This window comes from Burkholderia sp. WTPI3, from assembly GCF_021483755.1.
Lineage (GTDB): Bacteria > Pseudomonadota > Gammaproteobacteria > Burkholderiales > Burkholderiaceae > Burkholderia.
Genome location: NZ_JAGIXF010000038.1, coordinates 1 through 57671, shown reverse-complemented (window position 1 = coordinate 57671; position 57671 = coordinate 1). Strand labels below are relative to the sequence as shown.

Sequence of the window (57671 nt, the reverse complement as noted above, 5' to 3'; positions counted from 1 at the left end):
GACTGAGAAAAACGAAAAATACGACGAATAAAGTCAGGCCGCGAAGGCCGGCGCGTCAGGACGCGCGGCGATGGCGCGCCATCGTGACGGCCGTGTCGAGCGCGGCGACCATGCTGCCCGGATCCGCGCGGCCCGTGCCGGCCAGATCCAGCGCGGTGCCGTGATCGACCGACGTGCGGATGATCGGCAGCCCGAGCGTGACATTGATGCCCTCGCCGAACGTCGCGTACTTCAGCACGGGCAAGCCCTGATCGTGGAACATCGCGAGCACGCAATCGGCATCCGCGAGGTAGCGCGGCTGGAACAGCGTGTCGGCCGGATACGGGCCGCGCGCGTCGATGCCCTGCGCCTTCGCGCGCGCGAGCGCCGGCGAGATCACGTCGATCTCCTCGCGCCCGAGATAACCGTTCTCGCCCGCGTGCGGGTTCAGCCCCGTCACGAGGATGCGCGGCGCGGCGAGACCGAAGTCGCGCCGCAGATCGTGATCGATGATCGCGAGCGTCTCGACGAGACCGTCGATCGTCAGCGCGGCCGATACGTCCTTCAGCGGCAGGTGGGTCGTCGCGAGCGCGACGCGCAGCGGCCGCTCGCCGGTGCCCGCCAGCATCATCACGACGCGCGGCGTGTGCGTGCGCTCCGCAAGATATTCGGTGTGGCCGGTAAACGGCACGCCGGCATCGTTGATCGTGCTCTTCTGCAGCGGCGCGGTGACGATCGCGTCGTACCGCCCCGCCACCGCCCCGTCGATCGCCGCGTCGAGCAGCCCGAGCACGTAGCGGCCGTTGGCCGCGTCGAGCGTGCCCGCCTGCGCGGGCGCGGCGAGCGCGTGATGCGCGACCGACACCTGGCTGGCGCCGGCGAGCACCGCCCGGTCGGCGCCGACGGCCGCCGCGCGCGCATCGAGCAGCGCGGCGTCGCCGAGCACGGTGAAATGTGCATCCGGCCAGCGCCGCGCGGCGTCCTGCAATGCCTGCACGGTCAACTCCGGACCGACACCCGCGGGTTCACCGGTCGTGATCGCGATCTGCAGCGCGGGTGTCGTCATCTGGCGCCCGCTCAGTTCGCCTGGCCCATGCCGCTGATCTTGTACTGAACGTACGACGAGTCGCGCAGCTCGCGCAGCCAGTCGGCATACGCCTGCTCGGCCTTGCGCTGGCCGATGGCCTGGCGTGCGATATCCATCTGCTGCTGCACCGAGCCTTCCGCATCGCGGCGGCCGATCACCTGGATCAGGTGATAGCCGTACTCGGTACGCACCGGCTGGCTGATCTGGCCATCCTGCAGGTTGTTCATCGCACGCTCGAATTCAGGCACGGTCTCGCCCGGGCTGATCCAGCCCAGATCGCCGCCTTGCGACGCCGAACCGTCCTGCGAGTAGGTGCGCGCGAACTTCTCGAAATCGCCGCCGGCCTCGATCTGCTTGCGGATGTCGAGCAGTTGCTGGCGCGCCTGGCCTTCCGACTTGCCTTCACCCACGCGCAGCAGGATGTGGCGCACGTGCGTCTGCACGATCTTCGGTGCCGCGGCCGAGGTGCCCTGGCTCTCGCGGCGATCGACCAGACGCACGACCTCGAAGCCGTCCGGCACGCGGATCAGCGTCGGGTTGACCTGGCCCGGGCGCAGCTTCGATGCGGCTGCGACGACGTCCGGCGGCAGCGCGCCCGGCGCCTTGAAGCCAAGGTCGCCGCCCTTCTTCGCGTCGTCCGCTTCCGAGTTGTTCTTCGCGAGCTTCTCGAAATTGGCGCCCGACGTCGCCTGCTGCAGCAACGCCTCAGCCTTCTTCTGCGCGGCTTCGATCTCCGGCTGCGGTGCGTTGGTCGGCGCCTTGATGAAGATGTGCTCCAGGCGCAGGTCCTGCTGCTGCGATGCGCTCGGCCCGCGCTGGCTCGCGATGTAGTTCGCGACTTCGGCGTCCGACACGGTGATCTTGCCGTCGACTTCGCGCTCGCGCAGCTTCGACAGCATCAGTTCGGTACGGGCGTCGTTCGTGAAGATGCTCCAGGGCACGCCTTGCCCCTCGATGCGCGCACGATACTGGTCGAGCGTCATCCCGTTCGCCTGCGCGAGGCGCTGCAGCGTGGCCTGCACGGTGGCGTCGTCGACGCGAATCCCGTCGTCCTTCGCCTTCTGCACCTGGATGCGCTCGAGCACCATCTGGTTCAGCACCTGCGCGCGCAGCTGGTCGGCCGGCGGCACGGGCGCGTTCTGCTGTTGCAGCCGGCGCGAAATCAGGCCGACGCGCTGGTCGAGTTCGCGGCCCGTGATCACGTCGTTGTTGACGACCGCGACGACTTCGTCGGCGAGCTGCGCGCCTTGCGAACCGAGTGCCTGCGCCGCGGCCGGCGCAGCGGCGAGCAGCGCGGCGGACGCGGCGAGGCTGGACACGACTGCCGCGAAACGAAGGGTTTTCTTCATTGCCACTGATACTCCATTGAAATCGTGCTGACCGGTGCAGACAAGCCGGCGTTACTCGTAGTTGCTGAAGCGGGACATCGGCGGCGGTGCGGACGGCAGCGGCGTGTAGCCCGGCACCCCGGCGCGGAATGCCGAGACGAGGCCGTTGTCGACCGTCGACAGGCCCTTGAGCGTCAGCTGCATCATGAAACGCGTCGACGAGTTCTGCTGCCCCGACGTATTCACGCCGTTCGCGAACCGCTGGACCCCGACCCCGAGCGCCCAGCAATCCGCGTCGTATTGTAAGCCGAGCAGACCGTCGACCACGCGATCTCCGGCCAGGTCGTAGTTGAAACGGCCGATCGCGTACAGCCGGCGCGTAAGCGGCCACTGCGCCGACACCAGGAACTGGTTGATCGGCTGGCCGTCGAGCGTCGTGTTCGCGCGTGTGTAGCGATAGCCGACGTTGATCACGCGGCGCTCGCCCGGGCTGTAACCGAAACCGACGCTCGATTTCACGAGCTGGTTGTTGTTCTGGTTGTACTGGAACGCCGTCTCGGACATGAAGCCCGAGCCGAGCTTCAGCGCGGCGCCGACGATCAGGTCGGAGTGGCGCGCCTGCGCCGCGGTCTGGCCCGAGTTCAGCGTGACGCGCTGGTCGGCGAAGTAGTACTGCTGCGCGATCACGAAGCGCGCGCGTTCGTCGCCGGTGCGCGGATCGATGAAGCGCGACGTCAGGCCGGCCGTGATCCGGTTCGCGTCCGCGATCCGGTCGTTGCCGACGAACGTGTTCGGCTGGTAGATCTCCGCGAGCCCGAAGTCCGATTCCGCGGTGTCGAACAGCGGCGCGTTCGACTGGTCGCGATACGGCGTGTACACATAGTACAGGCGCGGCTCGAGGGTCTGGATGAAGTCCTGGCCGAACAGTCGCACCGAGCGGTCGAAGATCAGGCCCGAGTCGAAGCTCACGGTCGGGATCGACTCGGTGAAGCGCTTCGGGCTGTTCGGCGTGCCCGACGACAGGTAGTTCAGGTCGTACGACGCGAAGTGGTACTGGACCTTCGGCACGACGAAGTAGCCGGGGCCGTACACGCCGTACGCGAGGTACGGGTTGAAGACGACGCGGTCGCCTTCGGTCGAATCGGCGGTCGTGATGCGGAACCGCGAATAGTCGGCTTCCGCGCCGTAGTCGAAGCCGCCGACGTTGTACTTCGCGTACTTCACGTTCAGCTGCGGCTCGCGGCTGTACGGCGCGATCGACGGCGGCAGCGTCTGCCAGTGCTGGTAGCGCGCGAGCACCGACCACGGGCCCTTGTTGTACGTGAGGCCGGCTTCCTGCTGGTACAGCGTCTGCGTCCCGTTGATGAACTGGTTCATCGACCCAAGGTCTTCGGGATACGTGTTGTCCGAGACCTTGTTGAAATAGACGTAGCCGCCGAAACCGCCGCCGAAGTTCTGCTGGTGCTGCCAGTAGATCGCGTAGCGGTTGCGGTGCGCGAGCCGGTCGTCCGGCAGGTAATTCGCCGTAAACGTGCCGGAATAAGTCGGCGACAGATAACGGAACGTCGCCTCGGTCAGCACGCCGCGCCGCGAGATGATGCGCGGGGTGAGCGTCAGGTCGCGGTTCGGTGCGATGTTGAAGTAGTACGGCAGCGTCAGCTCGAACCCGTTGTTCGAGTTCATCGAGAACGTCGGCGGCAGCAGGCCGCTGCGCCGCTCGCCCGACAACGGGAACGTCATCCACGGGCTCGCGAAAATCGGCACGCCCTGGAAGAACAGCACGCTGTTGCGCACGGTGCCTTCGTCGGCGCCCGTATCGAAGTCGAAACGGCTGCCCTTGATGTACCACGCGGGGTTCGTCGAGCACTGGCACGCGGTGTAAGTGCCATTGACGAACACCGAGCGCTCGCTGTCGAGCAGGTCGACGCGCTCCGCGCTGCCCGATCCGCCCGTCATGTTGAAGTGGTACTTCGGCGCCGTCATGAAGCCCTGGTTCGCCTCGATCTTCAGATGCGCCTCGGGGCCCGCGAACGACGTGCCGTTGTTGATCACCCGGACCTGGCCGTACGCGTCGGCCATGTCGGTATCCTGATCGTAGTGGATCGCATCGGCCTTCACGACCGCATCGCCGCGGCGCAGCTCGGCCGAACCCTTCGCGGCCAGGTCCTGCTCGGCCGTACCGCTCGCATGGTCGGCGATCACGAAGGCGGCCGGCTTCGCGCCGTCCTTCAGCGGATGATCCTCGAGCTGGGGCGCGAGACGCAGATCCCACGGCGAATCGAGCGGCTGCGGCTGCGCGGCCGCGCCCGACAGCTGCGCGTACGACACGGCCGGCACGAGGCCTGGCACGGCCAGGAGCGCGAGCGCGAGCCGCCGTTTGCGCGGCGCCCCGTCACCGGGGAAGACATTCGGGAATAGCGGTTTGGGCGGCATCTATCGTTTGGCGAATCGCCCCTTGTCAACCGTACCTGCATAGCATGTTCGCGCACGGCGGGCCGCACCGTCGAACCGCGACTGCGGCGGAGCGCAAACGGGGAAGGCGATCGGGCAAGCGGCGCGACAGGCGGCGGGCCTGCACGGCGGAAGCTGACGCGGGGCGCGTCAAAAAAGTCGTGGGGTATTATATGGCAAGACGTTCCCCCCTCCGCCGAGTTTCATGACGCCCCCATCCGCCGCATCCCAGCCCGACGCCCGCCTCGAAGCGCTCATCGCGTGGCTGCACCCGCTCGCCGAGCGCTACGCCCTCGACCTGTCGACGCTCGCGCCCGCCTCGTCGGACGCCAGTTTCCGCCGCTATTTCCGTGTCGCGTCTGCCACGAGCCCTGGCGGTGCGCTGATCGCAGTCGACGCGCCGCCGCCCGAGAAGTGCCGCGAGTTCGTCCAGGTCGCACAGTTGCTGGCCGCGGCCGGCAACCACGTGCCGGACGTGCTGGCATACGATTTCGACGCTGGTTTCATGCTCGTGACCGATCTCGGCCGCACCTCGTACATCTCGGTGCTCGATCCGGCCGACCCGGTCGCCGCCCGCCCGCTGATGCGCGACGCGTTCGACGCGCTGATCCGCTTCCAGCTGAGCTCGAAGCCCGACGTGCTGCCGCCGTTCGACGAAGCGTTCCTGCGCCGCGAGATGGAGCTGCTGCCCGAGTGGTTCGTCGGCCGCCACCTCGGCAAGCCCGTGACCGACGTGATGCGCGACACGCTCGAGCGCACCTTCGCGCTGCTGGTCGCGAGCGCCCATGCGCAGCCGCAGGGCTTCATGCTGCGCGACTTCATGCCGCGCAACCTGATGGTCTGCGAGCCGAACCCGGGCGTGCTCGACTTCCAGGACGCCGTCTACGGGCCGCTGACGTACGACGTCGTGTCGCTGCTGCGCGACGCGTTCATCAGCTGGGACGAGGAGTTCGAGCTCGACTGCTTCGCGTACTACTGGGAGAAGGCGAAAAAGGCCGGCCTGCCGGTCGACCCGGATTTCGGCGAGTTCTACCGCCAGCTCGAATGGATGGGGCTGCAGCGCCACATCAAGATCCTCGGCCTGTTCGCGCGCATCAACTATCGCGACGGCAAGCCGCACTATCTGAACGACCTGCCGCGCTTTCTGACCTATGCGCGCAAGGTCGCGCTGCGCTACCGCCCGCTCGTGCCGTTCGCGAAGCTGCTCGACGCGCTCGAGGACAAGGCGGCGCCCGACGTCGGCTATACGTTCTGACCGCCATCTACCGCCCTGACACCCGGCCGAACATGAGCACTACCCTGACCACGGCGATGATCTTCGCCGCCGGGCGCGGCGAACGGATGCGCCCGCTCACCGACACCCGCCCGAAGCCGCTGCTCGAAGCGGGCGGCAAGCCGCTGATCGTCTGGCAGATCGAAGCGCTCGCACGCGCGGGCATCGAGACGATCGTGATCAACCACGCATGGCTCGGCGACCAGCTCGAGGCCACGCTCGGCGACGGTTCGCGCTGGGGCGTGCGGCTCGCGTATTCGGCCGAAGGCGACGCGCTGGAGACTGCCGGCGGCATCGCGCAGGCGCTGCCGCTGCTCGAACGCGACGGCCGGCCGACGGTATTCGCGGCGGTTGCCGGCGACGTGTACTGCACATTCGACTACCGGACGCTCGCCGCGCGCGCCGCGCAGATGGCCGCGCTCGACGCGCCCGCGATGCATCTCGTGATGGTGCCGAACCCGCCGTTCCATCCAGCCGGCGATTTCGTGCTCCGCGACGACGGCCGGCTGTCGCTCGCCGGCACGCCGCGCGTGACGTTCGGCAGCATCGGCGTGTACGACACGCGGATGTTCCGCGACATCGTGCCCGGCACGCACCGCGCGCTGTCGCCCTACTTCAAGGCGACGATCGAGGCCGGCCATGCGACCGGCGAATTGTATGAAGGTATCTGGGAGAACGTCGGTACGCCCGCGCAGCTCGGCGAGCTCGACGCGCGGCTGCGCGCCGCCGCGGGCTGATCGTTTCGTGGCCGAACGGCGGCCGCCGGTTCGCCGGTTCGCCGGTTCGCCGGCGCGGCGGCCGAGGGCCTGACAGGCCGCTGAAGCCCCCGCCGAGCCGGGTTCACACGCCGCGAACGCTCCGCCGGGCCGCCGGGCCGTGACGTCGTGACACCGCCCGCTACCGAACGGACGGACGGTCAACCACCCGCTCCCGCCACGCACCGCGTCGCGCGGCACCCACGCTCACGCGGCCTCGGCCGCCTCCCCGCCCGCCGCCGCGCGCTGCTGCTGCAGCGCCCACATCTGCGCGTACAGCCCGTCGGCGCGCACGAGTTCGTCGTGCGTGCCGCGCTCGACGATGCGTCCGTGGTCCATCACGAGAATCTGCTGCGCATGCACGACGGTCGACAGCCGGTGCGCGATCACGAGCGTCGTGCGATGCCGCGCGATCTGGTCGAGCTCGTGCTGGATCGCGCGCTCCGAGCGCGAATCGAGCGCCGACGTCGCCTCGTCGAACAGCAGCACGGGCGGATCCTTCAGCAGCGTGCGCGCGATCGCGACGCGCTGCTTCTCGCCGCCCGACAGCTTCAGTCCGCGCTCGCCGACCGGCGTGTCATAGCCCTTCGGCAAACTTTCGATGAAGTCGTGGATGTGCGCGGCGCGCGCGGCCGCGATCACTTCGTCGCGGCTCGCGGTCGGCCGGCCGTATGCGATGTTGTAGTAGATCGAGTCGTTGAACAGCACGGTGTCCTGCGGCACGATCCCGATCGACGCGCGCAGCGAGTCCTGCGTGACGTCGCGAATGTCCTGGCCGTCGATCCTGATCGCGCCGCCCGTCTGGCGGTCGAGATCGTAGAAGCGGAACAGCAGCCGCGACAGCGTCGACTTCCCCGAGCCGCTGTGGCCGACCACCGCGGTCGTCGTGCCCGCGTCGATCGTGAACGTCACGTCGTGCAGGATCGCGCGCGACGCTTCATACGAGAAGTTCACGTGCTCGAAGCGCACCTGCGCGCCGGCCACCGCGAGCGGCCGCGCGTCGGGAAGATCCGCGACCTCCTTCGCGGCCGACAGCAGCCCGAACATCCGGTCCATGTCGGTGAGGCTCTGCTTCAGTTCGCGATACACGACGCCGAGGAAATTCAGCGGAATGTACAGCTGCAGCATGAACGTGTTGATCAGCACGAGGTCGCCCAGCGTCAGCTTGCCCGCCAGCACGCCCTGCGTCGCACGCCACAGGATGAACACGAGCCCCGTGCCGATGATCGCCTGCTGGCCGAAGTTCAGCACCGACAGCGAGTTCTGCGAGCGGATCGCGGCCTTGCGGTAGCGCTTCAGGTTCTCGTCGTAGCGCTGCGCTTCCCACTCTTCGTTGCCGAAGTACTTTACCGTCTCGTAGTTGATCAGCGAATCGATCGCGCGCGAATTCGCACGCGAATCGAGCTCGTTCATCGTGCGGCGAAAGTGCGTGCGCCAGTTCGTGACCTTCACGGTGAACACGATGTACGTGACGAGCGCCGCGAGCGTCACGTACGCGTAGTACGCCTCGTACTTGACCACGAAGAAGCCGAGCACGAGCCCGACCTCGACGAGCGTCGGCAGGATGCTGTACAGCGAATAGGAAATCAGTTGCTGGATCCCGCGCGTGCCGCGCTCGATGTCGCGCGACATGCCGCCGGTCTGGCGCTCGAGGTGAAAGCGCAGCGACAACCCGTGCAGATGCCGGAACACCTGCAGCGCGAGCTGGCGCACCGCGCTCTCGGTGACCTTCGAGAACAGGATTTCGCGCAACTCGGTGAACAGCGACGTCGACAGCCGCACGAGCGCATATGCGACGACGAGCAGGCCCACGCCGCCCGCGAGCACGATGCCGGCCGAGTGTTCGGCGCGGCCGAGCGCGGTGAGCTGCTGCACGGCGGACAGATGATCGACGATGCGCTTCATCACGACGGGCACGCCGAGGTTCGCGACCTTCGCGCCGATCAGGCAGCTGAGCGCGAGCGCCACGCGCAGTTTGTAAGTGGCGAGATACGGCAGCAACGACCGGATGGTCTGCCAGTCGTTGCGAGGCCCGGTCGGAGCCGGCGCGGGCTCGCCGGAAGCAGGAAATCGGCGCATGGGGGAAGGATCGGCGATGGGTCGGGCGCGTGCGGCAACGGCCGACTGGCGCGCTTTCTCGTACAATTTGCGAACGTTGTATTGTCGCAGAAGCCGCTTCGCGCCGCTGCCGGCGGCCTCGCCGGCTGTCGTGCGCGCGGCGGCGCATTTATTACAGGATGAAAGCACCCGCCATGACCGATTCGACCCTCGAGCTCCCGCAAAAGCAGCCCGCGCTGCGCGTCGTCCCGCAACCGCACGACGCCAACGTCCACGGCGACGTGTTCGGCGGCTGGATCATGTCGCAGGTCGACATCGCCGGCTCGATCCCCGCGAGCCAGCGCGCGAACGGCCGCGTCGCGACGGTCGCGGTCAATTCGTTCGTCTTCAAGCAGCCAGTGTTCGTCGGCGACCTGCTGAGCTTCTACGCCACCATCACGCGCACCGGCAACACGTCGGTGACGGTCGACGTCGAGGTGTACGCGCAACGCATGCGCCTGATGGGCGAAATCGTGAAGGTCACCGAAGCGACGCTCACCTACGTCGCGACCGGCGCCGACCGCAAGCCGCGGTCGCTGCCGCCGCTGTAATGCGCGCGCCGCGCTGCAGCACCGCGGCCCGTCAGTGCGTGGCCGTCAGCCCGAACTCCCGCATTGCGGGCAGGAAGTCGTGATTGAGCTTCGGCTTGCGCGACAGCTTCATCAGCACGTAGCGCTGGAACGGCGCGAGCCGCTGCCACTGCGCAAGGGCAGGCGCCGGCAGCCCGGCCAGCGCGCTCTGCTGCACCAGCGCATCCGGCACCGTGTCGGTGCCGCGCCAGGCCGGCTGATCGTCCGGCTGGAACCACGACGGCTCGAGGTCGGCATGCGTGCGCAGCATCTCGAACAACGCGTGATCGAAGTTCGGCTCGATCGCGGTGTCGTCGTCGGCCGGAAAGCGCGCGAGCAGCTTGCGGTCCTCGAGCGGCAGCAGTTGCCACTGCTCCAGTGAAATCCGCAGACCGAAGCGGTCGAGATTGAAACGCACGATCATCGGAATGTACGTCAGGTTTTCCGACGAATCGTGTTCGAAGTTGAATAGCAGCGGAGCGTCGCTGAGTCCCATGGTCGTTACCTGAGTGGCGGATGCCGGCGTGGCCGGCCTGCCTGAGGTATTTTAGAACCTCTGCGCGCGAGCGGCGAATGCGATCGTCGCCGCACGTGCTTCGAACCAACGGGAGTGCTCGTGAATCCGACCCAATTCGACCCACTGCGCGCCCCACTGCGCGCCCCACTGCGCGACCAACCGCGAGATGCACCGCGAGACGAGCCGCGCGGCGCGATCGAGCTGTCCGTGCGCCGCACGCGCGGCGGCGCAGTCGAAACCGCGCACGACTATGTCGGCCAGGAATGGCCGGTCGCGCTCGTCTTCAACGGCATCTCGCATGCTGTGATGATGTGCACGCCGCTCGACCTCGAAGCATTCGCGGTTGGCTTCGCGATATCGGAAGGGATCGTCGCGCGTGGCAGCGACATCAAGGACATCGAGGTGATCCTGCACGCCGACGCGCCGCTGCCGCACGCGGAGGTGCATCTGGAGGTCGTCCAGCAGGCGTTCGCCGCGCTGAAGGACCGGCGTCGCGCGCTCGCGGGGCGCACCGGCTGTGGCGTGTGCGGCATCGAGAGCATCGATCTGCTCGACCTCGCGCCAGAACGCGTGCCCGACACCGGCTTTCTCGCCCGCCTCGCGCCCGACGCGCTCGCGTGCGCGGCCCGCGCGCTGCCCGCGCACCAGGCGCTCACGCGGCTCACCGGCGGCCTGCATGCGGCCGCGTGGTGCGACGCAACAGGCGCGATCCGGATGGCGTTCGAGGATGTCGGCCGCCACAACGCGCTGGACAAGCTGATCGGCTCGCTCGTGCTGTCGCGCGCCGACACGACCGACGGCTTCGTGTTCCTGTCGAGCCGCGCGAGCTACGAGCTCGTGCGCAAGTCGGCACGGGTCGGCATCCCGATGGTCGCGACGATCTCCGCGCCGTCGTCGCTCGCGATCGGCATTGCGAAGGCGGCGGGGTTGCGGCTGGTCAGCTTCTGCCGGGAAACCGGCCACGTCGATTACGGGACGGCCTGACCTCGGCCGTCCGGGCGCGCCGGCCACGCATCGCCGGCGCGGCCCGCCGTATCAGTCGAACTGACGGAAATCCGGCTTGCGCTTCTCGAAGAACGCCGTCATCGCCTCGCGCGCTTCCGGTGCACGGAGCATCGCGGCGAAGTGGCCGGCTTCCTCGGTCATCCGCGCGGCAACCGCCACGCCGCCCGTATCCTTCAGCAGCGCCTTCGTCACGCGCAGCGACGACGCCGGCAGCGCAGCGAGCTTCGCAGCCTGCTTCGCCGCGAATGCATCGAGTTCGGCCGCCGGCAGCACACGATTGACGATGCCGATCCGGTGCGCTTCCAGCGCATCGAACGCTTCGCCAAGCAGCAGCTTTTCAGCGGCGACCTGGTGGCCGGCCAGACGCGGCAGCAACACGCTCGACGCCGCTTCCGGGCATAGCCCGAGCTGCGCGAACGGCAGCGAGAACGTCGCGGTGTCGGCCGCGTAGACGAGGTCGCAGTGCAGCAGCATCGTCACGCCGACGCCGATCGCGATGCCCGGCACCGCGGCGACGACCGGCTTGCTGGCGCTGCTGATGCGCGCGAGAAACTGGAACACCGACGCGTTCTCGTCCTTCGGCGGCGTTTTCAGGAAATCCTCGAGATCGTTCCCCGCGCTGAAGTTGCCGTCGCTGCCGCGCAGCAGGATCGCGCGGATTGCCTTGTCTTCCTGCGCGTCGGCAAGCGCATCGGCCATCGTCTGATACATCGCCGCCGTCAGCGCGTTCTTCTTCGCCGCACGCGCGATCGTGATCGTCATCACGCCGTTGGCGCGTTCCACTTGAATTTCGGCCACAACCGTCTCCTTGGTCTGTCCTCTTCCGGAATGAAAAACGGTGCGCAAGCTCGTGGCTCGCGCACCGTGATCGCTACAGTCCCGCTCCGCTTACAGGCGTTCGATGATGCCCGCCGCACCCATGCCGGTGCCGACGCACATCGTGACCATCCCGTACTTCAGGTTGCGGCGACGCAGGCCGTGCACGACGGTCGCCGCGCGGATCGCGCCGGTCGCGCCGAGCGGGTGGCCGAGCGCGATCGCGCCGCCAACCGGGTTGACCTTCGACGGATCGAGGCCGAGATCGCGGATCACCGCCAGCGACTGCGCGGCAAATGCTTCGTTCAATTCGATCCAGTCGAGGTCGTCCTGCTTCAGGCCCGCGGCCTTCAGCGCGGCCGGAATCGCTTCCTTCGGACCGATGCCCATGATTTCCGGCGGCACGCCGCGCACCGCGAAGCTCACGAAGCGCGCGAGCGGCGTCAGGTTGAATTCCTTGAGCACCTTCTCCGACACGACGAGCAGCGCGCCCGCGCCGTCCGACGTCTGCGAGCTGTTGCCGGCCGTGACCGAGCCCTTGTTCGCGAACACCGTGCGCAGCTTCGCGAGGCCTTCGAGCGTCGTATCCGCACGCGGACCTTCGTCGAGCGCGATCTCGCGCGTCTTCACGTCGACTTCGCCAGTCGCGAGGTTCGGGAAACGCTCGGTGATCGTGTATGCCGCGATTTCGTCGCCGAACTCGCCGGCCTGCTGCGCGGCGAGCGCCTTGCGGTGCGATTCGACCGAGAACGCGTCCTGGTCTTCGCGGCTCACCTTCCACTGCTCCGCGACGCGCTCGGCGGTCAGGCCCATTCCGTACGCAATGCCGAAGTCTTCGCTGCGATCGAAGATGTGCGGCGACATCGACGGCTTGTTGCCCATCATCGGCACCATGCTCATCGATTCGCAGCCGCCCGCGAAGATCGCGTCTGATTCACCGACGCGGATGCGGTCGGCCGCCATCGCGAGCGCGGTGATGCCCGACGCGCAGAAACGGTTGACGGTCACGCCGCCGACCGTCTGTGGCAGGCCCGCAAGCAGCGCGCCCATGCGCGCGACGTTCAGGCCCTGCTCGGCTTCCGGAATCGCGCAGCCGATGATCGCGTCCTCGATCAGCTTCGTGTCGAAGCCCGGCACCTGCGCGACCGCCGACTTGATCGCGTGGACCAGCAGCTCGTCGGGGCGCGTGTTCTTGAAGACACCGCGCGGGGCCTTGCCGATCGGGGTACGGCTGGCGGCGACGATGTATGCATCTTGCAGTTGTTTGCTCATTTCAGACTCCTTGTCTGCTCGCTCAGTTACGCACCGGCTTGCCGGTCTGCAACATGCCCATGATCCGTTCCTGCGTCTTCTGCGTGCCGAGCAGCTCGACGAACGCGCGACGCTCGAGCGCAAGCAGCCATTGCTCGTCGACGAGGCTGCCGGCTTCGACATCGCCGCCGCACACGGCTTCCGCGATGCGGCTCGCGATCAGGTAGTCGTGGTCGCTGATGAAGCGGCCGTCACGCATGTTGACGAGCGATGCCTTGATCGTCGCGATCGCCGAACGGCCTGCCACCGGCACGTCCTTCGCACGCAGCGGCGCACGGTAGCCGACGGCGGCCAGCGCACGGGCTTCCTTCTTCGCGGTGTCGAGCAGTTCGAACACGTTGAAGACGATCGTGTCGGACGGCTTCAGGTAGCCCATCGCACGCGCATCGTGCGCCGACGACGACACCTTCGCCATTGCCGCATTCTCGAACGACTTCGTGACGAACTTCAGGATGTCGGTGGTCGCGTTCGCGGCCGTTGCGGCATCCGCCGCGCGCAGCGCCGCTTCCTTCAGGCCGCCGCCCGCCGGCACGAGGCCGACGCCCACTTCGACGAGACCGACGTAGCTCTCGACGTGCACGACGCGCTTCGCGCTGTGCAGCATCAGCTCGCACCCGCCGCCGAGCGCGATGCCCGACACGGCCGCGACGACCGGCACGTTCGCGTACTTCACGCGCAGCATGCCTTCCTGGAATTTCTTCACGAACGGCTCGATGCCCTTCGCGCCGCCCATCATGAACGCGGGCATCGCCTCTTCGAGGTTCGCGCCGGCCGAGAACGGGCCGCCCGGCGTGCCGAGCTTCAGCGACGTCGGCTGCCAGATCACGACGCCCTTATAGTCCTTCTCCGCGAGTTCGATCGCCTGCACGAGGCCGTCGATCACGCTCGGTCCGATCGTGTTCATCTTCGACTTGAACGACACGATCACGACGTCGTCCTCGCCGGCGCGATCGTCGACCCATGCACGCACCGCGTCGGTTTCGAACAGCGTCTTGCCGTACGACTTCGGATCGGCGCCCGCTTCGCCGATCAGCGGCGCGCGGAATACCTGCTTGTCGTAGACGGCCAGGTCGGAGCGCGGCACGAAGCGCTTCGATGCCGGCGCCCACGAGCCTTCGGCCGTATGCACGCCGCCCTTCTCGGCAACCGGGCCTTCGAGCACCCACGACGGCAGCGGCACGTTCGCGAGCGCCTTGCCGGCCGCGATGTCCTCCTGCACCCACTCGGCGACCTGCTTCCAGCCGGCAGCCTGCCAGCCTTCGAACGGGCCTTCGTTCCAGCCGAAGCCCCAGCGGATGGCGAGATCGACGTCGCGCGCGTTGTCGGCGATCGATTCGAGATGCACGCCGATGTAGTGGAACACGTCGCGGAAGATCGACCACAGGAACTGCGCGTGCGGATGGTCCGTCTCGCGCAGCAGCTTCAGGCGTTCCGCCGGCGGGCGCTTCAGGATGCGGCCGACGGTCTCGTCGGCCTTCGCGCCCGCGTCGACGTAGCTGCCCGTCTTCGCGTCGAGCACCTTGATCGCCTTGCCTTCCTTCTTGTAAAAACCGCCGCCCGTCTTCTGGCCGAGCGCGCCCTGCTTCACCAGCTCGGCGAGCACGGCAGGCGTCTGGTAGACCGGGAAGAACGGATCGTCGGCGAGGTTGTCCTGCATCGTCTTGATCACGTGCGCCATCGTGTCGAGACCGACCACGTCCGCGGTGCGAAACGTCGCCGACTTCGCGCGGCCGAGGCGGCTGCCCGTCAGGTCGTCGACTTCATCGAAGCGCAGGCCGAACTTCGCGGCCTCGGTGATCACCGCGAGGATCGAGAAGATGCCGACGCGGTTCGCGATGAAGTTCGGGGTGTCCTTCGCACGCACGACGCCCTTGCCGACGATGCTCGTCAGGAAGGTTTCGAGCTGGTCAAGAATCTCCGGGCGCGTATGCGCGGTCGGGATCAGCTCGACGAGGTGCATGTAGCGCGGCGGATTGAAGAAGTGCACGCCGCAGAAGCGCGACTTCAGCTCGTCCGAGAAACCTTCGGACAGCTTCGTGATCGACAGGCCCGACGTGTTGGTCGCGAAGATCGCGTTCGGCGCAATGTGCGGCGCGACCTTCTTGTACAGGTCGTGCTTCCAGTCCATCCGCTCGGCGATCGCTTCGATCACGACGTCGCACTCGGCGAGCTTGGCGATGTCGTCTTCGTAGTTCGCGGCTTCGAGGTATTTCGCGTCGTCCTTCACGCCGAACGGCGCGGGCGACAGCTTCTTCAGGTTCTCGATCGCCTTCAGCGCGATCGCGTTTTTCGGGCCTTCCTTGGCCGGCAGGTCGAACAGCAGCACCGGCACGCGCGCGTTGACGAGGTGCGCGGCGATCTGCGCGCCCATCACGCCAGCGCCCAGCACGGCGACCTTGCGAATCAGGAAATTGCTCACGGGATGTCTCCGGATAGTGTCGTGCAGCGCGGGTTGTAAGGGCTGCACGGCGAAGTGAGTACCAGGAACCGTTGCGTTCGGGCGGCGCACGGCGCACCGCCCGGACTCGCGTCAGAACAGCGATTCGTCGACTTCCATCAGCGTCTTCGAACCGGCGCGCGCGGCGCGGATCGTCGCGGCCGTCTCGGGCAAGAGGCGCGCGAAGTAGAAGCGGGCGGTGGCGAGCTTCGACTTGTAGAACGGGTCGCCCGACGCTTCGTTGTCGAGGGCGATACGCGCCATGCGTGCCCAGAAGTACGAGAACACCAGGTGGCCGACGGTGCGCAGGTACGGCACGGCGGCGGCGCCGACTTCGTCCGGGTTCTGCATCGCCTTCATGCCGATTTCCATCGTCAGCTTCTGCACCTTCTCGCCGATGTCGGCGAGCGGATTGATGAACTCGGCCATCTCCGGCTTCACGCCTTCGGCTTCCGCGAATTCGGTGACGAGCTTGCCGAACTTCTTCAGCTTCGCGCCCATGTCGCCGAGCACCTTGCGGCCCAGCAGGTCGAGCGACTGAATCGAGTTCGTGCCCTCGTAGATCATGTTGATCCGCGCGTCGCGCACGTATTGCTCCATGCCCCACTCGGAGATGAAGCCGTGGCCGCCGTAGATCTGCATCGCGTGGTTGGTCGACTCGAACGCGTTGTCGGTCAGGAACGCCTTGATGATCGGCGTGAGCAGCGCGACGAGGTCGGCCGCTTCCTTGCGCACCGCTTCGTCGCCGTGCGACAGCTCCTTGTCGATCTGCAGCGCGGACCAGTACGTGAACGCGCGCGCGCCTTCCGCGTAGGCCTTCTGCGTGAGCAGCATGCGACGCACGTCCGGGTGCACGATGATCGGATCGGCCGGCTTGTCCGGTGCCTTCGGGCCCGTCAGCGAGCGCATCTGCAGACGTTCCTTCGCATACGTCAGCGAGTTCTGGTAGGCGACTTCCGTGAGGCCCAGGCCCTGCATGCCGACGCCCAGGCGCGCGGCGTTCATCATCACGAACATCGCGTTCAAGCCCTTGTTCGGCTCGCCGACCATCCAGCCCTTCGCGCCGTCGAGGTTCATCACGCACGTCGAGTTGCCGTGGATGCCCATCTTGTGTTCGATCGAGCCGCACTTGATGCCGTTGCGCTCGCCCGGCTCGCCCGCGGCGTCCGGAATGAATTTCGGCACGATGAACAGCGAGATCCCCTTCGTGCCTTGCGGCGCGTCCGGCAGGCGCGCGAGCACGAGGTGGATGATGTTCTTCGACATGTCGTGCTCGCCGCTCGAAATGAAGATCTTCGTGCCGCTGATCGAGTACGAGCCGTCGCCGTTCGGTTCGGCCTTGGTGCGCAGGATGCCGAGGTCGGTGCCGCAGTGCGGCTCGGTCAGGCACATCGTGCCCGTCCATTCGCCCGACACGAGCTTCGGCAGGTATTGCTGCTGCAGTTCCGGCGCGCCGTGCGCGTGCAGGCATTCGTAGGCGCCGTGCGACAGGCCCGGGTACATCGTCCATGCCTGGTTCGCGGAGTTCAGCATTTCGTACAGCGCGTTGTTCACGAACGCGGGCAGGCCCTGGCCGCCGTAGTCCGGATCGCAGCCGAGCGCCGGCCAGCCGGCCTCGACGTACTGCCGATACGCTTCCTTGAAGCCGGTCGGAGTCTTCACGACGCCGTCGCCTTCATACGTACAGCCTTCGCGGTCGCCGACCTGGTTCAGCGGAAACAGCACCTCGGAGCAGAACTTGCCCGCTTCCTCCAGGACCTGGTTGATCGTGTCGGCGTCGAGGTCCGCATGCCGCGGCATTTGCTTGACCTCGGCTTCGACGTTCAGAAGCTCGTGCAACACGAATTGCATGTCGCGCAGCGGCGCGGCGTACTGTCCCATGACTCTCTCCAAAGGTGGGCAAACGGCTCGAGCTCCTGGCGGGCGGTTCCGCGCCGCTAACGGCTCTCGCTCTGATACGAAACGATCGTCTTTTCCAGCGCGGCCCACGTGAGGCGCACGGCATCCGGCGAATGCAGGAATCGTGCGTCGTGATGCAGGCCGAGCGTGAAGCTGTACAACTCGAAGAGCATCAGGTCCGGATCGGAATCCGCACGCAGATGGCCTTCTTCCTTCGCCTGCGAAATGGCGCGCAGCAACGCGGCACGCCAGGCGGTCACGCTCGCGATCAACTGCTCGCGTACGGGGCTGTCAGGCCGGTCGTCGTACTCGACGGCGCCGCTGATGTAGATGCAGCCAGTCGTCACCTCCTGGATGCGCTTCTCGATCCATCGCGCCAGCATCGCCCGCAGACGAGGCAGACCGCGCGGCTCGCGCAGGCTCGGAAAGAACACCTCGTTTTCGAAACGATGGTGATACTCGCGGACAACCTCGACCTGCAGGTCTTCGCGCGATCCGAAGTGCGCGAACACGCCGCTCTTGCTCATCTGCATGCGCTCGGCCAGCAGGCCGATCGTCAGCCCCTCCAGCCCGTCACGGCTGGCGAGGTCCAAAGCAGCTTCGAGTATCGCGGCACGCGTCTGTTCGCCTTTTCGCATAGCTATTTCTGTAACCGTTCGGGGGTTCAAATAAAATCGAACGGCCGTACTATTATTGAGTGCGACCGCTCGCGAAACAAGGAAATTATTAGAAACCGGTGTCTAACCGAGCCGCTATTTTGCGCGATTCCGGCGGGACCGGAGCGGCTTTTCCGCACGAACGTGCGGACAGATATTTTGAAGCGAGTGCTGAGTCGGCTTCAGTCGTAACCGCCGACGGTCAGCGCCTTCATCACGATGCGGTACGTGTTGTACGCAAGCCAGTTCAGGATACGCTCGATACGCGGCCGTGCGGCATACCGCGCGGCGTCGATTTCGCGGCCTTCGGAGAAGGCGGCCGCGATCGCGTCGCGCAGTTCGTTCGTGACCCTGTCGTAGCGCACCAGCACGACATTGGCCTCATTGTTCAGCATCAGGCTCAGCGCGTCCAGATTCGACGAGCCGACCGTCGCCCAATTGTCGTCGATCACGGCCACCTTGCCGTGCAGGATCGTCTTGTCATATTCCGCCACGCGCACGCCGGCGCGCAACAGCGAGTGATACAGGAACGGCACGGCCGTATCGAGCGCCGTGAATTCCTTGCGTCCGATCAGGATGCGCACGTCGACGCCGCGGCGTGCCGCGCCCGTCAGCGCACGGCGCAGCTTGCGGCCCGGCATGAAGTACGGGTTCGCGAGCAGGATCCGTTGGCGCGCCTGGCCGATCGCCGCGAGATAGGCCTTCTCGATCGCGCGGCGGTTCACGACGTTGTCGCGCGCGACGAACGCGACGCTCGGCTCCGTCACGATCCGCAGCGCGCCGGCCTTGACCCACCGATGGCTGCGCATCCAGCGCCGAAACATGTCGGGAAACGCTTCGCCGCCGTGCAGCCCCGCCGCGTACTGCGCATACGGCTTGTGGCCGAACTGGATCCGATGCCACTGCAGTTCGAACGCGGCGCTCACATCCGCCACCGCCGGCCCCGCCATCTCGACCGCGAAATCCCAGCGCGGGAACGGCAACGTCGCGCTGCCCTGCGTGAAGTCGTCGACGATGTTGATGCCGCCGCAGAACGCGGCCGTCCGGTCGATCACCGCGAGCTTGCGGTGCGTGCGCGAGAAGCCGAAGCGGCCGAACAGGTAACGGTTGTAGATGCAGTGCTCGACTCCGGCCGCAGCCCACGTGTCGAACAGCGGCTGGCGCGCGGTGCCGACGCCGTCGGTGATCACGCGCACGCGCACGCCGCGCTGCACCGCGCGGATCAACGCGTCCGACACCGGTCGGCCGGCCGCATCGTCGCAGAAGATGTAGGTTTCGAGCATCACCTGCTCGCTCGCCGCATCGATCCGCTCGATCAGCGCGCTGAAGAATTCGCTGCCGGTCTCGCACAGCCGCACCGTGTTGCCGGCCGTGAATGCGAGCCGCGACGCGGAGCCGCGCTCCTGCAGGAACATCTGCCGCAATTGCGCGAAGCGCTTGCGGGTTTCCGCATTCATGCCGACGAGCCGTGCGGCGCGTGGGCGAGCGCCACGCGCACGGGCAATTGCAGGATCGCTTCGGCGTTCGATGGCGAGAAGCAGCGCGCGGCCGCCTCGCGGAACGGCAGCCACGCATGGTCGACGTGCTCGCGCGGCGACAGCGTCACGTCGACGCGGCCCGGCACGCACAGGCCGAACCAGTGCTCGACGTTGCGCGTGACGCCTGGCGCGTAGCGATGCAGGTATTGCGGGTAGATGGCGTATTCGATCCGGTGGTGCCAGTCGACCAGCGCGGTGGCCGGCACGTCGTGCGTGCCGACCGAGATGCCGGTTTCCTCTGCCACTTCGCGTGCGGCGGTAAGCGCGAGCGGCTCGTCAAGCGCGTCCTTCGATCCGGTCACCGATTGCCAGAAATCGGGCTGGTCGGCACGCTTGATCACCAGCACGTCGAGTTCGGGCGTGTAGATCACGACGAGAACGGATTCGGGGATTTTCGGCGGCTTCGTCATCTTGGTTTCATGCGGCACCGGGCCGTGCGGCGGGCCCGTGCCCGAACGTGCGGCAAGTGCTGCGACTGTACCGCAAAAAACGAAAAAGGCGCACCACGGCGCCTTTTTCGTTGGGTGTCGTGCGCGCGTCGCCGCGCGCACGCGTTGCGACAAGCGTTACGCCTTCGGCTGTTCCGGCTGACGCAGACGGATGTGCAGTTCGCGCAGCTGACGCTCGTCCACCGGGCTCGGCGCCTGCGTGAGCAGATCCTGCGCACGCTGCGTCTTCGGGAACGCGATCACGTCGCGGATCGAATCGGCGCCGGCCATCATCGTGACGATGCGGTCGAGACCGAATGCGATACCGCCGTGCGGCGGCGCGCCGTACTGCAATGCGTCCAGCAGGAAGCCGAACTTCAGTTGCGCCTCTTCCGCACCGATCTTCAGCGCGCGGAACACCTTGCTCTGCACTTCCTCGCGGTGGATACGGACCGAGCCGCCGCCGATTTCCCAGCCGTTCAGCACCATGTCGTAGGCCTTCGCGAGGCAACGGCCCGGATCGGTCTCGAGGTATTCGAGGTGCTCGTCCTTCGGGCTCGTGAACGGGTGGTGTGCCGCGACGTAGCGCGCATCTTCGTCGTCGTATTCGAACATCGGGAAGTCGACGACCCACAGCGGCTTCCAGCCGGCCTGGACGAGGCCGTTCGCCTTACCGAATTCCGAATGGCCGATCTTCAGGCGCAGTGCGCCGAGGCTGTCGTTGACGACCTTCGCGCGGTCGGCCGCGAAGAAGATGATGTCGCCGTCTTCAGCGCCGGTGCGCTCGAGGATCGCCGCGATCGATGCGTCGTGCAGGTTCTTGACGATCGGGCTTTGCAGGCCGTCGCGGCCCTTCGCCTTCTCGTTGACCTTGATCCATGCGAGGCCCTTCGCGCCGTAGATGCGCACGAATTCCGTGTAGCCGTCGATGTCGCCACGCGACAGCTCGCTGCCCTTCGGCACGCGCAGCGCCGCGACACGGCCGTCCTTCGCGTTGGCCGGCGTGCTGAACACCTTGAAGTCGACGTCCTTCATCGCGTCGGTCAGCTCGGTGAATTCGAGCTGCACGCGCAGATCCGGCTTGTCCGAACCGAAACGCGCCATCGCTTCCGAGTACGGCATCACCGGGAATGTCGCGTCGAGCTCGACGTCGATCGTCGTCTTGAAGATGTGACGGATCATGTCTTCGAACAGGTCACGGATTTCCTGCTCGCCGAGGAACGACGTTTCGCAGTCGATCTGCGTGAATTCCGGCTGACGGTCGGCGCGCAGGTCTTCGTCGCGGAAGCACTTGGTGATCTGGTAGTAACGGTCGAAGTTCGCGACCATCAGCAACTGCTTGAACAGCTGCGGCGACTGCGGCAGCGCGAAGAACTGACCCGCGTTCACGCGCGACGGCACGAGGTAGTCGCGCGCGCCCTCCGGCGTGCTCTTCGTCAGCATCGGCGTTTCGATGTCGATGAAGCCCTGCTCGTCGAGGTACTTGCGCGCTTCGATCGCGACACGGTAGCGCAGGCGCAGGTTGTGCTGCATCTGCGGACGGCGCAGGTCGAGCACGCGGTGCGTGAGGCGCGTCGTTTCCGACAGGTTGTCGTCGTCGAGCTGGAACGGCGGCGTGACCGACGCGTTCAGCACGTTCAGTTCGTGGCACAGCACTTCGATCTTGCCGCTCTTCAGGCCGGCGTTGACCGTGCCTTCCGGACGGTTGCGCACGAGGCCCTTGATCTGCACGCAGAACTCGTTGCGCACGCCTTCGGCGGTCGCGAACATTTCCGCGCGATCCGGGTCGCACACCACCTGCACGAGGCCTTCACGATCGCGCAGGTCGATGAAGATCACACCGCCGTGATCGCGGCGGCGCTGCACCCAGCCGCACAGCGACACGGTTTGGCCCAGCAGGTGTTCGGTCACGAGACCGCAGTATTCAGTACGCATCGACATGATGTTTGCTTTCGTTCGGTTTGATCAACGGGCGCCGCAACGCGCGGCCCGGGCGATGATTCTTTACTTACAGCGGCGGCTCGACGGGACGGCGGGCGGGCGCCGGAGTCGGCGCCGGAGGCGCCACGACGCCCATCGAGACGATGTACTTGAGCGCGGCATCGACCGACATGTCGAGTTCGATGACTTCGCTCTTGGGCAACATCAGGAAGAAGCCCGACGTCGGGTTCGGCGTCGTGGGCACGTACACGCTCACGTACTCTTCCGTCAGATGGTTGACCACGTCGCCGCCGGGCGCGCCGGTCAGAAACGCGATCGTATACGAGCCGCGACGCGGGTATTCGATCAGCAGCGCCTTGCGGAACGCGTTGCCGCTGCTCGACAGCAGCGTGTCCGACACCTGCTTGACGCTCGTGTAGATCGGCCCGACGACCGGGATGTGACGCACGACCGCGTTCCACCACGTGACGAGCTTCTGGCCGATGAAGTTCTGCGTGGCCAGCCCGACCACGAAGATGAACGCGAGCGTCAGCACCGCGCCGATCCCCGGCAGGTGGAACCCGAGCACGCGCTCGGGCTGCCACGATTCGGGCAACAGGAGCAGCGTCTGGTCCATCGTGCCGATGATGAGGCCGAGCACCCACAGCGTGATCGCGAGCGGGACGAGAACCAGCAGGCCGGTCAGAAACACCGATTTCAGGGTCGTCTTTTTCATCATCTGCCGTCAATGAACCGCGCCGGCGGCGCGGTGTGGGCGCGGCCCGACCGGGCCGCGACTGTCAACTGCCGGCGGCGGGCGCCACGGCCGGGGCCGGCGCAGCGCTCGTCGTCGTACTTTCGGAACTCGCGGCGGCCGGCGCGGCGGCCGCGGGCGCTGCGTCGGCCGGCGCTGCAGCACCGTCGCTCGACGCCGTGGCCGGCGCGCTGGTGCCGCCCGAGCCGCCGCGGAAATCGGTGACATACCAGCCGGAACCCTTCAGCTGGAAGCCGGCGGCGGTGACCTGCTTGCGAAAAGCATCCTTCCCGCATTCCGGGCACTGCGACAGCGGCGCGTCGCTCATCTTCTGGAGTACATCCTTCGCGAAACCGCACGCTTCGCATCGATAGGCGTAGATCGGCATGATATTTTTCCCGCAGAAACTGGAAACGGCTTGCAAAACCTTGAATTATAGCCGAAACCCCGGCGCGCTCCGGCAACGGGCGCGACGCACGGGGATCAGCGACGGCGCCACGTGAGCCAGCGCTCGTGCCCTTCGAACACGGCCAGCGAATCGGTCACGGGCAGATCCTCGATCTGTTCGAAGTGCGGCGCGAGCAACGCATCGAGTTCGGCACGCTCGATTCCGAACGGCGGCCCCTTTGGTTTCGCCATCACGAAGAAATAGCCGGCCAGCAATCCGCCGGCGGGCAAGAGTTCGGCCATCCGCGCCGCATAGTCCGCGCGCAGGCTCGGCGGCAGCGCGCACAGGAACGCGCGCTCGTACACCCACTGCACGCCGAACGGCGGCCGGTATGCGAAGAAATCGGCCTGCTCGACGACGTCCGCATGCGCGCCGAGTTGCGCCTTCGCGGCCGCCACCGCCTGCGCGGCGAAATCGATCGCGCGCACGGGCCAGCCGGCCTGCGCGAGCCAGCCGGCCTCCTGCGCGCTGCCGCAGCCCGGAATCAGCACCGCGCACGGCTCGCGCCGCTGCGCGAACGCGCGAAATCCGTCCGGCACGCCGCCGAATTCCCACGGCGTCACGCCGCGCGCGAAACGCTCGTCCCAGAACGACGCGTTGCCGGGGTCGCGCGTCGCGAAATCGGCCACGCCGGGCGCTGAAGGTTGTTTCGGTTCGGGCATCGCGCGGCTCCTTTCGATCATGCGCCGTACGCGAGCACGAGCAGCACGCGCGCGACCAGCGCGCCGACACCGACGGCGAGGCCAAAGATCAACAGCGCCTGCATCAGCCGGTTCGTACGTTTCTGCTCGATGAGGATCTGGCGCATCAGGTCCTCGCTCGCCGCGCGCGGCGCGTCGTGGCGCGCCGCCATTGCGTGATGGATCAGGCGCGGCAGTTGCGGCAGCGTCTTGCTCCATTGCGGCGCTTCGACCTTGAAACGCTCATACCAGCCGCGCAGGCCGATCTGCTCGGTCATCCAGCGCTCGAGATACGGTTTCGCGGTCTTCCACAGGTCGAGTTCGGGGTCGAGCGAGCGGCCGAGCCCTTCGACGTTCAGCATCGTCTTCTGCAGCAGCACCAGCTGCGGCTGGATCTCGACGTTGAAGCGGCGCGACGTCGAGAACAGGCGCATCAGCACCTGGCCGAGCGAGATATCCTTCAGCGCACGGTCGAAATACGGCTCGCACACCGCGCGGATCGCGCTTTCGAGTTCCTCGACGCGCGTCTCGGGCGGCACCCAGCCCGATTCGAGATGCAGCGTCGCGACGCGGTGGTAATCGCGCTTGAAGAACGCGAGGAAGTTCTGCGCGAGGTAGTTCTTGTCGAAATCGGACAGCGCGCCGACGATCCCGAAATCGAGCGCGATGTAGCGGCCGAAGGTCTTCGGATCGAGGCTCACCTGGATGTTGCCCGGGTGCATGTCCGCATGGAAGAAACCGTCGCGGAACACCTGCGTGAAGAAGATCTCGACGCCTTCGCGCGCGAGCTTCTTGATGTCGACGCCCGCCGTGCGCAGCGTTTCGACCTGGCTGATCGGCACACCCGTCATGCGCTCCATCACGAGCACCTGCGACGTCGAGAAATCCCAGAACATCTCCGGCACGAGCAGCAGGTCGAGGCCCGCGAAGTTGCGGCGCAGCTGGCTGCCGTTCGCGGCCTCGCGCATCAGGTCGAGTTCGTCGTGCAGGTACTTGTCGAATTCGGCGACGACTTCGCGCGGCTTCAGGCGCCGGCCGTCGGCCCACATCCGCTCGGTCCACGTCGCAATGTCGCGCATCAGCGCGAGGTCGGAATCGATCACCGGCAGCATGTTCGGGCGCAGCACCTTGACCGCAACGGCCTTGCCCGCGTGCGGGCCCTGCTTGAGCTTCGCGAAATGCACCTGCGCGATCGACGCGCTCGCGACCGGCTCGCGCTCGAATTCGTCGAACAGCTCGTCGACCGGCGCGCCGAGCGACTTCTCGATGATCGCGATCGCGACTGCCGAATCGAACGGCGGCACCTGGTCCTGCAGCTTCGCGAGTTCGTTCGCGAAATCGACGGACAGCAGGTCGCGGCGCGTCGACAGGACCTGGCCGAACTTCACGAAGATCGGACCGAGGCTTTCGAGCGCGTGACGCAGCCGAACCGCGGGCGGCGACGAATAACGGCGACCGATCGTCGTGACGCGCAGCAGCAACTTCACGCGCCGGTCGTCGATCCGGGACAGCATCACCTCGTCGAGGCCAAAGCGGATGACAGTGTAGACAATCTTGATGAAACGAAAAATGCGCATGCCCTGCTGCCCTCAGTGCGCGCCGCGCGGGCCGGAACCCGTGCGCGCGCCGATTTTTTGTTCGAGTCGCTCGACCCGCTTTTCGACCCGCGCGAGCGCATCGCGCGCGCGCGCGAGCTCGGCGTCGAAGCCGCCGAGCGCCGTGCGCCGGACGACCTGCGGGTTTTCGTCGAGCCAGTATTCGGCGACGGAATCGAGCACGTTGCGGCCGGTGCGGCGCGCGCGCGCGCCGGCGTCGCGCACGACCGTCGCGATCCGGTACGCCGCCGCGTCGCCTACCAGCTTCGCGAGATCTTCTTCGGGTTCCCAGCGCAAATGCTCGGCCAGTTTCGCGATCTGCGCCGCGAACTCCGCATCGCCTTCGATCTTCACCTGCTTCATCACGGCAGCCTGGCCGCCCTGCAGGAATGCGGCGACCGTATCACCCGCGAGCGCGATCGACACGTCGACGTGTTGCGCATCGTGGGCTTCGACCGCGGACAGGTAGCCGTCGGGCTGCACGAGCAGCGTGAGCGTGACGGGCGGCACGTCGAGCCGGGCAGTCTTGCCCGCGTAGGGGGTCAGGCGGTCGCGCGCCCACGATTCGCGCGCGAGCAGGTGATTGACAGCAGCAGCAAAAGGCTTGGCGGCAAAGGTCATCGGGCTGGGGAAGAAAAAACCCGCGCGGGCCGGGCGCCCGCGCGGGTTTCTATTGTAACGTCGGATCATCGGCAGACCGCGGCCAACCGCACATCCGGGCGGCAACCGGTCGCAGCGCGGCGGCCGTCGCCCGGGAAGCCCTCGCCCGGGAAGCCGTCGTCCGGGAAACCGGCGGGCGGGGCCGCCAGCCACGTTCAGTGCGTGTTGATCTGCTGGATACCCGCGAGCAACCAGCCCTGACTGCCCGACTTCGACAGGTTCCACACCTCGTCGAACGGCGCGGCCGACGCATTCGCCGATTCGCGGATCAGGCCGTGGAAGCGCACGCTCGCCGACTGCTCGATGCCGCGATCCTCGATCGCGACCAGTTCCGCGTCGAGCTGCACGACGTCGGTCTGGTTCGACTCGTTGCCGCGCGAATCGAGGTCGATCTTGATCTCGGCGAACATTTCGGGCGTCGTGAACTCGCGGATGTCGGCCAGGTTGCCCTGGTCCCATGCCGCCTGCAGGCGTACGAAATAGACCTTCGCGCTGCGCAGGAACGCTTCGGTGTCGAAGCCGGCCGGCACCTGCAGCGGCGCGGCCGCCATCGCGCCCGCCGCTGCGGCAGCCGGCGCACCGCCGCCGAACACGCCCTGCGCTTCGTTCGCGTAGCTGCTGCCGCTGCCCGCATAATTGCTGCCGGTGTTGCCCTGCTGGAAAGACGGACCCTGCGAGTAGCTGCCCGACGACGATGCCGAGCCACCCACCGAGTACGCCGGCTCCTGCGGACGGCGACGGTTCATGAACTTGCGGACCAGCCAGATGCCGATCATCGCGAGCAGCGCGATCACGATGATGTTCGACATCATGCCGGCGAACGCTTCGCCGAGGCCGAAGTGCGACAGCAGCGCCGCGATGCCGAGGCCGGCCGCGAGACCGGCGATCGGCCCGAGCCAGCGCGAGCGGTTCGGCTGCGCGGCCGGCGCGGGAGCGGCCGGGTTCGCGCGCTGCGCCTGCGACGGCGCGGCCTGCTGCATCGGCTGCGCCGGCGGCGTGGCCTGGCGCTGCGTGACGGTGGAGCTCTGGCGGCCGATGCTGCGCCCGCCGCCCATGCGCTTGGCTTCAGCGTCGAGCGATGCGAACGTGCCGGCCGTGAGCAGGCCGACCATCAGCAGCGTGCCGACCCGTCGAGCCCACGGCTTCGACGGCTTGCTACGGTTGAACAACGAACGCGATTCGGCCATCAGTTTCTCCAGATGTAAGGCGAATGTATGGAAAGAACCCCTTAGTACTTGGTTCCTAGGTGTAAAGCTACCACGCCACCTGACAAATTGTAATATTTGACGGCATCGAGGCCTGCTTGTTCCATCATCGTCTTCAGGGTGTCCTGATCGGGGTGCATCCGGATAGATTCAGCAAGATACCGGTAACTTTCAGCATCTTTCGCGAATTTGTCGCCAAGCCACGGTAATACTTTGAAAGAATACAAATCGTAGGCTTTTTTCAGCGGATCCCAGACTTTCGAGAATTCCAGCACCATCACACGGCCACCGGGCTTCGTCACGCGGCGCATCTCGGCGAGCGCGGCGTCCTTGTGCGTCATGTTGCGCAGCCCGAACGCGACCGTGACCACGTCGAAGTAATTGTCCGGAAACGGAATTTTCTCGGCGTCGCACAGGAGCGACGGCGTCACGACGCCCTTGTCGAGCAACCGGTCGCGGCCCACGCGCAGCATCGATTCGTTGATGTCGGTGTGCCAGACTTCGCCCGTCGGGCCGGCCGCCTTCGCGAACGCCTTGGTCAGGTCGCCGGTGCCGGCAGCAATGTCGAGCACCTTGAAACCGGGGCGCACGTTCGCCTGCGCGATCGTAAACGCCTTCCATGCGCGGTGCATGCCGGCCGACATCAGGTCGTTCATCAGATCGTAGTTGCTCGCGACCGAATGGAACACGCCCGCCACTTTCTTCGCTTTTTCGTTTTCCTCGACGCTTTCAAAGCCGAAGTGGGTTTTGCTCATCGCGTTGATCCTCAGTAAATGGCAAGACGGCGCCGAGCGGGCGCCGTCGATTTCAGTGGCAGTGGCCGTGCGGCGCGGGGGCCGCCTGCATCGGCGCGTCACGCTCGACGCCCGCCGCCTTCAGTTTGTCGAAATAGTCGCGCCATAGCGCGTCCTGCTGCGTCGCCAGCTCGTACAGCAGATCCCACGAGTAGATACCGGTGGAGTGGCCGTCGGAGAACGTCGGCTGCAGCGCGTAGTTGCCCACGCCCTCGAGCGCGGTGATCGTCACCTCGCGCTTGCCCGTCTGCAGCGTTTCCTGGCCGGGCCCGTGGCCGCGCACCTCGGCCGACGGCGAATACACGCGCATCAGCTCGAACGGAATCCGGTAACTCTCGCCGTTCGGGTACTGCAATTCGAGCACGCGCGACACCGCGTGCACGACGACGCCGGACGGAATCGGCGTCGTGGAAGTCAAACCGCTCATGGCTGCCTCGGATCGGTCGTTCGTTGAATTTCCTCGCGCACCGCATTGTGCAGCAGCGAGGCCTGCGCCGCGCGCGTGCGCAGCAGCGCCCCGGACACGCTGCGCTGGCGCGGCGCCCAGACGGGCTGCGGGAAATGGGCGTCGTTCGAGAAGCGCGGGATCACGTGCCAGTGCACGTGCGGCACCATGTTGCCGAGGCTCGCGAGATTCACCTTGTTCGGCTGCATCACGCGGCGCACGGCCCGCTCCACCGCGCACACCACGCGCATCAGATGTGCCCGCTCGGGTTCGCCGAGATCGGAGAACTCGGCCACGTGCGCGCCCCAGATCACCCGGCAGAAGCCCGGGTACTCGTGCTCGCCCGTCGCAAGGACGACGCGCAGCATGTCGTCCTGCCAGAGCACCTCGCCACCGTCTTCACGGCAAAACACGCATTCCATCGTCGCTCCCATGTGGACGGGCGCCGGCGTTTCAGCGCCGGCGCCCGCTCTCATCCCAGGCCCCGCCGGGCGGTCGTCATGCCCGCATTAGACCAGCACGCGCTCGATCCCGCCATTGTTCGCATGTGCGACATAGTCGGCCATCCAGTTCTCGCCGAGCACCTGGCGCGCAATTTCGACCACGATGTAGTCGGCCTCGATGTTCGCGTCCTCGCTATAGCGCGACAGGCCCTGCAGGCACGACGGGCAACTCGTCAGGATCTTCACGTCCGGGCCGTTCGCGGCCGCGGCAGCCGGCGCGGGTGCGCTGCCGGCCACGACCGGAATGCTGCGCAGCTTCGCGGCACCCTTGCGGATCTCCTCTTCCTTGCGGAAGCGAACCTGCGTGGAGATGTCCGGACGCGTGACCGCGAGCGTGCCCGATTCGCCGCAGCAACGCTCGTTCTTCTCGATCTTGTAGCCGTCCTTCTCCGTGCCCATCAGCTCGTTGACGAGCTTCACCGGATCCATCGTCTTGATCGGCGTGTGGCACGGGTCGTGATACATGTAACGCGTGCCCGTCACACCGTCGAGCTTCATCCCCTTCTCGAGCAGGAACTCGTGGATGTCGATGATCCGGCAGCCCGGGAAGATCTTGTCGAATTCGTAGCCCGCGAGCTGGTCGTAGCAAGTGCCGCACGACACGACCACCGTCTTGATGTCGAGGTAGTTGAGCGTGTTCGCGACCCGGTGGAACAGCACGCGGTTGTCGGTGACGATCTTCTCGGCCTTGTCGTACTGGCCCGAGCCACGCTGCGGATAACCGCAGCACAGGTAGCCCGGCGGCAGCACGGTCTGCACGCCTGCTTCCCACAGCATCGCCTGCGTCGCGAGGCCGACCTGCGAGAACAGGCGCTCGGAACCGCAGCCGGGGAAGTAGAACACCGCTTCCGAATCGACGGTCGTCGACTTCGGGTTGCGGATGATCGGCACGATCTTGTTGTCCTCGATGTCGAGCAGCGCGCGCGCCGTCTTCTTCGGCAGGTTGCCCGGCATCTTCTTGTTGACGAAGTGGATCACCTGCTCGATGACGGGCGGCTTGCCGGTCGTCGCGGGCGGGTGCTGCGTCTGCTTCGTCACGACCTTCTTCAGCATGTCGTTCGCGAAGCGCTGCGCCTTGTAGCCGACGCCCATCATCACGCTGCGCGCGGCGTTGATCGTCTGCGGATTGGTCGCGTTCAGGAAGAACATGCCCGCCGCATTGCCGGCATTGAACTTCTTCTTGCCCATCTTGCGCAACAGGTTGCGCATGTTCATCGTGACGTCGCCGAAGTCGATCTTCACCGGGCACGGCGTCGCGCACTTGTGGCACACCGTGCAGTGGTCGGCCACGTCGTTGAACTCGTCCCAGTGCTTGATCGACACACCGCGGCGCGTCTGCTCTTCGTACAGGAACGCCTCGACCAGCAACGACGTCGCGAGGATCTTGTTGCGCGGGCTGTACAGCAGGTTCGCGCGCGGCACGTGGGTCGCGCACACCGGCTTGCACTTGCCGCAGCGCAGGCAGTCCTTCACCGAATCGGCGATCGCGCCGATGTCGGACTGCTTCATGATCAGCGACTCGTAACCCATCAGCCCGAAGCTGGGCGTGTACGCGTTGCGCAGGTCCGCGCCGTCGAGCAGCTTGCCCTTGTTGAAGCGGCCGTTCGGGTCGACGCGCTGCTTGTACGCGCGGAATTCGGCGATCTCGTCGTCGGTCAGGAACTCGAGCTTCGTGATGCCGATCCCGTGCTCGCCGGAGATCACGCCGTCGAGCGAACGCGCGAGCGTCATGATGCGCGCGACCGCCGCGTGCGCATCCTGCAGCATCTCGTAGTTGTCGGAGTTGACCGGGAGGTTCGTGTGGACGTTGCCGTCGCCCGCGTGCATGTGCAGCGCGACGAACACGCGGCCGCGCAGCACCTGCTTGTGGATCGCCTGCGCTTCGTCGAGGATCTGCTTGAACGCACCGCCGTTGAAGATCGCGCGCAGTTCCGCGCGGATCTCCTGCTTCCACGAGATGCGGACCGTGCGGTCCTGAGTGATGTGGAACACTGTCGCGCCCGGCTGCTCGTCCGCGCGATCCGCGAACTTCTCGGCGAGCGCCTCGTAACCGAGCTGCACGAGGTAATGCTGCGCCTCGCGCAGCGGCTGGTCGAGCCGGTCGCGCACGAATTCCCAGCGCGCGCGCACGCGCTTGAGCAACTCCAGCGCCTGCTGCACGCGGTCTTCCAGCAGTTCGGCGCTCGGGATCTCGTTCGCGTCGTCGGTCTTGCCGAGCGGCAGGTTGCCGGCCCTGAAGAACGCTTCGAGCGCGTCCACCAGCTGCAGCTTGTTCTTCAGCGACAGCTCGATGTTGATCCGTTCGATGCCGTCGGTGTACTCGCCCATCCGGTTCAGCGGGATGACGACGTCTTCGTTGATCTTGAACGCGTTGGTGTGCTTCGCGATCGCGGCCGTGCGGCTGCGGTCGAGCCAGAAGCGCTTGCGCGCCTCCGCGCTGACCGCGACGAAGCCTTCGCCGCTCTTGCCGTTCGCCATCCGGATCACTTCGGACGTCGCGTGCGCGACCGCATCGGCGTCGTCGCCGACGATGTCGCCGATCAGCACCATCTTGGGGAATGCGTTGCGCTTGCTCTTGGTCGCGTAGCCGACCGCGCGCAGGTAGCGCTCGTCGAGGTGCTCGAGGCCCGCGAGAATCGCGCCGCCCTGCTTCGACGTTTCGAACAGGTAGTCCTTGATCTCGACGATGCTCGGGATCGCCTCGCGCGCCTGGCCGAAGAATTCGAGGCACACGGTGCGCGTGTGCGCGGGCATCTTGTGCAGCACCCAGCGCGCGGACGTGATGAGCCCGTCGCAACCTTCCTTCTGCACGCCCGGCAGGCCGGCGAGGAACTTGTCGGTCACATCCTTGCCGAGGCCTTCCTTGCGGAAGCGCCGGCCTTCGATCTCGAGCATCTCGGTGCGCAGCAGCTTCTCGCCCGGCGCGTACGCGCCGTCGAACCACTTCAGCTCGAAACGCGCGACCGCGATGTCGTGGATCTTGCCCTGGTTGTGCTCGTGGCGCGTGACTTCGAGCCAGTTGCCGTCCGGGTCGACCATCCGCCACCAGGCCAGGTTGTCGAGCGCGGTACCCCACAGCACGGCCTTCTTGCCGCCCGCGTTCATCGCGACGTTGCCGCCGATGCACGATGCGTCGAGCGAGGTCGGATCGACCGCGAACACGTAGCCGGCCGCCTCGGCCGCTTCGGTCACGCGACGCGTGACGACGCCCGCGCCGGAGAAGATCGTCGGCACCTTGTGCGCAACGCCCGGCAACTCGGTAAGTTCAACCGCGCCGAGCTGTTCGAGCTTCTCGGTGTTGATCACTGCAGAGAACGGCGTGAGCGGCACCGCACCGCCCGTGTAACCGGTACCGCCGCCGCGCGGAATCACGGTCAGGCCGAGTTCGAAGCAGGCCTTGATCAGCGCCGCGATCTCGGCTTCGGTATCGGGGGTCAGCACGACGAACGGGTATTCGACACGCCAGTCGGTCGCATCGGTCACGTGCGACACGCGCGACAACCCGTCGAAGCGGATGTTGTCCTTCTGCGTGCAGCGGCCGAGCGCCTTGGTGGCACGGCGGCGCAGGTCGGCCATTTTCTCGAATTCGTCGGCGAACTCGTCGACCGCGCGTTGCGCGGCCGTCTCGAGCATCTCGACACGCGATGCGCGCTCGCGGCCCGCGTCGTCGTGGTGCTCGGTCAGGTCGGCGCGGCGGCGCTTGCCGATCTCGGTCAGGCGGTGGTTCAGCGCCTCGATCAGGAGCGCGCGGCGCTTCGGATTGTCGAGCAGGTCGTCCTGCAGGTACGGGTTGCGGCGCACGACCCAGATGTCGCCGAGCACCTCGTACAGCATCCGTGCCGAGCGACCCGTGCGGCGTTCGGCGCGCAGCTCGTCGAGCACCGACCACGCCTCCTCGCCGAGCAGGCGGATCACGATCTCGCGGTCGGAGAAGGACGTGTAGTTATAGGGAATCTCGCGCAGCCGGGGCGCGGGGTCGGCGGCGACGGTGGCGGCCGCGCCATGCGGATCGAAAACTTGTGGTGCGTTCATGTTCGGACGACTCGGAGGGCCGATACACCGTGAACGGGCGTCGGCAAGCGCGTACGCGCAATCTTGGGGAAATCTGTTCTGGTGCCAGGCGTGCGACTATCTCGCATGGGGCCGGAGCGGGTCTGGACTCACCGTTCCGGGTCGGCAGGGCCTGGCGGCACTCGGAGCCATCAGCACGATCGCGCGCGGCGCGCATGCCGTTCCGCCGCGGGGCTGGCTGCGCGCGGCGTCGGCTTCAATTGGGCGATCCGAGGGTGCCTCTGCATCTTCCGATCCTTGATTCAAAACGGAATTCTAACCCATGATCGGGCCGTCCGTGGCACGCCGGACAGGTCGTGGGGCTATCCCCGCAACCCGCGCCACGCCTGGGCCTGCGCGGTTTTGCTGCGGCATTCGCCATCCGTCCGGTCGGTAACCGCGCAGTTAAACCGGTAAAAAATGGCGCCCTGCCCGTCAAATAGGCATTCGGGGCCACGCCGCGACGGCGCGCCCGGCATGCCGCTTGCGTGCGGACGGACCCTTGGCGCTATCATTGATCCTTTACCGTCTGCTTTCCGCACTGCACGCGAGCGTCCATGGCATCCCACGATTACCTGAAGAAAATCCTCACGGCGCGCGTCTACGACGTCGCGCTCGAGACGGAACTCGAACCCGCCCGCAACCTGTCGGCACGGCTGCGCAACCCCGTTTACCTGAAGCGCGAGGACAACCAGCCGGTGTTCTCGTTCAAGCTGCGCGGCGCGTACAACAAGATGGCGCACATTCCGGCCGACGCGCTCGCGCGTGGCGTGATTACGGCCTCGGCCGGCAACCACGCGCAGGGCGTCGCGTTCTCGGCGGCCCGGATGGGCATCAAGGCCGTGATCGTCGTGCCGGTCACGACGCCGCAGGTGAAGGTCGACGCCGTGCGCGCGCACGGCGGCCCGAGCGTCGAGGTGATCCAGGCGGGCGAATCGTACAGCGATGCGTATGCGCATGCGGTCAAGGTGCAGGCCGAGCGCGATCTCACGTTCGTCCACCCGTTCGACGATCCGTACGTGATCGCCGGCCAGGGCACGATCGCGATGGAGATCCTGCGCCAGCACCAGGGCCCGATCCACGCGATCTTCGTGCCGATCGGCGGCGGCGGGCTCGCGGCCGGCGTGGCCGCGTACGTCAAGGCGGTGCGCCCGGAGATCAAGGTGTTCGGCGTGCAGGCCGAGGATTCGTGCGCAATGGCGCAATCGCTGCAGAAGGGCGAGCGCGTCGAGCTTAGCGAGGTCGGCCTGTTCGCGGACGGCACCGCGGTGAAGCTCGTCGGCGAGGAAACCTTCCGGCTGTGCCGCGAATTCCTCGACGGTGTCGTGACGGTCGACACCGACGCACTGTGCGCGGCGATCAAGGACGTGTTCCAGGACACGCGCAGCGTGCTCGAGCCGTCGGGCGCGCTCGCGGTCGCGGGCGCCAAACGCTACGCGGAGCGCGAAGGCATCGAAAACCAGACGCTCGTCGCGGTCACGTCCGGTGCGAACATGAACTTCGACCGGATGCGTTTCGTCGCCGAACGAGCGGAAGTCGGCGAAGCGCGCGAAGCCGTGTTCGCGGTCACGATCCCCGAGGAGCGCGGCAGTTTCAAGCGCTTCTGCTCGCTCGTCGGCGACCGCAACGTGACCGAGTTCAACTACCGGATCGCCGATGCGCAGTCCGCGCACATCTTCGTCGGCGTGCAGATCAAGCGCCGCGGCGAATCGGCCGAGATCGCCGCGAACTTCGAGTCGCACGGCTTCCAGAGCGTCGACCTGACGCACGACGAGCTGTCGAAGGAACATATTCGCTACATGGTGGGCGGCCGCTCGCCGCTCGCGCTGGACGAACGCCTGTTCCGCTTCGAATTCCCGGAGCGGCCGGGCGCGCTGATGAAGTTCCTGTCGTCGATGGCGCCGGACTGGAACATCAGCCTGTTCCACTACCGCAACCAGGGTGCGGACTACAGCTCGATCCTCGTCGGGCTGCAAGTGCCGCAGGCCGATCGCACCGAGTTCGAACGCTTCCTCGCGGCGCTCGGCTATCCGTATGTCGAAGAGAGCGCCAATCCGGCTTACCGCCTCTTCCTGTCGTAAAGGCGTCACGCAATGAATCCCGAACACTCCCCGCTCGGCAAGGCCACCGTCTACGCCACGCAGTACGACGCGTCGCTGCTGTTCCCGATCCCGCGCGCCGGCGCGCGCGAGCAACTCGGCATCACGTCGGCGCTGCCGTTCTTCGGCACCGACATCTGGAACGCGTACGAGCTGTCGTGGCTCAATGCGCGCGGCAAGCCGCAGGTCGCGGTCGCGACGTTCTACGTGCCGGCCGAATCGCCGAGCATCGTCGAATCGAAGTCGTTCAAGCTGTATCTCGGCTCGTTCGCGCAATCGAAGTTCGACTCGGTCGACGCGGTGCGTGACGCGCTCAAGCGCGACGTCTCGGCCGCGTGCGGCGCGAGCGTGTCGGTGCAACTCGTGTCGCCGCACGATTTCGCGAAGCTCGGGATGGAAGAACTCGACGGGCTGTCGCTCGACCGGCTCGACCTCGACACCGACGTGTACGAACCCGATCCGTCGCTCCTGTCGGCGGCCGACGCCGAGGACGAAGCGCCGGTGGAGGAGACGCTCGTGTCCGACCTGCTGCGCTCGAACTGCCCGGTCACCGGCCAGCCCGACTGGGGCAGCGTGCAGATCCACTACGTCGGCCCGCAGATCGATCATGCGGGGCTGCTGCGCTACATCATCTCGTTCCGCAATCACACGGGCTTTCACGAGCAGTGCGTCGAGCGCATCTTCCTCGACATCATGCACGCGTGCAAACCGGTGAAGCTCGCGGTGTATGCGCGCTATACGCGCCGTGGCGGGCTCGACATCAACCCGTTCCGCACGAACTACAACCAGCCGATGCCGGATAACACGCGGACGGCGCGGCAGTAAATGAAGCGGTGTTGGCGGGCACTTTTCGGGCCGCCAACACCAACCGCTTGCGGACGAAGCGTCGCTCTAATTCGGTGCGAACACGTCGGCTCGGCACTTTGGGCAATACAGGTAGAGTGTTCGACCATCGGGCATCGAAATGAAGCCGCGCCTTGCCTGGTCTATCCGCCACTTCGCCGCGCCACCGCCCGCGAGACGTACACTGCCTTCCGCATAGCAATTCGCGGCGTCCAGATCATGGCTGTACGCCCGTGCCGTTACACGGCTCGCACGCTTGAAAAACGCGCTGACATCCGCCTGCCGAAGAACGAATGCACGACACATATCCGGCGTTTCGTCCCCGCTGATGTCAGCCGACCACGCGCCGTTCCTCACGATTTCGACTGACTTCGGTCCGACAGCGGGAACCTCCCCGCCGGACAGCGGGCCCGCAACCGCACTGAGGTTGAGCAAGAACGCCAACATCAAAACCGCGATCCGAATCACCATTGCGCCCTCGCCGCCTCCGTCCGGTTCTTCCTCGATACTGTCGGGTGGCGAAAAACCTCTGTCATCGGAACATTCATCGTTATCGAAATTTCATGGATGAGCCATCGAAGCGAGTCGTTCTGAGCGTCCGGCGCCGCGATGTAGGTCTGTCGATCAGGGTTGGGTTCAATGAGCGGTAGCGCCTCCCCGACCAATTCCACGCCAATGCTGTCTGTATTGGAAGGGTAACGGTCCGGGACCGCCTTGCGCATCTCCCGCCGGTTTTCGCCGCGCGGGTCAAAACGGCGAAGCTGCTGCAGTTCGACTGGCGTGCAACGCAATTCGGCAACGCAGCGCGCCTTGATTCGCGCCTACATGCCAAGTCTGCTTCTTCAAAGATGCCGTCTGGTAAATCGTCCCGTCTTTTTCAATCAGAAAATGCGCCCCGGTAGCATATGCATTCTGATAGCTATTGAGCGCAGAGGCCGCCGTTGAACCGCCCGTTTGATGAACGATAACCCCACTAATCCTCTGCATGGCGCCGCGCTCGATCTGGGCTTTTCTGACTCGCACTACGCGCGGACTCACGACCATCCCATTGGAATCAATCAAAAGCATTCAATACCCGCCCCACGTCATATCGCCGCAATCTTTCCGCCCAATCGCTTGCGTTCAGGCCCTCCCCCGTCACGCACGCCATTCATCCGGCCTTTCACGGCAGCTCGGCCAATCGTCTGGTGCCCCATTTCCGGTCAACCACCGCGCGGTAGAGCATCGCCAGTGTGATCGGTTCCCGTTTGAGATCGTGCGGTTTCCGAAGTACCCATCTCCGAAACAGCGAATAGAGCGGCCCCTCGCCTTCCATCAGGAAATACCGGTGAAAATCGAAGTCGCCGGTATCGATGGAAAAGCGCTCAAAAAAATGGCCCATGAAATCGTCGGCCTCGTCGCCGGTCTGGCCAAGATCCTCCCAAAGCCTCATGGCAGCGGACAGCGGCATCGATTTACCGAGCCCGACCTCCGATCTGACAAATACCTCGATCTCGTCCCAACGCATGCTTTCCAGCAAAACACCTTGCCGTCCGGTTCGACAAGGCGATTGTATTTGGCGATCGCGCCGTGCACCCGTGCCGATCACCGACGCAGCCCGCCAGACAGGCATGTCACGTCGAGCCTCATCGAAAAAATTTCGTCACGCAATGCAAAATTCCGGTGCCTCTCGTACCCCGCGTCAACCTCGCTGCATTTGAACGCCGCCGCCCATCCGATCGCCCTCGTCCACGCATCGGCTCCGCCCAGACGCAACGAGGCCGGCGCACATCAATGCGCCGGCCTCGTCACACAACCATTCGCCCTCGCGCGTTACTTCGCCGGCGCCTTATACGCGATGCAATCGACCTCGACCTTGCAGTCGATGACCATGCTCGACTGCACGCATGCGCGTGCCGGCGGGTTCTCGCCGAAGTACGACACGAACACCTTGTTGAACGACGCGAAATCGCGTGCGTCGTCGAGCCACACGCCGCAGCGCACGACGTGCTCGAGGCCGTAACCGGCTTCCTTCAGGATCGCGATCACGTTCTCGATCGTCTGCTTCGACTGCGTGACGATCCCGCCTTCGACGACCTCGCCGTTCACCATCGGCGTCTGGCCCGACACGTACAGCCAGCCATCGGCCTCGACCGCACGCGCAAACGGCATCACCTGGCCGCCGGTACCCTTCGCTTCGCCTACACCATATCGCTTCATCGCTTCACTCCTTGTTTGTCGGCCGGAGCCGGCGCATCGGCGCCTGCTCCCGCCCCATGCAACGCACGGTTGCGGATGCGCGCACCGACCCTGGCGCGCGCGGCAGATCGAATCAAGACCGCGCTCAGAACGCGGCGTCGGCACTCGCCGGCACGCGCTCGCCGCGCGCGACGAAACCGCCGGCGCGCTCGCCGGTCGGCTGGCCGTTCTCATAAGTCAGCACGCCGTTCACCCACACGGCGTCGATCCCGTGCGCGGGTTGCTGCGGCTTCTCGAACGTCGCGGCGTCGATCACGCACGCCGGATCGAACAGCACGAGATCCGCGTGGTAGCCGACATGCACTTCGCCGCGCCGCGCGATCCCGTAGCGGCGGGCGGACAGCGACGTCATCTTGCGGATCGCTTCCTCGAGCGGCAGCAGGTTCGTGTCGCGCACGTAATGGCCGAGCACGCGCGGAAACGCACCCCACAGCCGTGGATGCGGCAGCGGATCGTTCGGCAGGCCGTCCGAGCCGACCATCGTCGCCGGGTGGGACAGGATCCGGCGCACGTCGTCCTCGGACATGTTGTGGTACACGGCGCCGGCCGGGCGGATCCGCTGGGCGGCCTCCTGCTCGGTCACGCCCCAGTCGGCCGCGATCGCCTTCAGCAGCTTGCCGGCAACTTCCGGATGCGGCTCCGACCACGTGATCGTGATGTCGATGTCGCCCGTCACCTGCTTCAGGTCGAGCGTCGACGAACTGCGGCTGTACGGATAGCAGTCGCAACCGACCGGCTGGTAGCGACGCGCGCCTTCGAGCGACGCGAGCACCTCGGTGCTGCGCCCCCAGTTCGACGGGCCCGCGCACTTCAGGTGCGAGATCACGACCGGCACCTGCGCGTGACGGCCAACGCGGTATGCCTCGTCCATCGCGTCGAGGATCGCGTCGAACTCGGTGCGCATATGAGTCGTGTACAGCGCGCCCGCGTTCGCGAGCGGCTCGGCAAGCGCCATCACTTCCTCGGCCGGTGCCGCAAACGCGGAGCCGTACGCAAGGCCCGACGACAATCCGAGTGCGCCGTTCGCGAGCGCCTCTTCAAGCTGCGCGCGCATCCCGGCGATTTCGCCGTCGGTCGCCGCGCGGTCGAGGCGGTCCATCTGGTTGTTGCGCAGTGCGGTGTGCCCGACGAGCGCCGCGACGTTGACGGCCGGACGCGCGGCGTTCACGGCGGCGACGTAGTCGGCGAAGGTCGGGTAGCGAAATGCGTCGCGCTCGCCCAGCAGGTTCATCGGGTCCGGCGGGTTGCCCGCGAGCGTCACGGGCGACGCGCTGATCCCGCAGTTGCCGACGATCACGGTCGTCACGCCCTGCGAGATCTTCGGCAGCATCTCGGGTGCACGGATCACGTGCGTGTCGTCATGCGTGTGCACGTCGACGAAGCCCGGCGCGAGCGCGCGGCCGTTCGCATCGACGACGGTCTCGGCGAGCCAGTTCGACAGGTTGCCGATCGCCGCGATCACGCCGTTGCGGATCGCGACGTCGCGCGTGACGGGCGGCGCGCCGGTGCCGTCGTACAGCTGCGCGCCGACGATCAGCGTATCGGCGGCTTCGGGATGCGAATGCATGGTCAGTCTCCTACCGGTTGACGGTCTCCGCCGCCACGATGCGCATCGAGCGCATGCTTGATGCGGCGCAACGATTCCCGGCCCGCATCGCCGAGCCGCAGCGCGACTCCGGTGACGAGCACGTCGATCGCCATCATCATCGCGTAGCGCGATGTCGAAGGCTTGTAAATGAAATCGGTTTCGAATGCGACGACCGGAATCAGGTGGTCGGCGAGCTTCGCGAGCGGCGACGCCGGCGCGGTGATCGCGATCAGCTTCGCGCCGTAGCGCTTCGCAAGCCGGCAGCTCTCGAGCAGCTCGGGCACGCGGCCGCTGACCGACAGCGCGACGACCACGGCGTCGCGCGACAGCGTCGCGGACACCATCCGCTGCAGCAGGCTGTCCTGGTAGCTCGCGACCGGCCGGCCGAAACGCACGAGCCTGAAACGCAGTTCGTCGGCGAGCGCGGTCGAGCCGCCGCCCTGCCCGTACACATAGATCATCTTCGCGCCGGCGAGCAGGCCAGCAGCCGCGTCGAACGACGTGTTGCGCAGCAATTGATGGTTGTGCGCGAGCGCCACGCGGATTTCGTCGTAGACGACCGACGCGGGGCTCGCGTCTTCCGCGGGACCGTCGTCGGACGGCACCAGAAAGCGCTGGCCGACGGCCGCCGCCTGCGCGACGAGCACCTTGAGTTCGCGCACGTCGCGGCAGCCGACGGCCTTCGCGAAACGCGTGACCGTCGCGACGCTGACTTCCGCGTCGCGTGCCAGCGCGCCGATGCTCGCATGCGCGGCGCGCGCGAGATCGGCGAGGATGAACGCGGCGACCTTGCGCTCGGCCTCGCGCAACTCGGGCGCGCATTCGGCGATCCGCGCGACGATGTCGAGGACCGGCGGGGCGACCGGAGCCGGTTGCTCGGCGCCGGACGGAACGGACGGGATAGCGGGCGTATTCATCTGCCGAAAGGGATGCGGAGCTTGATGTTACTAAATAACATTACCGCGCAGATGCTACTTTCTGTACCATCTGCGTGTCAACTTCAATGCAATGCACAGTGATGATGGAGCGCGATTACATGAAAGTTACAAACTATCAGGAGCCGACGATCGATCCGTTGGGCAAGGGTCTCGGCAACGTCCCGAGCGCGAGCGTGCGGCTCGACGACGCGGGCCGTCTCGAGTGGAACCTGCTCGCGGAAGACGTCAGCCTGCCGGCCGCGGTGCTGTACGCGGATCGCATCGAACACAACCTGAACTGGATGCAGGCATTTGTCCAGCAGTACGGTGTCCAGTTCGCGCCGCATGGCAAAACGACGATGGCGCCGCAACTGTTCCGCCGCCAGCTTGACGCCGGCGCATGGGGCATCACGCTCGCGACCGCGCATCAGACGCAGGCCGCGTATCACGGCGGCGTGCGGCGCGTGCTGCTCGCGAACCAGTTGGTCGGCCGCCAGAACATGACGATCATTGCGGGGCTCTTGTCCGATCCCGATTTCGAGTTTTTCTGCCTCGTCGATTCTGCCGACAGCGTCGACCAGCTCGGCCGCTTCTTCGGCGACGCGAAGAAATCGCTGAACGTGCTGATCGAACTCGGCGTGCCGGGCGGCCGCGCCGGCGTGCGCGATGCCGCGCAGCGCCAGGCGGTGCTCGATGCGATCGCGCGCTATCCGGACACGCTGAAGCTGGCCGGCATCGAACTCTACGAAGGCGTGCTGAAGGAGGAAGGCGAGATCCGCGCGTTCCTGCAGGGCGCGGTCGCGCTCACGCGCGAGCTGGCCGAAGCAGGCTGCTTCGCGCGCACGCCGGCGATCCTGTCGGGCGCGGGCTCGGCCTGGTACGACGTGGTCGCGGAGGAATTCGCGAAGGCATCCGACGCGGGTTTCGCGGAAGTCGTGCTGCGTCCGGGCTGCTACCTGACGCACGACGTCGGCATCTACAAGAAGGCGCAGACCGACGTGTTCGCGCGCAACCCGATCGCACGCAAGATGGGCGAAGGGCTGCTGCCGGCGCTGCAACTGTGGGCGTACGTGCAGTCGGTGCCGGAGCAGGATCGCGCGATCATCGCGCTCGGCAAGCGCGACGCCGCTTTCGACGCGGGCCTGCCCGAGCCGGCGCGGCATTTCCGTCCGGGCCGCGACAGCGCGCCGCGTGAAGTCGCCGCGAGCGAAGGCTGGGCGGTCACCGGGATGATGGACCAGCACGCGTACCTGCAGATCCCGCCGGGCGCGGACGTGAAGGTCGGCGACATGGTCGCGTTCGACATCTCGCACCCGTGCCTGACATTCGACAAGTGGCGCCAGCTGCTCGTCCTCGATCCGCAGTTCCGCGTGACGGAAGTCGTCGAAACCTTCTTCTGACGCGCCGCACGCGCCACGCCACCGCCCCGCCGCCGCACGGGGCGGCCGTCACGCGCGCTTCAATCTGCCGGAGTACACTGCGCTTTCGTCCTCGGGGCCGCTTCGCCGCCGTTGCACCGTCTGCCGCACACGACGCGAACGGGCCCTCAACGCTGTTCAATGGAGAAAGCCATGGCCGCGAAGAAGATCCTGTTCCTGACCGGCGATTTCGCCGAAGACTACGAAACGATGGTGCCGTTCCAGGCGCTGCAGGCCGTCGGCCATCACGTCGATGCAGTCTGCCCGGGCAAGCGCGCGGGCGACAAGGTCAAGACCGCGATCCACGATTTCGAAGGCGACCAGACCTACACCGAAAAACCCGGCCACCAGTTCACGCTGAACGCAACGTTCGACGACGTCGATGCGTCCGGCTACGACGCGCTCGCGATCGCGGGCGGCCGTGCGCCCGAATACCTGCGGCTCGATTCGAAGGTGATCGCGCTGGTGCGCGCGTTCGCGCAGGCCGGCAAGCCGATCGCCGCGATCTGCCATGCGGCGCAACTGCTCGCGGCCGCCGACGTGATCCGCGGCAAGCGCATCTCGGCCTACCCGGCCTGCGCGCCCGAAGTGAAGCTCGCAGGCGGCGAATACGCGGACATCCCGGTCGATGCAGCCGTGACCGATGCGCCGTTCGTCACCGCACCCGCGTGGCCCGCGCATCCGGCATGGATCGCGCAGTTCCTCGCGCTGCTGGGCACGCGCATCGAGCTGTAAACGAAGTGAAATGAAAGGCCGGCCGGCGGCGGGTTCGCGCGACCCGTGCTCCGGTCGCTCACAGCCGGGGCGTGCTGCTCCGTGCCGCGCCTTCTCCAGCCCGCCCCTGCTTCCTGCCCGTTCCCGCCGCGCCGTTCAGTGCGACGCCGGCGTGGACGCGACGTCCGCGATACGCGACTCCAGCATCGCCAGCGCGCCCGACAGCGCACTGAGCACGTCGTCCGGCAATTGCGCCATCGTCTGATCGAGGAATGCCTTGCGGCGCGGCAAACACGCGTCGAATGCGGCGCGGCCGTCGGCTGTGAGCGTCACGTTGGTCACGCGGTTGTCGCGTGCGTCGGACGCGCGCTCGATCCAGCCGAGCGCGTCGAGCGACTTCAGCTGGCGCGTGAGCGCGCCCGGATCGATGCGCAGCACCTCGACGAGCTTCTTCTGCGACGAATGCCCGCCCAGCGTGTGCAGCGCGACCATGATCCGCCAGCGCGGCATCGGCTGCCCGACGTGCGTTTCGAACGCGGTCATGAACGCGCGATACGTGCGTCCGAATTGCTGCAAGATCGCGACGCGGTCCTGTTCTTCCATGCGCTGAGTTCTATTCATTCAATCGATCAATCGGCCGCGACATGCGGCTCGATCTTGTGCCGCAGCGCGACCGGCGGCACGCGGCGGCACTGCCACACCGACACGACGGCAACGACGGCCGCCATCGCGACGCCCAGGTGAATCGCACCGACCAGCGATTCGCGGGCCGCTTCCAGCAGCAGCGCGCCATTATGCCCGGCGCGCGTGAGCGCGGCGACGAGACCGCCCTGCGCCGCGCGATCGATCAGGATCTGCGGATCGGCGAGCTGCGCATGCCACTGCATTGCGTGGTCGCCCGACAGCGCATCGCGCACGCCGCTCGAATACAGCTGGTTGACGAGCGTGCCCGTCAGCGCGGTGCCGATCATCCCGCCGACCATCCGCAGCGACTGCAGCAGCGCGGTCGCGATGCCGAGGTGCTCGCGGCCGGCCGTCTGCTGCGCGAACACGGTGAGGTTCGGCAGCACGAAGCCCAGGCCGATGCCGCCCGAGACCATCAGCGCCATCAGCACCCAGGTCGGCGTTGCATGCGTCGACACGACGATGCCCGCGCACGCGATCGCGAACAGCACGAAACCGACGTGCAGCATCGCGTTCGGATTGCGGATGCGCGTGACGACCCGTCCGTTCATGATGCTGCCGATCGTGATGAACACGACGAGCGGCGTGATTACGAGCCCCGCCTCCTTCGGCGACATCCCGAAGCCGCCCTGGAACAGGAGCGGCGCATAGAACAGCAGCGAGAACATCGAGAAGCCCGCGAGAATCGCGAGCACGAACAGCGCGGACAGCGCGCGGTTGCCGAACATGTCGAACGGCAGGATCGGCTGCGCGCAGCGCTTTTCCCAATGCCACAAGCCGACGCCGGCGCCGACCGAGACGACCAGCAGCAGCGACGCCCAGCTCATCACGCCGTACTTCGGCAGCCATTCGACGAACAGCTGCAGCGCGCCGAGCGACAGCGCGATCAGCAGCGCGCCGGGCCAGTCGAGCCGCATCTTGCGGTCGTGCTCGACGTGCCGCAGGTGCGGCAGGTAGCGCCACACGAAGAACAGCGACAGCAGGCCGACCGGCAGGTTCACGTAGAACACCGAGCGCCAGCCGAACGACTGGGTCAGGATCCCGCCCAGCGACGGCCCGACCGCGTTGGCGATGCCGAACGCGGAGCTCATCAGCACCTGCCAGCGCAGCCGCACGACGGAATCGGGGAACAAGTCGGGAATGCACGCGAACGCGGTGCCGACCAGCATCCCGCCGCCGATGCCCTGCAGGCCGCGTGCGAGCACCAGATACAGCATGTCGTTGGCCATCCCGCAGAGCACCGACGCGCCGGTGAACACGACGATCGACGCGATCACGAACGGCTTGCGGCCGTAATAGTCGCCGAGCCGGCCGAAGATCGGCACGGTAATCACGGAACTGAGCAGGTACGACGTCGCAACCCATGCGTACAGGTCGAAGCCCCTCAACTCGGCGACGATGGTCGGCAGCGCGGTGCCGACGACCGTCTGGTCGAGCGCGACGAGCATGGTAACGAACGAGATCCCGATCATCGCGAGCAGCGATTCGCGGAACGGCAGGACTTGCCCGCTCGAATGGTGGGCGGCAGTATGGACGGCCATTTTTTGTTGATGCAACTTTTGACGAGTCAAATAATCTCAAAATTCTAGCATGCCGGAGTAATCTAGGTTGGCGACGGCTCAACCGGCCCCCGGCCCCGAAGGAGAAAGATGGAACCGATTTCAATCACGCCCGCGACGACGCTGTCGCCTGACGACCGGGACGCGCTGCGGCGCGCGAAGCAGGTACTGGAAAGCCCGTCGCTGACGATGAAGCTGACGGGCGTGCTGGGCGCGCCGGTCGAGAAGATGATCGCGCGGCTGCCCGACTTCGCGACCGGCAAGATCAACGACGCGACGCAGCTCGCGCTGCGCAAGTGCCTGAACATCGCACTGCGCACGCTCGGCAAGCCGCCGGGGCCGGATGCCGAACCGGACAAGCCGAGCAACCTGCTGCACAAGCTGGCGGTCGCCACGACGGGTGCGGCAGGCGGCGCGTTCGGCTTCCTCGCGCTGCCGGTCGAGCTGCCGGTGACGACCACGCTGATCTTCCGCTCGGTTTGCGACATCGCGCGCAGCGAGGGCGAGGACCTGGGCTCGGTGGATACGCAATTGCAATGCCTGGCCGTGCTCGGCATGGGCGGCAACCCGGACAGGCACGACGACGAAGCCGATCTCGGCTATTTTGTGCTGCGCGGCGCGCTCGCGCAGGCGATTTCGAAGGCATCGTCGGACATCACGACGAAAGGGATCGCCGCGCACAGCTCGGCGGCGGTGTTCAAGCTTGTGCAGACGGTGGCGTCACGTTTTTCGGTGCAAGTGACCGAGCAGATGGCCGCGAAGTCGATCCCTGCGATCGGCGCGGTGCTCGGCGCGACCGTCAACACGCTGTTCATCGACCACTTCCAGCAAATGGCGCACGGCCACTTCACCGTGCGCCGGCTCGAGCGCAAGTACGGCTCGGCGGCCGTGAAGGCCGCGTATCAGGCGATCGACGCCTCGCCGACGCGCTGAACCGCCCGTTCGACGGCAACACGGCGCAGGAACGCGGCCGCCCGGTCGAGCGCATCGCGCGACTCCGGCACCATCGGCGTATAGAGCTGCCATACGTGCGGCATGTCCGGCCAGATCTCGATGTCCACCGGCACGCCGGCCGCCTTCGCCTTGTCGGCGACGCGGCGCGAATCGTCGAGCAGCACTTCGGTGCTGCCGACCTGGATATACAGCGGCGGCAGCCCGGTGAAATCCGCATAGAACGGCGACGCGTACGGATGCGTCGCCGCCTCGTCCCCGAGGTACAGCTTGGCCGCCTTCGGCAGCGCCGCGCCCGCGAACATCGGGTCGCGGCCGTCGTTGGTGCGCATCGTGCCGCCCGTGCCGGCCAGGTCCGTCCACGGCGAGAACAGGATCGCGCCGGCGGGCAGCGGTTCGCCGCGATCGCGCAGCGCGACGAGCGTCGCAAGCGCGAGGCCGCCGCCCGCCGAGTCGCCGCCGAACACGATCGATTCGGGCGGCATTCCAAGCGCGAGCAGTTGCCGGTACGCGGCGAGCGCGTCGTCGAGCGCGGCCGGGAAGCGGTGCTCGGGCGCGAGCCGGTAATCGAGCGAGAACGCGCGCACGCCCGCGCGCTTCGTCAGGCCGAATACCAGCGGCCGATGGGTTTTCGTCGAACAGAAGTAGTAGCCGCCGCCGTGGAAGTACAGCAGCGTGCGGCCCGGCCCGCGCGCGGGCGCCGCGTCGATGCGTTCGAGCCACTCGCCGCGCAGCGGTGCGTCGCCGGGACCGTAGCATTCGCGCAGCCGGTAGCCCGACGGCACCCGGCGCGGCACGATCATCCTGAGATCCGTGAAGCGCCGCGCACGGGCGGGATCGAGCACCGGACGCGTGGTCTCGGGACGAAACTGCCAGCGCAGCAGCCAGCACGCGAACTTGCTTTGCCAACTCATCGAACGCACTCCGTCATCACAGTGTGACGATGGTACGTGCGATCGCGCCGGCGCCGCTCGACGGGAGGCTCTACATCAAACGCGCCGCCCGGTTCGCGCGCCGCTTCGCCGGCGTCAGTTCGCCGGCATCACCTGGCCGCGAATCTCGCCGGACGGATGCTCCTTCGTATGGATATTGAAGTACCACTTGCCGCCCATCAGGTCGGTGACCTGCGCGTCGGTGAGCGCCTTCGAGCCATTGATCGGGCTCGCGAGCTCGTCCTTCGGAATCGGCATCTGCACGCCGGCGTTCTGACCGACCGGCGCGGGTCCATGGAAGTGCGCGGCGGTCGCCGGCCCCGTGAGGTGTTCGTAAGTCACGGTCCACCGCAGCATGTGGCTGGCCGTGTCGTAAGTCGCGTCGACCGCGCCGGAGCCTTTCGTCGCGGTCGGCGGCACTTCGCTCGACGGTTGCAGGTTGGCAGACAGGCGCACCGTTTCGGCGGCGGCGCTGCCAGCGGCCAGCACACCCGCAAGTAACGCCACCTGGAGCAAACGCAGCTTCGGCATGAATCCTCCTTGTACGACGTGGTACGCCACCCGGCCGGTGACGCTCCATGATGGTAGTCGATCGCCGCGGATCCGGCAGCTTGCCGCAACCTGGAAGAGACCTTTGCAGCCCGGGCCCTGAATCCGCTCGCGGCCTTTCGCTACACTTCGCCTCACAGTTGCTTGTTTCCTTCGTCCGAAGGAGTCTGCGAGTATTTACGCGGCCATCCGGCCGCGTTTTTTTTGCCTGCCGCGCACGGCATGCGCGCAGCGCCGACATCGTCACGGGCACATCCAGCACCGAATTACCAAGTATGACGAATCAATTTTCGCGACCCGGCTCCCGCACCGCCGGCCCGCATGCGATAAGGCTGCGCGCGCCGCGCGGTGTCACGATACGTAACAGGCTGTTGTGCAAACCCGCGTCGACACGGGCTTGCCCGCGCAGGAAAATGATCGCGTGTTGTCACGACTGGAAAGCGAACCGTGCCGACCCGTCTCCCGATCCCCCGCCCGCTCCGCCCCTTCCGTGTCCGCCCGATGCTGGCGGGCCTCTGCTCCGTCGCCGCGCTGTACGGCGCGCCCGTCGATGCGCAGGAATTCTCGCTGTTCGCCGGCTCGCTGTGGGGCGGCGGCGACCGCTCGTATTCATGGGCGTTCGACTATCAGGAAGGCCTGAGCGCACATACGGCGCTCGGCTTCGCCTGGTACAACGAGGGACACATTCCGAATCACCACCGCGATGGCCAGGCAGTCCAGTTCTGGGGCCGCGTGCCGCTCGACAACCGTCGCTTCGTGCTGTCGGCCGGCGCGGGCCCGTATCGCTACTTCGACACGGTGCCGGCCGCCGAAGGCCGCGGCTACTCGAACACGCACGGCTGGGGCGTGCTGATGAGCGTGCGCGCCGCATATTACACGTCGCACCGCTGGATCGCGCAGCTCCAGCTCAACCGCGCGCAGGTGTTCAGCGGCCCCGACACGACGTCGGTGATGTTCGGCGTCGGCTACCAGCTCGACGCGCCCGATACGCCCGGCCCACGCGACACCGCGCTGCCGCGCATGCGCAAGGTCACGAACAACGAAATCACCGCGATGCTCGGCGAGACGATCCTGAACAGCCGTTCGTCGCCATCGGCGCTCGGCGGCAGCCTCGAATACCGGCGCGGCCTCACGCGCTCGATCGACTGGACCGCGACGTGGATGTACGAAGGCGCGAAAGAGGCGATCCGCCGCAACGGGGTCGCATCGGAGCTCTGGCTCACGCGCGCGTTCCTGAACGACAGGGTCACGCTGTCGGCCGGCGCCGGCGCGTATTTCACGGTCGACCAGCACAACCGCGAAGGCCAGCCGGGCCCCGGCGACGGCCGGTTCGCCGGCATCGCGTCGATCTCGGCCAGCTACCGGATCTCCGATCGCTGGCTCACGCGCGTCACGTTGAATCGCGTGGTCACGCGCTACAACCGAGACACCGACGTGATCCAGGCCGGCATCGGCTACCGCTTCTAGCCGGCGCGCGCCGTCCGCGTCACGCGCGATAGCCGGGATCGATCCGGTCGACGACGCGCTGCAGCGCGTCGAATGCGTCCTGCCCCGCGCCATGCTTCGGATCGAAATTCAGCGAATCGCGCACGCATGCGTCGAGCACCGCCGGCGCGATCGGCAACGCATCGCCGATCGCACGGGTCGCGACCTGTACCTCGCACGCACGATTGAGCAGCCACATCAGCGAGAACGTCTGCGCGAGCGTCGCGCCGATCGTCACCGGCCCGTGGTTGCGCAGCAGCAGCACGGGCCGCCCACCCGCGCTCCCGACGATGCGCCGCCCTTCTTCGAGATGCACGGTGATGCCCTCGAAATCGTGATACGCGACCTTCCCGTACAGCTGCGCCGAATAGAAATTCGTGAACGACAGCCCTTCGCGCGAGCAGCACACAGCCATCGTCGGCGTCGTATGCACGTGCATCACGCAGTGCGCGTCCGGCAGCGCCGCATGAATCGCGCTGTGGAACGTAAAGCCGGCCGGGTTGATCGGCCAGTCGGAATGACCGATCACGTTGCCGTCGATGTCGATCTTCACGAGGTTCGATGCACATACCTCGCGGTAATGGAGCCCGAACGGGTTGATCAGGAAATGGGCGTCCTCGCCCGGCACGCGCAGCGAGATATGGTTGTAGATGAGTTCGGTCCAGCCGAGATGGTCGAAGATCCGGTAGGCGGCGGCGAGCTGCACGCGCGCCTGCCATTCGGCTTCGGAGAAACGGGCTGGACGCGTGAACGGCTGGTTCGGTACACGTTGCATGGGGCACTCCGGTTGCGGGCGGGCGCGACCGCGCGGGCGGCTGCGCACATCGTCCCTCGTCTCCTGGCGTCGCACGCGGGTCGTGCGGCGCATGCGGCGTGTCGTTCCGCGCCGCTCCGGCCCGCCTTGCACGAGCCGTTCGACGGCGCCTTCACGACACGCATATAGTTGCGTGCACAACCATATCACCTTTCCCCGTGCACCGGTATCGCGGGTTTGGCCCGAGCCGTTCCGGCCCTTACAACTGGTCGTCGACCGGCAGCAGGATGAAGAGGCCGGTCATCAGGTTGCGCATCAGCCCCGCATGCGGATCGACGTGATAGGTCGTCAACGTGCCGTTGTCCATCCCGGTCCACTCGAGTTCGGGCGTGCCCCAGCCCGTCGGCGCCACGAGGCTCAGGCGATAGCTCTCATCGGGCTGCGTCGCGCGCGCGAAGATCGCCGCGGCCTGCTGCGCGATCGCCGGGCTGTGGATCACGAGCGCCAGTTCCGTATTCAGGTGCGCGGAACGCGGATCGAGGTTCATCGAACCGATCACGAGGATCTGCCGGTCGATCACGTACGCCTTCGCATGCAGGCTCGCCCGCGAACGCGAACCGAACAGGCGCGCGCGCGGCGAGCCCGGCTGCGCCTTGAATTCGTACAGCTCGACGCCGCGCTGCAGCAGCGGCACGCGATACGGCGCGTAGCCGGCCTGCACGGCGACCGCGTCGGTCGCGGCGAGCGAGTTGGTGAGGATCGCGACGCGCACGCCGCGCGCGGTCATGTCGCCGAGAATCTTCACGCCCGCGTCGTGCGGCACGAAGTACGGCGAAAACACGAGGAACTCCTTTTTCGCGGTGTGCGTCAGCTCGACCAGGCGCCGCATCGGCGGACTCACGTAGGTGTCGGTCGGCCGCGCGACCTTGGACGGTGCGTCGACCTTGAATTCGGCCGGCGCCCACACGAGCTCGAGCTCGTCGCGCGCGATCTGCTGCGCGAGCGGCGTCGCGTTCAGCGGCTTCGCGTTGTACGGGTCCGCGTACTTGCGCCAGTGGTCGCGCAACTCGTCGCGCATCGCGTCGAGATCCTTCGGGTCGAACGACTGATGATTCAGCTCGCGCAGCGGATAGCTGCTCGCGCTCGCCCAGTAGTCGTCGAAACTCGTCGAGATGTCGTTCGTCACGGGCCCGGCTGCCAGCACGTCGAGATCGCGGAACTGCAGCGTCGGGCTCGCGCTGAAGTATTCGTCGCCGAGGTTGCGCCCGCCGACGATCGCGATCTGGTTGTCCGCGATCATCGCCTTGTTGTGCATCCGGCGCGTGAAGTTGTCGATACGCGTGAGGAAGTTGGCCGTGCGCTCGACCATCCCGTGCTGCGACGCGCCGAACGGGTTGAACACGCGGATCTCGATGTTCGGATGCGTATTGAGCGCGGCCATGACGCGGTCGATGTCGCGGAAGTTCAGGTCGTCGACCAGCATCCGCACGCGCACACCGCGATCGGCCGCGTACAGCGCGGCGCCGAGCAGCAGCTTGCCGGTCGTGTCCTCGGTCGCGATGTAGTACTGCATGTCGAGCGTCCGGGTCGCCGCGCGCGCGAGCGCGATGCGCATCTGCAGCGCGGTAGCGCCATCGGGCAACAGCCGGAAGCCCGACTCGCCCGGGTGCGCGGCTTCCGGCGCGACCAGCGCGTCGCGCAGCGGCGTCGCGGCATCGGGCGGCAACGCGTGGGAGACAGGGCGATCGAGGGACGTGGCGGGCGGATGGGTCGCACAGGCGGCGACCAGCGACAGCAGCACGCAGACGGCCAGCGCGCGGGCCGGGCGGAACGCGGCGTGCCACGTGAGCGCGGCCGGCGCGCGCCGGATCAAAGACGTGAGCACGAGAGCTTCCTCGACAGGCGGATCAATGGGTCCGCAATCGCCGCGGCGTGCGGCTGACGGGCGGTTCCGGCCGATTCTAGTGGGCGCCCGGCGAACCGGTCAATCGCGCGGCCGGCGCGCGCGGCGCCCCCAGGCCGCTGCCCGCACTACGCACGGCGGCCCGCAGAAAAGGTGAACGCAGCGCACGCGCCCGTCAGGCGGGCCTGCAGCGCCGGCGGTCCAACCAATCTCACGGCACATCGCCACTTCTCTCGAAGTGGCTGCGCACGTAGTCGATATGGGTCTGCATCGCGGTGCGCGCCTCCTCGGGCCGGTGCGCGCAGATCGCGTCGCACACCACGCGGTGCTGCAGCAACAGCAGCTCGGACGCCTGCTCGTCGTGCGTCGTCATCCCCGCGACGTTGATCGAGATGTGCTCGCGCAGCATCCCGATCACGCTCGTGTGCAGGTGCAGGAACATCGTGTTGTGCGACGCGAGCGCGATCGCCTCGTGCAGCTTCGCGTCGGTCGATGCCTCGACGGCCGCATCGTCATTCGCATGCGCGGTTTCGAGTTCGCGCAGCAGTGTGCGGATCCGGCGCCGGTCGTTCGCGTCGGCGCGCAGAGCGGCGAAATACGCGGTCGCGCCTTCGAGCACACGGCGGAATTCGAGAATGTCGTCGCGCAGCGCCGGATGATCGGCAACCAGCTGGCCCCACGGCGACGCGATGCCCGCGCGCAGCTGATCCGTCACGTAGACGCCCGCGCCGCGCCGGCTCTGCAGCAACCCGCGCGCGACGAGCCGCTGGGTCGCCTCGCGCACCGTATTGCGCGCCACGCCGTACTGCTCGGCGAGCACACGCTCGGCCGGCAGCCGCGCGCCAGCCGGCCACGTGCCGTCGAGCAGCGCCGTCTCGATCTTGCGCATCACCACTTCGGTCCTGCCCCGTGCCGTCATCGCCGCCATCGCCGCCTCTCCATCCGGAATGTCCGTCGCGCCGATTGGCCCAACCAATTTGAGTTGCGGCGCCGTCGCGGGAATTATGCAGCGAAATCGTCGCCCCGCATTCGGATGCCGGGCCGTCGCCCCTGGAGCGAGACATGAACAAAAGGCACTACCCCGCCACCGTCCCCGCGCACGTCTACCTGTTCGCGACCTGCCTGGTCGACCTGTTCGTCCCCGAAGCCGGGCTCGACGCGGTTCGCCTGCTGGAACGCGAAGGCCTGACCGTCCACTATCCGCGCGGCCAGAGCTGCTGCGGGCAGCCGGCCTACAGCAGCGGCAATCCCGACGAAGCGCGCCGCGTCGCGGCCGCGCAGCTCGACCTGTTCGGCGAGGCATGGCCCGTGATCGTGCCGTCCGGCTCGTGCGCGGGCATGATCCGGCACCATTGGCCGGCCCTCTTCGCCGACGATCCCGTGCACGGCCCGAAGGCCCGCGCGATCGCGGAGCGCACCTACGAACTCGCGGAATTCCTCGTACAGGTACTCGACGTACGGCTGGACGCCCTCCCCTCGAACATCGGCCCGGAAGAACGCGTGGTGCTGCACACGTCGTGCGCGGCCCGCCGCGAGATGGGTACGCGCGTGCATGGCGTCGCGCTCGTCGATGCGCTGCCCGGCGTCACGCGCATCGAACATGAACGCGAATCCGAATGCTGCGGCTTCGGCGGCACGTTCTCGCTGAAGCATCCCGACATCTCCGGCGCGATGGTGCAAGACAAGGTCGCGTCGGCCTGCGCGACGGGCTGCGACCGGCTCGTGTCGGCGGACTGCGGCTGCCTGCTGAACATCGGCCACGCTGCGACCAAGGCCGGCGCGGCGCTGCCCGTCGAGCATCTCGCGAGCTTTCTGTGGCGCCGCACGGCCGGCGCTACGTCGCTGCGCGGAGATCGGCAATGAGCGCGCGCGACGCAATCCTCGCGCGCCTGCGCAGCGCGGCTCCCGGCGTCGCCGCGAGCGCCGCGCCCACGCTCGATGCGCGCATCGACATGCATTACGCGGCACGGCGTGCGCCGGCCGCCCCCGACCCTCACGCGCTCGCGCAGACGATGCAGGCTGCACTCGCCGCGTCGCACGCGGACGTCTGGTGCGCCAGCGCCGATGCGTGGCCCGTGCAGCTTGCCGCGCGTCTCGCAGAAGCCGGCGTGCGCCGCTTGCTGCTCGATCCGGCCCGCGCCGAATCCGCTGCACTCGCGCGCGCGCTGCCCGACGCGGTTGCGCCGGTGCCGTTCGACCGTCCGATCGACACGTGGAAGGCCGAGCTGTTCGACACGATCGATGCGGGCTTCACCGTCGCGCGCTCGGGCATCGCGGCAACCGGCACGGTCGTGCTCGCCCCCGATCCAGGCACACCGCGCACTGTATCGCTGGTGCCGCCGCTGCACGTCGCGCTCGTGCATGCGAACACGCTGCATGCGGACCTTCATGCGGCCGTGCATGCGGAACGCTGGCACGCCGGCATGCCGACCAACGTCGTGCTGGTGTCGGGCCCGTCGAAAACCTCCGACATCCAGCAGACCCTTGCGTACGGCGCGCACGGCCCGCGCAACCTCTGGGTCGTGATCGTCACCGAACCGGCCGCCGAACCGACCGCAACCGCCTGCCAGGACCTGCCGCGATGAGCGACCAACCGCTGCAATTCGTCGCCCCCGGCGACTTCAAGGCTCGCGCGCGCGCCGCGCTCGACGATCCGGCACTGCGCAGCAGCTTTCGCGGCGCGATGGACTTCCTGCAAGGCAAGCGCGCAACCCAGTTCCCCGACGACACCGAGCTGCAGCAATTACGCGATCTCGGCGAAGCCGTGCGGCAGCATGCGCTCGCGCAACTGCCGTCGCTGCTCGAGCGGCTGGAAGCGAAGCTAACCGAAGCCGGCGTCCACGTGCACTGGGCCGAGACGGCCGCCGACGCGAACGCGATCGTGCTCGGCATCGCGCAGGCGAAGAAGGCACGCCGCGTGATCAAGGGCAAGTCGATGGCGAGCGAGGAAATCGAGCTGAACCATTACCTCGCGGATCACGGCGTCGACTGCATCGAGTCCGACATGGGCGAGTTCATCGTGCAGCTCGCGGGCGAGAAGCCGTCGCATATCGTGATGCCGGCGATCCACAAGACGCGCGGCGACATCGCCGGGCTGTTCGAGCAGCATATCCCCGGCACGCGCTACACGGAGGACGTCGACGAGCTGATCCAGACCGGCCGGCGCGCGCTGCGCCGCGCGTTCGCCGAGGCCGACATCGGGCTGTCCGGCGTGAACTTCGCGGCGGCCGACACTGGCACGCTATGGCTCGTCGAGAACGAGGGCAACGGCCGGCTGTCGACGACGGTGCCCGACACGCATGTCGCGATCATGGGGATCGAGAAGGTCGTCGAGAAACTCGAGCACGTCGTGCCGCTGTCGAGCCTGCTCACGCGTTCGGCGACCGGCCAGGCGATCACGACCTACTTCAACCTGATTTCCGGCCCGCGCCGCGACGGCGAACGCGACGGCCCGCGCGAGCTGCATCTCGTGCTGCTCGACAACGGCCGCACGCAGGCGTATGCGGACGAACAACTGCGCGCGACGCTGCAGTGCATCCGCTGCGGCGCATGCATGAACCACTGCCCCGTCTATACGCGCATCGGCGGCCACGCATACGGCACCACCTACCCGGGCCCGATCGGCAAGATCATCTCGCCGCACCTGCTCGGTCTCGACGCGACGGCCGATCTGCCGACCGCGTCGACACTGTGCGGCGCATGCGGCGAGGTGTGCCCGGTCCGGATTCCGATCCCGCAATTGCTCGTGCGGCTGCGCACCGAGGCGAACCGCAAGCCCGACGAACCCGTCGCGCATCCGCTGCGCGGCCAGGGCGCGAACTACAACCGCGCGGAAGACCTCGTGTGGCGCTTCTGGTCGGGTGCGTTCGCGCATCCGCGTGCGTATCGCGCATTCCGCTGGACCGCGACGCGGCTGCGTGCGCTGACGCCCGCCAAGCAGATGGGCTGGACCCAGCACCGCACGCCGCTCGCGCCCGCGCCGCGCAGCCTGTCCGACCTGCTGCGCGCACGCGGCCAGCCCGAATGACCCATCCGTTTTCAAACCCGTACCAATAGAAATCCATGGAGGAGACACCCATGCAGGTTTGGCATCAGATCTACACCCCGCTCGGCAGCCTCGGGCTGTCGGCGTTCGTCGCCGCAATTCCGATCATCTTCTTTTTCGTCGCGCTCGCCGCGCTGCGGATGAAGGGGCACGTCGCCGCCGCGATCACGCTGCTGCTATCGCTCGGCGTCGCGATCCTCGCGTACGGGATGCCCGTGCCGCAGGCGCTCGCGGCAGCCGGCTTCGGCTTCGCGTACGGCCTGTGGCCGATCGCGTGGATCATCGTCGCGGCCGTGTTCCTGTACAAGATCGTCGTGAAGACCGGCCAGTTCGACGTCATCCGCGCATCGGTGCTGTCGATCACCGACGACCAGCGGCTGCAGATGCTGCTGATCGGCTTCTCGTTCGGCGCGTTCCTCGAAGGTGCCGCCGGCTTCGGCGCGCCCGTCGCGATCACGGCCGCGCTGCTGGTCGGCCTCGGCTTCAAGCCGCTGCACGCGGCAGGACTGTGTCTGATTGCAAACACGGCGCCGGTCGCGTTCGGCGCAATGGGCATTCCGATCATCGTCGCCGGACAGGTGACGGGCATCGACCCGATGCACATCGGCGCGATGGCCGGGCGCCAGTTGCCGTTGCTGTCGCTCGCGGTGCCGTTCTGGCTCGTGTTCATGATGGACGGGCTGCGCGGCGTGCGGCAGACGTGGCCGGCCGCGCTCGTCGCAGGCGGCAGCTTCGCGATCACGCAGTACTTCACGTCGAACCACATCGGGCCCGAGCTGCCTGACATCACGTCGTCGCTCGTCAGCCTGGTCGCGCTCGCCGCCTTCCTGAAGGTGTGGCAGCCGGGCAGCGCGAAGCAGACGGCCGGCGGCATCGTCGCTTCGGGCGGCGGCGCGGCGCTTGGCGGGTTCGGCGCGGGCGGCAACGGCGCGGGTGCGCGCACGAGCCGTCAGGCGTCGCCGTACACGCTTGCGCAGACCGTGCGCGCATGGTCGCCGTTCCTGATCCTGACCGCCGTCGTCACCGTGTGGAGCATCGCGCCGTTCAAGGCACTGTTCGCCGCGCACGGCGCGCTCGCATCGACCGTGCTGAAGTTCCATGTGGCCGGGCTCGACCAGCTGGTCGTGAAAACCGCGCCGATCGCCGCGACGCCGAAGGCGCTCGAGGCCGTGCTGAAGATCGATCTCGTGTCGGCGGTCGGCAGTGCGATCCTCGTGACCGCGCTGATCTCGATGGTGCTGTTGCGAATGAAGCCGCGCGATGCGCTCGTCACGTTCGGCGAAACGCTCTCGGAACTCACGCGCCCGATCCTGTCGATCGGCCTCGTGCTCGCGTTCGCGTTCGTCGCGAATTACTCGGGGATGTCGTCGACGCTCGCGCTGATGCTGGCCGCGACCGGCGCCGCGTTCCCGTTCTTCTCGCCGTTCCTCGGCTGGCTCGGCGTGTTCCTGACGGGCTCGGACACGTCGTCGAATGCGCTGTTCTGCTCGCTGCAGCAAACGACCGCGCACCAGCTCGGCGTGCCGGAAACGCTCGCGGTCGCCGCGAACACGACGGGCGGCGTCACGGCGAAGATGATCTCGCCGCAGTCGATCGCGGTAGCCTGCGCGGCGACCGGCCTCGTCGGCAAGGAGTCCGAGCTGTTCCGCTTCACGGTGCGTCACAGCCTGCTGTTCGTCGTAATCGTCGGCCTGATCACGCTCGTGCAGGCCTACGTGCTGCCGGGGATGGTGCCGTAAGCCGCGCCGTCGCTCCACGCATCCCCGAAAAACAAAAACCCCGCGCCCGGAAG

Annotated in this window: 50 protein-coding genes; 14 read left to right on the top strand and 36 right to left on the bottom strand. The window is 67.0% G+C overall.

What is annotated here, in order from left to right:
• Positions 1-55 precede the first annotated feature (55 nt).
• The 3 genes from pdxA to J7024_RS20915 are packed head-to-tail and all read right to left on the bottom strand — an operon-like array spanning position 56 to position 4827.
• Entirely contained in the window at positions 56-1045 is a 990-nt protein-coding gene (gene pdxA / locus J7024_RS20925) for a 4-hydroxythreonine-4-phosphate dehydrogenase PdxA (protein ID WP_124828976.1), read from the bottom strand.
• A gap of 11 nt (positions 1046-1056) precedes the next feature.
• Positions 1057-2415 carry a peptidylprolyl isomerase gene (locus J7024_RS20920; protein WP_124828978.1) on the bottom strand — a complete coding sequence of 453 codons (1359 nt, stop codon included), beginning with the start codon at positions 2413-2415 and terminating at the stop codon, positions 1057-1059.
• A gap of 51 nt (positions 2416-2466) precedes the next feature.
• A complete protein-coding gene (locus J7024_RS20915) occupies positions 2467-4827 on the bottom strand; it encodes an LPS-assembly protein LptD (RefSeq protein WP_124828980.1) in 2361 nt (786 codons plus the stop codon).
• A 223-nt stretch (positions 4828-5050) separates the two neighbouring features.
• Here J7024_RS20915 and J7024_RS20910 point away from each other — a divergent pair, with 223 nt between their 5' ends.
• Together J7024_RS20910 and murU are read left to right on the top strand one after the other, a co-directional pair.
• The gene (locus tag J7024_RS20910; protein WP_234745426.1) at positions 5051-6100 is read left to right on the top strand and encodes an aminoglycoside phosphotransferase family protein; all 1050 of its coding nucleotides are present in this window, start codon (positions 5051-5053) and stop codon (positions 6098-6100) included.
• A 32-nt stretch (positions 6101-6132) separates the two neighbouring features.
• Positions 6133-6855, top strand: a complete 723-nt coding sequence (murU, locus tag J7024_RS20905) for an N-acetylmuramate alpha-1-phosphate uridylyltransferase MurU (RefSeq protein WP_175770487.1) — start codon at positions 6133-6135, stop codon at positions 6853-6855.
• A gap of 225 nt (positions 6856-7080) precedes the next feature.
• On the opposite strand, the gene J7024_RS20900 is transcribed toward murU, so the two are convergent.
• Positions 7081-8952 (bottom strand): ABCB family ABC transporter ATP-binding protein/permease, encoded by a 1872-nt coding sequence (locus J7024_RS20900; protein ID WP_124828986.1) that lies wholly within the window; start codon positions 8950-8952, stop codon positions 7081-7083.
• A gap of 173 nt (positions 8953-9125) precedes the next feature.
• Here J7024_RS20900 and J7024_RS20895 point away from each other — a divergent pair, with 173 nt between their 5' ends.
• Positions 9126-9521: an acyl-CoA thioesterase gene (locus J7024_RS20895; RefSeq protein WP_124828988.1), complete on the top strand. Its 396-nt coding sequence runs from the start codon at positions 9126-9128 to the stop codon at positions 9519-9521.
• Positions 9522-9552: 31 nt separating this feature from the next.
• Here J7024_RS20895 and J7024_RS20890 read toward each other — a convergent pair whose 3' ends face one another.
• Positions 9553-10035 carry a nitrate reductase associated protein gene (locus J7024_RS20890; RefSeq protein ID WP_096507099.1) on the bottom strand — a complete coding sequence of 161 codons (483 nt, stop codon included), beginning with the start codon at positions 10033-10035 and terminating at the stop codon, positions 9553-9555.
• 168 nt (positions 10036-10203) lie between these two features.
• Here J7024_RS20890 and fdhD point away from each other — a divergent pair, with 168 nt between their 5' ends.
• On the top strand, positions 10204-11040 hold the full coding sequence (fdhD, locus tag J7024_RS20885) for a formate dehydrogenase accessory sulfurtransferase FdhD (RefSeq protein ID WP_175751306.1): 837 nt from the start codon (positions 10204-10206) through the stop codon (positions 11038-11040).
• A 51-nt stretch (positions 11041-11091) separates the two neighbouring features.
• Here the strand turns inward: fdhD and J7024_RS20880 are convergent, their stop codons facing one another.
• From J7024_RS20880 to J7024_RS20795, 18 genes are all read right to left on the bottom strand, one after another.
• Positions 11092-11859 carry an enoyl-CoA hydratase gene (locus J7024_RS20880; RefSeq protein WP_124828990.1) on the bottom strand — a complete coding sequence of 256 codons (768 nt, stop codon included), beginning with the start codon at positions 11857-11859 and terminating at the stop codon, positions 11092-11094.
• A gap of 90 nt (positions 11860-11949) precedes the next feature.
• Positions 11950-13149, bottom strand: a complete 1200-nt coding sequence (locus J7024_RS20875; protein WP_124828991.1) for an acetyl-CoA C-acyltransferase — start codon at positions 13147-13149, stop codon at positions 11950-11952.
• 22 nt (positions 13150-13171) lie between these two features.
• Positions 13172-15607, bottom strand: coding sequence for a 3-hydroxyacyl-CoA dehydrogenase/enoyl-CoA hydratase family protein (locus J7024_RS20870; protein WP_124828993.1), 2436 nt, complete (start codon positions 15605-15607; stop codon positions 13172-13174).
• 111 nt (positions 15608-15718) lie between these two features.
• Positions 15719-17506 (bottom strand): acyl-CoA dehydrogenase C-terminal domain-containing protein, encoded by a 1788-nt coding sequence (locus J7024_RS20865; RefSeq protein WP_175761542.1) that lies wholly within the window; start codon positions 17504-17506, stop codon positions 15719-15721.
• A gap of 56 nt (positions 17507-17562) precedes the next feature.
• Positions 17563-18162, bottom strand: a complete 600-nt coding sequence (locus tag J7024_RS20860) for a TetR/AcrR family transcriptional regulator (protein ID WP_011885991.1) — start codon at positions 18160-18162, stop codon at positions 17563-17565.
• 200 nt (positions 18163-18362) lie between these two features.
• Positions 18363-19637 (bottom strand): cardiolipin synthase ClsB, encoded by a 1275-nt coding sequence (clsB, locus tag J7024_RS20855; protein ID WP_124828997.1) that lies wholly within the window; start codon positions 19635-19637, stop codon positions 18363-18365.
• Positions 19634-20128 carry a dihydroneopterin triphosphate diphosphatase gene (gene nudB, locus J7024_RS20850; protein WP_124828998.1) on the bottom strand — a complete coding sequence of 165 codons (495 nt, stop codon included), beginning with the start codon at positions 20126-20128 and terminating at the stop codon, positions 19634-19636. Before nudB ends, clsB begins: the two co-directional genes overlap by 4 nt.
• A gap of 156 nt (positions 20129-20284) precedes the next feature.
• Positions 20285-22087, bottom strand: a complete 1803-nt coding sequence (aspS, locus tag J7024_RS20845) for an aspartate--tRNA ligase (protein WP_085042373.1) — start codon at positions 22085-22087, stop codon at positions 20285-20287.
• Positions 22088-22154: 67 nt separating this feature from the next.
• Positions 22155-22805, bottom strand: a complete 651-nt coding sequence (locus J7024_RS20840) for a DUF502 domain-containing protein (RefSeq protein ID WP_175751297.1) — start codon at positions 22803-22805, stop codon at positions 22155-22157.
• Between the two features lie 61 nt (positions 22806-22866).
• Positions 22867-23208: an FmdB family zinc ribbon protein gene (locus J7024_RS20835; RefSeq protein WP_175858569.1), complete on the bottom strand. Its 342-nt coding sequence runs from the start codon at positions 23206-23208 to the stop codon at positions 22867-22869.
• A 95-nt stretch (positions 23209-23303) separates the two neighbouring features.
• Positions 23304-23930 carry an SAM-dependent methyltransferase gene (locus J7024_RS20830; protein ID WP_124829004.1) on the bottom strand — a complete coding sequence of 209 codons (627 nt, stop codon included), beginning with the start codon at positions 23928-23930 and terminating at the stop codon, positions 23304-23306.
• A 17-nt stretch (positions 23931-23947) separates the two neighbouring features.
• On the bottom strand, positions 23948-25525 hold the full coding sequence (ubiB, locus tag J7024_RS20825) for a ubiquinone biosynthesis regulatory protein kinase UbiB (protein ID WP_124829005.1): 1578 nt from the start codon (positions 25523-25525) through the stop codon (positions 23948-23950).
• A gap of 12 nt (positions 25526-25537) precedes the next feature.
• Positions 25538-26164, bottom strand: coding sequence for a ubiquinone biosynthesis accessory factor UbiJ (locus J7024_RS20820; RefSeq protein WP_124829007.1), 627 nt, complete (start codon positions 26162-26164; stop codon positions 25538-25540).
• A 194-nt stretch (positions 26165-26358) separates the two neighbouring features.
• A complete protein-coding gene (locus J7024_RS20815; RefSeq protein ID WP_124829009.1) occupies positions 26359-27390 on the bottom strand; it encodes a Tim44 domain-containing protein in 1032 nt (343 codons plus the stop codon).
• 41 nt (positions 27391-27431) lie between these two features.
• Positions 27432-28163, bottom strand: a complete 732-nt coding sequence (ubiE, locus tag J7024_RS20810; RefSeq protein WP_124829011.1) for a bifunctional demethylmenaquinone methyltransferase/2-methoxy-6-polyprenyl-1,4-benzoquinol methylase UbiE — start codon at positions 28161-28163, stop codon at positions 27432-27434.
• 52 nt (positions 28164-28215) lie between these two features.
• On the bottom strand, positions 28216-28629 hold the full coding sequence (locus J7024_RS20805; protein ID WP_011886002.1) for a gamma-butyrobetaine hydroxylase-like domain-containing protein: 414 nt from the start codon (positions 28627-28629) through the stop codon (positions 28216-28218).
• The gene (locus J7024_RS20800; RefSeq protein WP_124829013.1) at positions 28626-29069 is read right to left on the bottom strand and encodes an HIT family protein; all 444 of its coding nucleotides are present in this window, start codon (positions 29067-29069) and stop codon (positions 28626-28628) included. The genes J7024_RS20805 and J7024_RS20800 overlap by 4 nt, the downstream gene beginning before the upstream one ends.
• 87 nt (positions 29070-29156) lie before the next feature.
• Positions 29157-33182, bottom strand: coding sequence for a DUF3683 domain-containing protein (locus tag J7024_RS20795; RefSeq protein WP_124829015.1), 4026 nt, complete (start codon positions 33180-33182; stop codon positions 29157-29159).
• 575 nt (positions 33183-33757) lie between these two features.
• On the opposite strand from J7024_RS20795, the gene ilvA reads away from it, so the two are divergent.
• Positions 33758-35281, top strand: a complete 1524-nt coding sequence (ilvA, locus tag J7024_RS20790) for a threonine ammonia-lyase, biosynthetic (RefSeq protein WP_124829017.1) — start codon at positions 33758-33760, stop codon at positions 35279-35281.
• A gap of 12 nt (positions 35282-35293) precedes the next feature.
• The gene (gene queF / locus J7024_RS20785) at positions 35294-36124 is read left to right on the top strand and encodes an NADPH-dependent 7-cyano-7-deazaguanine reductase QueF (RefSeq protein ID WP_175751295.1); all 831 of its coding nucleotides are present in this window, start codon (positions 35294-35296) and stop codon (positions 36122-36124) included.
• Between the two features lie 66 nt (positions 36125-36190).
• Here queF and J7024_RS20780 read toward each other — a convergent pair whose 3' ends face one another.
• The 6 genes from J7024_RS20780 to J7024_RS20755 form a co-directional block, all read right to left on the bottom strand.
• The gene (locus tag J7024_RS20780; RefSeq protein ID WP_124829021.1) at positions 36191-36613 is read right to left on the bottom strand and encodes a hypothetical protein; all 423 of its coding nucleotides are present in this window, start codon (positions 36611-36613) and stop codon (positions 36191-36193) included.
• 276 nt (positions 36614-36889) lie between these two features.
• Positions 36890-37210, bottom strand: coding sequence for a peptidoglycan recognition protein family protein (locus tag J7024_RS20775; protein ID WP_233409927.1), 321 nt, complete (start codon positions 37208-37210; stop codon positions 36890-36892).
• Between the two features lie 94 nt (positions 37211-37304).
• Positions 37305-37754 carry a DUF1493 family protein gene (locus J7024_RS20770; protein WP_233409928.1) on the bottom strand — a complete coding sequence of 150 codons (450 nt, stop codon included), beginning with the start codon at positions 37752-37754 and terminating at the stop codon, positions 37305-37307.
• Positions 37755-37954: 200 nt separating this feature from the next.
• The gene (locus J7024_RS20765; RefSeq protein WP_057926573.1) at positions 37955-38341 is read right to left on the bottom strand and encodes a RidA family protein; all 387 of its coding nucleotides are present in this window, start codon (positions 38339-38341) and stop codon (positions 37955-37957) included.
• 124 nt (positions 38342-38465) lie between these two features.
• A complete protein-coding gene (locus tag J7024_RS20760; RefSeq protein WP_124829023.1) occupies positions 38466-39947 on the bottom strand; it encodes an N-acyl-D-amino-acid deacylase family protein in 1482 nt (493 codons plus the stop codon).
• Positions 39948-39949: 2 nt separating this feature from the next.
• A complete protein-coding gene (locus J7024_RS20755; protein WP_124829025.1) occupies positions 39950-40885 on the bottom strand; it encodes a MurR/RpiR family transcriptional regulator in 936 nt (311 codons plus the stop codon).
• 119 nt (positions 40886-41004) lie between these two features.
• Between J7024_RS20755 and J7024_RS20750 the strand changes: the two genes are divergently transcribed.
• Both J7024_RS20750 and J7024_RS20745 read left to right on the top strand, forming a co-directional pair.
• Positions 41005-42285 carry an amino acid deaminase gene (locus tag J7024_RS20750; protein ID WP_175770485.1) on the top strand — a complete coding sequence of 427 codons (1281 nt, stop codon included), beginning with the start codon at positions 41005-41007 and terminating at the stop codon, positions 42283-42285.
• A 171-nt stretch (positions 42286-42456) separates the two neighbouring features.
• The gene (locus tag J7024_RS20745; protein ID WP_124829029.1) at positions 42457-43038 is read left to right on the top strand and encodes a DJ-1/PfpI family protein; all 582 of its coding nucleotides are present in this window, start codon (positions 42457-42459) and stop codon (positions 43036-43038) included.
• A 135-nt stretch (positions 43039-43173) separates the two neighbouring features.
• Here the strand turns inward: J7024_RS20745 and J7024_RS20740 are convergent, their stop codons facing one another.
• Positions 43174-43620, bottom strand: a complete 447-nt coding sequence (locus J7024_RS20740) for a MarR family winged helix-turn-helix transcriptional regulator (RefSeq protein WP_124829031.1) — start codon at positions 43618-43620, stop codon at positions 43174-43176.
• 26 nt (positions 43621-43646) lie between these two features.
• Positions 43647-45242 (bottom strand): MDR family MFS transporter, encoded by a 1596-nt coding sequence (locus J7024_RS20735; RefSeq protein WP_124829033.1) that lies wholly within the window; start codon positions 45240-45242, stop codon positions 43647-43649.
• A gap of 108 nt (positions 45243-45350) precedes the next feature.
• On the opposite strand from J7024_RS20735, the gene J7024_RS20730 reads away from it, so the two are divergent.
• Positions 45351-46193 carry an EcsC family protein gene (locus J7024_RS20730; protein ID WP_124829035.1) on the top strand — a complete coding sequence of 281 codons (843 nt, stop codon included), beginning with the start codon at positions 45351-45353 and terminating at the stop codon, positions 46191-46193.
• Here the strand turns inward: J7024_RS20730 and J7024_RS20725 are convergent.
• Both J7024_RS20725 and J7024_RS20720 read right to left on the bottom strand, forming a co-directional pair.
• Positions 46163-47125 (bottom strand): alpha/beta hydrolase, encoded by a 963-nt coding sequence (locus tag J7024_RS20725; protein WP_124829037.1) that lies wholly within the window; start codon positions 47123-47125, stop codon positions 46163-46165. The two genes, J7024_RS20730 and J7024_RS20725, sit on opposite strands and share 31 nt — an antisense overlap.
• Before the next feature lie 114 nt (positions 47126-47239).
• Positions 47240-47674, bottom strand: a complete 435-nt coding sequence (locus J7024_RS20720) for a CHRD domain-containing protein (protein ID WP_234745425.1) — start codon at positions 47672-47674, stop codon at positions 47240-47242.
• Positions 47675-48193: 519 nt separating this feature from the next.
• On the opposite strand from J7024_RS20720, the gene J7024_RS20715 reads away from it, so the two are divergent.
• Positions 48194-49159 (top strand): hypothetical protein, encoded by a 966-nt coding sequence (locus J7024_RS20715; RefSeq protein ID WP_175751294.1) that lies wholly within the window; start codon positions 48194-48196, stop codon positions 49157-49159.
• 19 nt (positions 49160-49178) lie between these two features.
• Here the strand turns inward: J7024_RS20715 and J7024_RS20710 are convergent, their stop codons facing one another.
• The 3 genes from J7024_RS20710 to J7024_RS20700 all read right to left on the bottom strand — a co-directional run bounded on the left by J7024_RS20710 (position 49179) and on the right by J7024_RS20700 (position 52762).
• Positions 49179-49952: a class II aldolase/adducin family protein gene (locus J7024_RS20710; RefSeq protein WP_124829043.1), complete on the bottom strand. Its 774-nt coding sequence runs from the start codon at positions 49950-49952 to the stop codon at positions 49179-49181.
• Positions 49953-50190: 238 nt separating this feature from the next.
• The gene (locus tag J7024_RS20705) at positions 50191-51816 is read right to left on the bottom strand and encodes a phospholipase D family protein (protein WP_124829045.1); all 1626 of its coding nucleotides are present in this window, start codon (positions 51814-51816) and stop codon (positions 50191-50193) included.
• Positions 51817-52045: 229 nt separating this feature from the next.
• A complete protein-coding gene (locus J7024_RS20700) occupies positions 52046-52762 on the bottom strand; it encodes a FadR/GntR family transcriptional regulator (protein WP_124829047.1) in 717 nt (238 codons plus the stop codon).
• Between the two features lie 134 nt (positions 52763-52896).
• Here J7024_RS20700 and J7024_RS20695 point away from each other — a divergent pair, with 134 nt between their 5' ends.
• From J7024_RS20695 to J7024_RS20680, 4 genes are read left to right on the top strand one after another with little or no spacing between them, the layout of a single operon-like run.
• Entirely contained in the window at positions 52897-53697 is an 801-nt protein-coding gene (locus tag J7024_RS20695) for a (Fe-S)-binding protein (RefSeq protein WP_234745424.1), read from the top strand.
• A complete protein-coding gene (locus J7024_RS20690) occupies positions 53694-54419 on the top strand; it encodes a LutC/YkgG family protein (RefSeq protein ID WP_124829051.1) in 726 nt (241 codons plus the stop codon). The genes J7024_RS20695 and J7024_RS20690 overlap by 4 nt, the downstream gene beginning before the upstream one ends.
• Positions 54416-55861, top strand: coding sequence for a LutB/LldF family L-lactate oxidation iron-sulfur protein (locus tag J7024_RS20685; RefSeq protein ID WP_124829053.1), 1446 nt, complete (start codon positions 54416-54418; stop codon positions 55859-55861). The genes J7024_RS20690 and J7024_RS20685 overlap by 4 nt, the downstream gene beginning before the upstream one ends.
• Positions 55862-55911: 50 nt before the next feature.
• The gene (locus tag J7024_RS20680; RefSeq protein WP_124829055.1) at positions 55912-57618 is read left to right on the top strand and encodes a lactate permease LctP family transporter; all 1707 of its coding nucleotides are present in this window, start codon (positions 55912-55914) and stop codon (positions 57616-57618) included.
• Positions 57619-57671 lie beyond the last annotated feature (53 nt).

Coding starts and splice junctions, on each gene's coding strand:
- J7024_RS20920 (WP_124828978.1), bottom strand. CDS start 2,415: ATGAAGAAAACCCTTCGTTTCGCGGCAGTCGTGTCCAGCCTCGCCGCG.
- clsB (WP_124828997.1), bottom strand. CDS start 19,637: ATGAATGCGGAAACCCGCAAGCGCTTCGCGCAATTGCGGCAGATGTTC.
- J7024_RS20760 (WP_124829023.1), bottom strand. CDS start 39,947: ATGCATTCGCATCCCGAAGCCGCCGATACGCTGATCGTCGGCGCGCAG.
- J7024_RS20730 (WP_124829035.1), top strand. CDS start 45,351: ATGGAACCGATTTCAATCACGCCCGCGACGACGCTGTCGCCTGACGAC.
- J7024_RS20765 (WP_057926573.1), bottom strand. CDS start 38,341: ATGAAGCGATATGGTGTAGGCGAAGCGAAGGGTACCGGCGGCCAGGTG.
- J7024_RS20865 (WP_175761542.1), bottom strand. CDS start 17,506: ATGGGACAGTACGCCGCGCCGCTGCGCGACATGCAATTCGTGTTGCAC.
- J7024_RS20695 (WP_234745424.1), top strand. CDS start 52,897: ATGAACAAAAGGCACTACCCCGCCACCGTCCCCGCGCACGTCTACCTG.
- J7024_RS20685 (WP_124829053.1), top strand. CDS start 54,416: ATGAGCGACCAACCGCTGCAATTCGTCGCCCCCGGCGACTTCAAGGCT.
- ilvA (WP_124829017.1), top strand. CDS start 33,758: ATGGCATCCCACGATTACCTGAAGAAAATCCTCACGGCGCGCGTCTAC.
- J7024_RS20750 (WP_175770485.1), top strand. CDS start 41,005: ATGAAAGTTACAAACTATCAGGAGCCGACGATCGATCCGTTGGGCAAG.
- J7024_RS20835 (WP_175858569.1), bottom strand. CDS start 23,208: ATGCCGATCTACGCCTATCGATGCGAAGCGTGCGGTTTCGCGAAGGAT.
- J7024_RS20915 (WP_124828980.1), bottom strand. CDS start 4,827: ATGCCGCCCAAACCGCTATTCCCGAATGTCTTCCCCGGTGACGGGGCG.
- J7024_RS20770 (WP_233409928.1), bottom strand. CDS start 37,754: ATGCCTGTCTGGCGGGCTGCGTCGGTGATCGGCACGGGTGCACGGCGC.
- J7024_RS20690 (WP_124829051.1), top strand. CDS start 53,694: ATGAGCGCGCGCGACGCAATCCTCGCGCGCCTGCGCAGCGCGGCTCCC.
- J7024_RS20800 (WP_124829013.1), bottom strand. CDS start 29,069: ATGGAATGCGTGTTTTGCCGTGAAGACGGTGGCGAGGTGCTCTGGCAG.
- J7024_RS20780 (WP_124829021.1), bottom strand. CDS start 36,613: ATGGTGATTCGGATCGCGGTTTTGATGTTGGCGTTCTTGCTCAACCTC.
- J7024_RS20910 (WP_234745426.1), top strand. CDS start 5,051: ATGACGCCCCCATCCGCCGCATCCCAGCCCGACGCCCGCCTCGAAGCG.
- aspS (WP_085042373.1), bottom strand. CDS start 22,087: ATGTCGATGCGTACTGAATACTGCGGTCTCGTGACCGAACACCTGCTG.
- J7024_RS20720 (WP_234745425.1), bottom strand. CDS start 47,674: ATGCCGAAGCTGCGTTTGCTCCAGGTGGCGTTACTTGCGGGTGTGCTG.
- J7024_RS20830 (WP_124829004.1), bottom strand. CDS start 23,930: ATGCCCGAACCGAAACAACCTTCAGCGCCCGGCGTGGCCGATTTCGCG.
- J7024_RS20745 (WP_124829029.1), top strand. CDS start 42,457: ATGGCCGCGAAGAAGATCCTGTTCCTGACCGGCGATTTCGCCGAAGAC.
- J7024_RS20710 (WP_124829043.1), bottom strand. CDS start 49,952: ATGCAACGTGTACCGAACCAGCCGTTCACGCGTCCAGCCCGTTTCTCC.
- ubiB (WP_124829005.1), bottom strand. CDS start 25,525: ATGCGCATTTTTCGTTTCATCAAGATTGTCTACACTGTCATCCGCTTT.
- murU (WP_175770487.1), top strand. CDS start 6,133: ATGAGCACTACCCTGACCACGGCGATGATCTTCGCCGCCGGGCGCGGC.
- J7024_RS20735 (WP_124829033.1), bottom strand. CDS start 45,242: ATGGCCGTCCATACTGCCGCCCACCATTCGAGCGGGCAAGTCCTGCCG.
- J7024_RS20805 (WP_011886002.1), bottom strand. CDS start 28,629: ATGAGCGGTTTGACTTCCACGACGCCGATTCCGTCCGGCGTCGTCGTG.
- J7024_RS20680 (WP_124829055.1), top strand. CDS start 55,912: ATGCAGGTTTGGCATCAGATCTACACCCCGCTCGGCAGCCTCGGGCTG.
- J7024_RS20820 (WP_124829007.1), bottom strand. CDS start 26,164: ATGACCTTTGCCGCCAAGCCTTTTGCTGCTGCTGTCAATCACCTGCTC.
- nudB (WP_124828998.1), bottom strand. CDS start 20,128: ATGACGAAGCCGCCGAAAATCCCCGAATCCGTTCTCGTCGTGATCTAC.
- J7024_RS20795 (WP_124829015.1), bottom strand. CDS start 33,182: ATGAACGCACCACAAGTTTTCGATCCGCATGGCGCGGCCGCCACCGTC.
- J7024_RS20860 (WP_011885991.1), bottom strand. CDS start 18,162: ATGCGAAAAGGCGAACAGACGCGTGCCGCGATACTCGAAGCTGCTTTG.
- ubiE (WP_124829011.1), bottom strand. CDS start 28,163: ATGAGCAAAACCCACTTCGGCTTTGAAAGCGTCGAGGAAAACGAAAAA.
- J7024_RS20715 (WP_175751294.1), top strand. CDS start 48,194: ATGCTGGCGGGCCTCTGCTCCGTCGCCGCGCTGTACGGCGCGCCCGTC.
- J7024_RS20755 (WP_124829025.1), bottom strand. CDS start 40,885: ATGAATACGCCCGCTATCCCGTCCGTTCCGTCCGGCGCCGAGCAACCG.
- J7024_RS20815 (WP_124829009.1), bottom strand. CDS start 27,390: ATGGCCGAATCGCGTTCGTTGTTCAACCGTAGCAAGCCGTCGAAGCCG.
- pdxA (WP_124828976.1), bottom strand. CDS start 1,045: ATGACGACACCCGCGCTGCAGATCGCGATCACGACCGGTGAACCCGCG.
- J7024_RS20700 (WP_124829047.1), bottom strand. CDS start 52,762: ATGGCGGCGATGACGGCACGGGGCAGGACCGAAGTGGTGATGCGCAAG.
- J7024_RS20895 (WP_124828988.1), top strand. CDS start 9,126: ATGACCGATTCGACCCTCGAGCTCCCGCAAAAGCAGCCCGCGCTGCGC.
- J7024_RS20725 (WP_124829037.1), bottom strand. CDS start 47,125: ATGAGTTGGCAAAGCAAGTTCGCGTGCTGGCTGCTGCGCTGGCAGTTT.
- J7024_RS20740 (WP_124829031.1), bottom strand. CDS start 43,620: ATGGAAGAACAGGACCGCGTCGCGATCTTGCAGCAATTCGGACGCACG.
- J7024_RS20840 (WP_175751297.1), bottom strand. CDS start 22,805: ATGATGAAAAAGACGACCCTGAAATCGGTGTTTCTGACCGGCCTGCTG.
- J7024_RS20890 (WP_096507099.1), bottom strand. CDS start 10,035: ATGGGACTCAGCGACGCTCCGCTGCTATTCAACTTCGAACACGATTCG.
- J7024_RS20775 (WP_233409927.1), bottom strand. CDS start 37,210: ATGCTTTTGATTGATTCCAATGGGATGGTCGTGAGTCCGCGCGTAGTG.
- J7024_RS20875 (WP_124828991.1), bottom strand. CDS start 13,149: ATGAGCAAACAACTGCAAGATGCATACATCGTCGCCGCCAGCCGTACC.
- J7024_RS20900 (WP_124828986.1), bottom strand. CDS start 8,952: ATGCGCCGATTTCCTGCTTCCGGCGAGCCCGCGCCGGCTCCGACCGGG.
- queF (WP_175751295.1), top strand. CDS start 35,294: ATGAATCCCGAACACTCCCCGCTCGGCAAGGCCACCGTCTACGCCACG.